55 protein-coding genes, 3 tRNA genes and 1 pseudogene (1 of these 59 only partly in view) are annotated in these 56,201 nt (G+C 68.5%); 38 read left to right on the top strand and 21 right to left on the bottom strand.

Translation table 11 applies throughout. From position 1 onward, the window contains the following. From KUF83_RS25480 to KUF83_RS25470, 3 genes are all read left to right on the top strand, one after another. Positions 1–216, top strand: the 3' portion of a protein-coding gene (locus KUF83_RS25480; RefSeq protein WP_217457254.1) for a PadR family transcriptional regulator. It extends 177 nt beyond the left edge of the window; 216 of the gene's 393 nt are visible here — the last part of the coding sequence; its start codon lies beyond the left edge, outside the window; its stop codon occupies positions 214–216. 73 nt (positions 217–289) lie between these two features. After that, positions 290–880 (top strand): hypothetical protein, encoded by a 591-nt coding sequence (locus tag KUF83_RS25475; protein WP_217457253.1) that lies wholly within the window; start codon positions 290–292, stop codon positions 878–880. 626 nt (positions 881–1,506) lie between these two features. After that, on the top strand, positions 1,507–2,760 hold the full coding sequence (locus tag KUF83_RS25470; protein ID WP_217457252.1) for a hypothetical protein: 1,254 nt from the start codon (positions 1,507–1,509) through the stop codon (positions 2,758–2,760). Positions 2,761–3,005: 245 nt separating this feature from the next. Here KUF83_RS25470 and KUF83_RS25465 read toward each other — a convergent pair whose 3' ends face one another. Then, positions 3,006–3,791 (bottom strand): trypsin-like peptidase domain-containing protein, encoded by a 786-nt coding sequence (locus KUF83_RS25465; protein WP_217457251.1) that lies wholly within the window; start codon positions 3,789–3,791, stop codon positions 3,006–3,008. Between the two features lie 235 nt (positions 3,792–4,026). On the opposite strand from KUF83_RS25465, the gene KUF83_RS25460 reads away from it, so the two are divergent. Beyond that, on the top strand, positions 4,027–4,473 hold the full coding sequence (locus KUF83_RS25460) for a GntR family transcriptional regulator (RefSeq protein ID WP_217457250.1): 447 nt from the start codon (positions 4,027–4,029) through the stop codon (positions 4,471–4,473). Between the two features lie 11 nt (positions 4,474–4,484). Continuing rightward, entirely contained in the window at positions 4,485–5,045 is a 561-nt protein-coding gene (locus KUF83_RS25455; protein ID WP_217457249.1) for an HD domain-containing protein, read from the top strand. Here the strand turns inward: KUF83_RS25455 and KUF83_RS25450 are convergent. Beyond that, entirely contained in the window at positions 5,042–5,515 is a 474-nt protein-coding gene (locus KUF83_RS25450) for an NUDIX domain-containing protein (protein ID WP_217457248.1), read from the bottom strand. The genes KUF83_RS25455 and KUF83_RS25450 overlap by 4 nt on opposite strands. Then, positions 5,515–6,282: a helix-turn-helix domain-containing protein gene (locus KUF83_RS25445; protein WP_217457247.1), complete on the bottom strand. Its 768-nt coding sequence runs from the start codon at positions 6,280–6,282 to the stop codon at positions 5,515–5,517. The genes KUF83_RS25450 and KUF83_RS25445 overlap by 1 nt, the downstream gene beginning before the upstream one ends. A 780-nt stretch (positions 6,283–7,062) precedes the next feature. Here KUF83_RS25445 and KUF83_RS25440 point away from each other — a divergent pair. The 14 genes from KUF83_RS25440 (at position 7,063) to KUF83_RS25375 (ending at position 18,922) form a co-directional block, all read left to right on the top strand. Further along, the gene (locus KUF83_RS25440; protein WP_217457246.1) at positions 7,063–7,374 is read left to right on the top strand and encodes a hypothetical protein; all 312 of its coding nucleotides are present in this window, start codon (positions 7,063–7,065) and stop codon (positions 7,372–7,374) included. Beyond that, positions 7,371–7,700: a hypothetical protein gene (locus KUF83_RS25435; RefSeq protein WP_217457245.1), complete on the top strand. Its 330-nt coding sequence runs from the start codon at positions 7,371–7,373 to the stop codon at positions 7,698–7,700. The genes KUF83_RS25440 and KUF83_RS25435 overlap by 4 nt, the downstream gene beginning before the upstream one ends. Continuing rightward, positions 7,697–8,587: a DUF2637 domain-containing protein gene (locus tag KUF83_RS25430; RefSeq protein ID WP_217457244.1), complete on the top strand. Its 891-nt coding sequence runs from the start codon at positions 7,697–7,699 to the stop codon at positions 8,585–8,587. Before KUF83_RS25435 ends, KUF83_RS25430 begins: the two co-directional genes overlap by 4 nt. A 15-nt stretch (positions 8,588–8,602) precedes the next feature. After that, positions 8,603–8,986 (top strand): RRQRL motif-containing zinc-binding protein, encoded by a 384-nt coding sequence (locus KUF83_RS25425; protein WP_217457243.1) that lies wholly within the window; start codon positions 8,603–8,605, stop codon positions 8,984–8,986. Between the two features lie 27 nt (positions 8,987–9,013). Continuing rightward, a complete protein-coding gene (locus KUF83_RS25420; protein WP_217457242.1) occupies positions 9,014–9,319 on the top strand; it encodes a hypothetical protein in 306 nt (101 codons plus the stop codon). A gap of 90 nt (positions 9,320–9,409) precedes the next feature. Continuing rightward, positions 9,410–10,993 (top strand): hypothetical protein, encoded by a 1,584-nt coding sequence (locus tag KUF83_RS25415; RefSeq protein WP_217457241.1) that lies wholly within the window; start codon positions 9,410–9,412, stop codon positions 10,991–10,993. Position 10,994: 1 nt separating this feature from the next. Beyond that, positions 10,995–13,100 (top strand): hypothetical protein, encoded by a 2,106-nt coding sequence (locus tag KUF83_RS25410; protein ID WP_217457240.1) that lies wholly within the window; start codon positions 10,995–10,997, stop codon positions 13,098–13,100. Positions 13,101–13,334: 234 nt separating this feature from the next. Then, the gene (locus tag KUF83_RS25405; RefSeq protein ID WP_217457239.1) at positions 13,335–13,643 is read left to right on the top strand and encodes a hypothetical protein; all 309 of its coding nucleotides are present in this window, start codon (positions 13,335–13,337) and stop codon (positions 13,641–13,643) included. Positions 13,644–13,732: 89 nt separating this feature from the next. Beyond that, positions 13,733–14,806, top strand: a complete 1,074-nt coding sequence (locus tag KUF83_RS25400; RefSeq protein WP_217457238.1) for a DNA cytosine methyltransferase — start codon at positions 13,733–13,735, stop codon at positions 14,804–14,806. Then, complete coding sequence (locus KUF83_RS25395) at positions 14,803–15,699, top strand: bifunctional DNA primase/polymerase (protein ID WP_217457237.1); 897 nt, start codon at positions 14,803–14,805, stop codon at positions 15,697–15,699. The genes KUF83_RS25400 and KUF83_RS25395 overlap by 4 nt, the downstream gene beginning before the upstream one ends. 62 nt (positions 15,700–15,761) lie before the next feature. Continuing rightward, a complete protein-coding gene (locus tag KUF83_RS25390; RefSeq protein ID WP_217457236.1) occupies positions 15,762–16,118 on the top strand; it encodes a hypothetical protein in 357 nt (118 codons plus the stop codon). After that, on the top strand, positions 16,115–17,263 hold the full coding sequence (locus tag KUF83_RS25385; protein ID WP_217457235.1) for a DUF3631 domain-containing protein: 1,149 nt from the start codon (positions 16,115–16,117) through the stop codon (positions 17,261–17,263). The genes KUF83_RS25390 and KUF83_RS25385 overlap by 4 nt, the downstream gene beginning before the upstream one ends. Positions 17,264–17,453: 190 nt before the next feature. Continuing rightward, entirely contained in the window at positions 17,454–17,651 is a 198-nt protein-coding gene (locus tag KUF83_RS25380) for a helix-turn-helix domain-containing protein (protein ID WP_217457234.1), read from the top strand. Next, positions 17,651–18,922: a tyrosine-type recombinase/integrase gene (locus tag KUF83_RS25375; RefSeq protein WP_217457233.1), complete on the top strand. Its 1,272-nt coding sequence runs from the start codon at positions 17,651–17,653 to the stop codon at positions 18,920–18,922. Before KUF83_RS25380 ends, KUF83_RS25375 begins: the two co-directional genes overlap by 1 nt. Positions 18,923–19,002: 80 nt before the next feature. On the opposite strand, the gene KUF83_RS25370 is transcribed toward KUF83_RS25375, so the two are convergent. Then, positions 19,003–19,075: transfer RNA gene (locus KUF83_RS25370), tRNA-Arg, on the bottom strand. A gap of 239 nt (positions 19,076–19,314) precedes the next feature. Next, positions 19,315–19,405 (bottom strand) — tRNA-Ser (locus KUF83_RS25365). Between the two features lie 225 nt (positions 19,406–19,630). Between KUF83_RS25365 and KUF83_RS25360 the strand changes: the two genes are divergently transcribed. Beyond that, positions 19,631–20,089 (top strand): SSI family serine proteinase inhibitor, encoded by a 459-nt coding sequence (locus KUF83_RS25360; protein ID WP_217457232.1) that lies wholly within the window; start codon positions 19,631–19,633, stop codon positions 20,087–20,089. 235 nt (positions 20,090–20,324) lie between these two features. Continuing rightward, the gene (locus KUF83_RS25355; RefSeq protein ID WP_217457231.1) at positions 20,325–24,974 is read left to right on the top strand and encodes a PAS domain-containing protein; all 4,650 of its coding nucleotides are present in this window, start codon (positions 20,325–20,327) and stop codon (positions 24,972–24,974) included. Positions 24,975–25,142: 168 nt separating this feature from the next. Here the strand turns inward: KUF83_RS25355 and KUF83_RS25350 are convergent, their stop codons facing one another. The 9 genes from KUF83_RS25350 to KUF83_RS25310 all read right to left on the bottom strand — a co-directional run bounded on the left by KUF83_RS25350 (position 25,143) and on the right by KUF83_RS25310 (position 34,780). Continuing rightward, positions 25,143–26,801, bottom strand: a complete 1,659-nt coding sequence (locus tag KUF83_RS25350; RefSeq protein ID WP_217457230.1) for a long-chain fatty acid--CoA ligase — start codon at positions 26,799–26,801, stop codon at positions 25,143–25,145. A gap of 153 nt (positions 26,802–26,954) precedes the next feature. After that, positions 26,955–27,500, bottom strand: coding sequence for a SigE family RNA polymerase sigma factor (locus KUF83_RS25345; protein ID WP_217457229.1), 546 nt, complete (start codon positions 27,498–27,500; stop codon positions 26,955–26,957). 505 nt (positions 27,501–28,005) lie between these two features. After that, positions 28,006–28,881, bottom strand: coding sequence for a DUF1906 domain-containing protein (locus tag KUF83_RS25340; RefSeq protein WP_217457228.1), 876 nt, complete (start codon positions 28,879–28,881; stop codon positions 28,006–28,008). 72 nt (positions 28,882–28,953) lie between these two features. Further along, complete coding sequence (locus KUF83_RS25335) at positions 28,954–30,126, bottom strand: lipid-transfer protein (RefSeq protein WP_217457227.1); 1,173 nt, start codon at positions 30,124–30,126, stop codon at positions 28,954–28,956. Continuing rightward, on the bottom strand, positions 30,123–30,593 hold the full coding sequence (locus KUF83_RS25330) for a MaoC family dehydratase (RefSeq protein WP_217457314.1): 471 nt from the start codon (positions 30,591–30,593) through the stop codon (positions 30,123–30,125). Before KUF83_RS25330 ends, KUF83_RS25335 begins: the two co-directional genes overlap by 4 nt. 17 nt (positions 30,594–30,610) lie before the next feature. After that, entirely contained in the window at positions 30,611–31,711 is a 1,101-nt protein-coding gene (locus KUF83_RS25325; protein ID WP_217457226.1) for an acyl-CoA dehydrogenase family protein, read from the bottom strand. A 1-nt stretch (position 31,712) separates the two neighbouring features. Then, on the bottom strand, positions 31,713–32,807 hold the full coding sequence (locus KUF83_RS25320) for a bifunctional MaoC family dehydratase N-terminal/OB-fold nucleic acid binding domain-containing protein (RefSeq protein ID WP_217457313.1): 1,095 nt from the start codon (positions 32,805–32,807) through the stop codon (positions 31,713–31,715). 38 nt (positions 32,808–32,845) lie between these two features. After that, positions 32,846–34,105 (bottom strand): acyl-CoA dehydrogenase family protein, encoded by a 1,260-nt coding sequence (locus tag KUF83_RS25315; RefSeq protein WP_217457225.1) that lies wholly within the window; start codon positions 34,103–34,105, stop codon positions 32,846–32,848. Positions 34,106–34,468: 363 nt separating this feature from the next. Then, a complete protein-coding gene (locus KUF83_RS25310; RefSeq protein WP_217457224.1) occupies positions 34,469–34,780 on the bottom strand; it encodes a hypothetical protein in 312 nt (103 codons plus the stop codon). A gap of 434 nt (positions 34,781–35,214) precedes the next feature. Here KUF83_RS25310 and KUF83_RS25305 point away from each other — a divergent pair, with 434 nt between their 5' ends. Both KUF83_RS25305 and KUF83_RS25300 read left to right on the top strand, forming a co-directional pair. After that, positions 35,215–36,081 (top strand): bifunctional DNA primase/polymerase, encoded by an 867-nt coding sequence (locus tag KUF83_RS25305; RefSeq protein ID WP_217457223.1) that lies wholly within the window; start codon positions 35,215–35,217, stop codon positions 36,079–36,081. 708 nt (positions 36,082–36,789) lie between these two features. Then, positions 36,790–37,824: a hypothetical protein gene (locus tag KUF83_RS25300; RefSeq protein WP_217457222.1), complete on the top strand. Its 1,035-nt coding sequence runs from the start codon at positions 36,790–36,792 to the stop codon at positions 37,822–37,824. A 411-nt stretch (positions 37,825–38,235) separates the two neighbouring features. On the opposite strand, the gene KUF83_RS25295 is transcribed toward KUF83_RS25300, so the two are convergent. Beyond that, positions 38,236–39,042: a protein phosphatase 2C domain-containing protein gene (locus KUF83_RS25295; protein ID WP_217457221.1), complete on the bottom strand. Its 807-nt coding sequence runs from the start codon at positions 39,040–39,042 to the stop codon at positions 38,236–38,238. 2 nt (positions 39,043–39,044) lie between these two features. Continuing rightward, entirely contained in the window at positions 39,045–39,890 is an 846-nt protein-coding gene (locus KUF83_RS25290; protein WP_217457220.1) for a sigma factor-like helix-turn-helix DNA-binding protein, read from the bottom strand. A 577-nt stretch (positions 39,891–40,467) separates the two neighbouring features. Here KUF83_RS25290 and KUF83_RS25285 point away from each other — a divergent pair. From KUF83_RS25285 to KUF83_RS25250, 8 genes are all read left to right on the top strand, one after another. Continuing rightward, a complete protein-coding gene (locus KUF83_RS25285; protein ID WP_217457219.1) occupies positions 40,468–40,734 on the top strand; it encodes a DUF6284 family protein in 267 nt (88 codons plus the stop codon). Then, a complete protein-coding gene (locus KUF83_RS25280) occupies positions 40,731–41,177 on the top strand; it encodes a Pycsar system effector family protein (RefSeq protein WP_217457218.1) in 447 nt (148 codons plus the stop codon). Before KUF83_RS25285 ends, KUF83_RS25280 begins: the two co-directional genes overlap by 4 nt. Continuing rightward, on the top strand, positions 41,174–41,368 hold the full coding sequence (locus KUF83_RS25275) for a hypothetical protein (RefSeq protein WP_217457217.1): 195 nt from the start codon (positions 41,174–41,176) through the stop codon (positions 41,366–41,368). The genes KUF83_RS25280 and KUF83_RS25275 overlap by 4 nt, the downstream gene beginning before the upstream one ends. Next, positions 41,365–42,228, top strand: coding sequence for a protein spdB (locus KUF83_RS25270; RefSeq protein WP_217457216.1), 864 nt, complete (start codon positions 41,365–41,367; stop codon positions 42,226–42,228). The genes KUF83_RS25275 and KUF83_RS25270 overlap by 4 nt, the downstream gene beginning before the upstream one ends. Continuing rightward, positions 42,228–42,602, top strand: a complete 375-nt coding sequence (locus tag KUF83_RS25265) for an RRQRL motif-containing zinc-binding protein (RefSeq protein ID WP_217457215.1) — start codon at positions 42,228–42,230, stop codon at positions 42,600–42,602. Before KUF83_RS25270 ends, KUF83_RS25265 begins: the two co-directional genes overlap by 1 nt. Positions 42,603–42,630: 28 nt before the next feature. After that, positions 42,631–43,185: a hypothetical protein gene (locus KUF83_RS25260; protein ID WP_217457214.1), complete on the top strand. Its 555-nt coding sequence runs from the start codon at positions 42,631–42,633 to the stop codon at positions 43,183–43,185. Positions 43,186–43,280: 95 nt separating this feature from the next. Continuing rightward, entirely contained in the window at positions 43,281–45,398 is a 2,118-nt protein-coding gene (locus KUF83_RS25255) for an FtsK/SpoIIIE domain-containing protein (protein WP_217457213.1), read from the top strand. A 204-nt stretch (positions 45,399–45,602) separates the two neighbouring features. Then, positions 45,603–46,061, top strand: a complete 459-nt coding sequence (locus KUF83_RS25250) for a hypothetical protein (protein ID WP_217457212.1) — start codon at positions 45,603–45,605, stop codon at positions 46,059–46,061. A gap of 28 nt (positions 46,062–46,089) precedes the next feature. Here the strand turns inward: KUF83_RS25250 and KUF83_RS25245 are convergent, their stop codons facing one another. Beyond that, positions 46,090–47,019, bottom strand: coding sequence for an HNH endonuclease (locus KUF83_RS25245; RefSeq protein WP_217457211.1), 930 nt, complete (start codon positions 47,017–47,019; stop codon positions 46,090–46,092). Positions 47,020–47,237: 218 nt separating this feature from the next. Between KUF83_RS25245 and KUF83_RS25240 the strand changes: the two genes are divergently transcribed. The 7 genes from KUF83_RS25240 to KUF83_RS25210 all read left to right on the top strand — a co-directional run bounded on the left by KUF83_RS25240 (position 47,238) and on the right by KUF83_RS25210 (position 53,126). After that, positions 47,238–47,924, top strand: a complete 687-nt coding sequence (locus tag KUF83_RS25240) for an SAM-dependent methyltransferase (RefSeq protein ID WP_217457210.1) — start codon at positions 47,238–47,240, stop codon at positions 47,922–47,924. Next, entirely contained in the window at positions 47,921–48,571 is a 651-nt protein-coding gene (locus KUF83_RS25235) for a DNA cytosine methyltransferase (protein ID WP_217457209.1), read from the top strand. The genes KUF83_RS25240 and KUF83_RS25235 overlap by 4 nt, the downstream gene beginning before the upstream one ends. Then, positions 48,568–49,446: a DNA primase gene (locus tag KUF83_RS25230; RefSeq protein WP_217457208.1), complete on the top strand. Its 879-nt coding sequence runs from the start codon at positions 48,568–48,570 to the stop codon at positions 49,444–49,446. The genes KUF83_RS25235 and KUF83_RS25230 overlap by 4 nt, the downstream gene beginning before the upstream one ends. Continuing rightward, positions 49,443–49,862: a hypothetical protein gene (locus KUF83_RS25225; RefSeq protein ID WP_254644335.1), complete on the top strand. Its 420-nt coding sequence runs from the start codon at positions 49,443–49,445 to the stop codon at positions 49,860–49,862. Before KUF83_RS25230 ends, KUF83_RS25225 begins: the two co-directional genes overlap by 4 nt. Then, positions 49,859–51,241 carry a phage/plasmid primase, P4 family gene (locus KUF83_RS25220; protein WP_217457207.1) on the top strand — a complete coding sequence of 461 codons (1,383 nt, stop codon included), beginning with the start codon at positions 49,859–49,861 and terminating at the stop codon, positions 51,239–51,241. Before KUF83_RS25225 ends, KUF83_RS25220 begins: the two co-directional genes overlap by 4 nt. 233 nt (positions 51,242–51,474) lie before the next feature. Next, positions 51,475–51,663 carry a helix-turn-helix domain-containing protein gene (locus tag KUF83_RS25215; protein WP_217457206.1) on the top strand — a complete coding sequence of 63 codons (189 nt, stop codon included), beginning with the start codon at positions 51,475–51,477 and terminating at the stop codon, positions 51,661–51,663. A 71-nt stretch (positions 51,664–51,734) separates the two neighbouring features. Further along, a complete protein-coding gene (locus tag KUF83_RS25210) occupies positions 51,735–53,126 on the top strand; it encodes a site-specific integrase (RefSeq protein ID WP_217457205.1) in 1,392 nt (463 codons plus the stop codon). 153 nt (positions 53,127–53,279) lie between these two features. Here KUF83_RS25210 and KUF83_RS25205 read toward each other — a convergent pair. From KUF83_RS25205 to KUF83_RS25195, 4 genes and pseudogenes are all read right to left on the bottom strand, one after another. Continuing rightward, positions 53,280–53,366, bottom strand: a tRNA-Ser gene (locus tag KUF83_RS25205). 215 nt (positions 53,367–53,581) lie between these two features. Next, entirely contained in the window at positions 53,582–53,872 is a 291-nt protein-coding gene (locus tag KUF83_RS42080; RefSeq protein WP_254644365.1) for an ANTAR domain-containing protein, read from the bottom strand. A gap of 111 nt (positions 53,873–53,983) precedes the next feature. Then, positions 53,984–55,153 (bottom strand): annotated as a pseudogene (locus KUF83_RS25200) (PP2C family protein-serine/threonine phosphatase); the annotation flags it as partial. Between the two features lie 288 nt (positions 55,154–55,441). Further along, on the bottom strand, positions 55,442–56,179 hold the full coding sequence (locus tag KUF83_RS25195) for a GAF and ANTAR domain-containing protein (RefSeq protein ID WP_217457203.1): 738 nt from the start codon (positions 56,177–56,179) through the stop codon (positions 55,442–55,444). Between the last annotated feature and the right edge of the window lie 22 nt (positions 56,180–56,201).

Raw genomic sequence — 56,201 nt, 5'->3', positions numbered from 1 at the left:
CTGCGCCGGGACGAGCAGGAGACCGAGCAACGCGACGTCGGGCGGCCTGCCAGGACCTACTACCGCGTCAACCCCGACAACCTTGGGGCGATCCGCCAACGTGTCGCTGAACTCGACGCCCGCAACCGTTCAGCGAAGCGGACACCGAGCTTCGCGCTCCGCCCGCTCCCGGCGACTAGCACGACCACGTACCCCGGGGGCGACGATGAATCGTGATACTGACAGCGCCTATTCCGCAGTTGCCGGGTGGGATGAGCTGACACCTCGTGCCAGGAACATCCACCGGGTTATGAGTGGCACGGCATTCTCGGTGTTCGTCGTACTCTTTACCCTGGCTCCTCTATTAAAGTTTCAGGCTGCGGTATCGGCACCCACCCTGACCATCTTGGTCGTTGCGGCGGGCGTGGGCGCGTTCTTCCTTGGGATGTTACTGACGGAACTTACGGTAGCGATCATCGTTGTCAGGAACTGGGCCGCGCCGCTCATGATGTTGGCGGGCATGATGATGTTGGCCGGCCTGGCTGTTCCTTTCCCATCGAGGGCGCGGCGCGCGTGGCTGTACGAGGTGCTGGAGGCGTTCAGGATCCGCAAGGAGCACAAAGCCAACTGGTTCAAAGTGCTGGGGAGCTTCGTGGCCACTTGGCCTGCGGATCTCCTGGACGAGTGGAAGGACCAACTTTCCCGTAGTCCCAGAGACTTCGACCTTGCACAGGCCGAAGTTTCCGCAGAATCCGAGGTGCCCCGTGGCTACTGGAAGCGGCACCGCTCCGAGATCCTGTGGGGCGCCGTATTCGCCATTCTGGCCGCGCTCGGGTACGAGATGCTCACCGAGTGGATTCACCATCACGGCTACCGGTGGCTGTGGGAGCTAAATCATTGAGTCGCGGAATCACCAGGCATAGGGCCGCCCCTGGGAAGTGGGCGGCCCTTTTGGCATTTGGTACGGCGTCACCAGTGCTGGTTGAGGGGGTGCCGGATACGGTGAACCTACTGGGGGATTACGCCCACACGCTTTCCAACTCTGCTGGTTGCCGTTCCTGGTAGTTCAGATCCTACGTGTCGCATTCTGTCGGCACGGCCGTGAACGGCCGCGAACCTCCACGGATGAGACTGCCGTTGAGACTGAGCGACAGCATTGAGGGCGCCACCACGTTGTGCCAGAAGCCCATGCGCGCTCCTTGATGCGTACTACGGGCGGGGAGGTCGCCGAGGGCTGTCGGGCTGGTCACCCGGGTGCCTGCGGTCGGTGAAGACTGGCTGCGGTCGCGGTGGTTGCTGTACTTCGCTGCTGTGCAGAGAGCAGCCTCTTCACGCCAGTTCTCCGGGCTTCGGCATACCCCCCCCGTGTCACAGGTCAACTCGGGGAGCCCAGGTCAGGGGGATGCGCGGGTGCCAACTATCAGAGTAGGTCGACCTCGCACGGCCCAAGCTGCAGTAAGGAATTTCACGTGCGCAAGCGACCAGTCATGTCCATACTGTTGCATCCCGAAACTTACGGAGATGCAAGTGGACCTGAGCGCCGAAGTATACGCCTGCTGCGAAATTCCCTGGGCCGCAACTACGATTGAAAGCAACTACTACTCAGCGCAGGTAAACACTCACTTTGGAAATGAGCACGTTCCTGCAATTGTCGCCATGACAACAATGTCCCCCGGGACCGGATTCGGTGTTGGCGTCAACCCTCGCGCTTACGAAGGGACGGTTTCGCTATTCGGCGACGACAAGCCAGCATGGACCGACAGGGCTACTTTTTGTTCCCCTGACGCACTACCGCCTCGAACCAGCGTCAGCCTTAAGTTCATCCTTCCGGACTGGACCAACCTCTACCTTCCAGATGAGAATGGTCAACCAGTAGCCAATCGACCCATCTTTGAAGACTTCTACGACTGCATTCTATTTGCCATCAATCAGGCACTTTTTAGTGTCACCGAGGATGGACCGTTTCTCGTTGGCCCAATCTCGCACGGAGATCTTATTGGTGATGGACTCGTGCGCATAAATCCAGCAGTTTCAAACGAGCCTTTCTATGTGCGCCTCCCGGCCGCAAGTCCACTCGGGTCCTATTCCTCAGGTCGTGAAGGTCACCCCGCCCAATCAGCCAAAGCTGGTCTGGATATGACCCACTATCAACTTAGCTCCTCCGTCACCACGCGCAGACTGTTTTCCTGGATGCGGCGGTCGGTACTTCGCGCCCACCGCAGAGAGTGGGCTGAAGCCATCGTTGCGCAACAGGCCGCGCTGGAAGACTGGATGCATTACTTGGTTATCGGCATAGCGGCAGATCATGGATATACGAGCACAGAGTTCACCTCAGCCGGGTTCGAAGACAAAAACGCGGCAGAAACTTTCGGAATTCTATCCTCACACCTGGGCGGCGATCCCACCGCCGCATCAAATGCCCAAAAGACTGTATGGAGGAACCGAAATTCGGTTGTCCATCGCGGCGAACGAGCGACAGAAGCTCTTTTCGAAGAAGCTCACAATGCCGCTCTTTTTCTGCAGGATTGGAGCAAAGAGAGGCTACTGATCCCCGACATCGCGAGACGCCATCCCCTCACCTCATGGATTCTTCATCACGAAGACGCTCCTCTGCCTACATCAACCAAGCGCGCTATATTCGACCTCCTCAAGCAAACAGCCCCGGTTTCGTTGCAAATGGTCAACGATCAGCGACCATTGACTGCCTTTCCTTCTCGAAATATCCGCCGCCCGTCTGAATGCTGGGGAAAGAACGGGAAGGTGCCGCGCCCCTTTGGGTAAAATGGAGACGTTTTCACACAGTCCACAACTCGCGTGTGTCAATATGGTCGGCGGAACGGCTTTGGGCTGGACCCCCTTAGATGCTCGCCCCAAAGTGGCTACCCAAAGCTGTGGAGCCGACTGCCCCAGGTGACCCGAATGGCAGATATCCTGATATGAAACGAGACGGAATTCGCTGGCAGTTGGGCTTTTAGTCGACTTGTCGGGCCGCGAATTTGGCAGTTGGCTGATGGGCCCCTCTCCATTCACCCCTTTCCGTGCAAAGAATTATCTCCCCTGTGATGGGCGACAATGATCTCTGCAACTGCGTTAAACTTCCATACGCGTCCGATGTCGGATTCGCTATTGATGCGTCCGGAGTAGACTCCGAGCAGGTTTCCGGCAGGTCCAGATAGGAATCCAGTCTTACCGCCTGCCATCTCGGTTGCACCACCTGGCGAGTAGGCGAGCACTGGGGAACCCGATTGCCCTTGGCGTGTGCGTGCATCAATCAAAAAACAAGGAAGAAGACCGTAATCAACCTCCAGCTCGGAGGCGATTGCACCCTTCGTCCAGATTGGTAGCGACCCTCCAGCGGATTGCCCGAATGGGAAACCGATGATATTTACCCAATCTGAGACGCCGGCGCGAAGCGTTGATTTCATGACTTCGGGTCCATAAGGTTGAATATGGACACCTTGGGTATTGGTGAGCGGAAGTGCTACGACGTCAACTCTCCTGCCGTAGTCCGGGTGCTCGAACCACAAGGGTCGTTCTTCGTTATCGATTAGAGGCTCATCGAAATCATCCCAGTTGATTTCTTCTGAGGTTACTTTAGTCAAATGTCTAATGGTCAGGGTGTCCGGTGTCGCGCCTGATGCTGCCATAGGCTGGCCAGTAATTGGATTCCTTCCGCTAACGACATGCCAATTCGTGATTAGGAGGGGTAGATCGTTGTGCATCACTGTGAAGCCAGTAGCGGAACTTAGGGGGATGTTGTTGGCTTTGCTGGAGAGCAGCAGTGATCGCGTGGACGGGGGAGCTAGAGCCACAAATGTGCTCCTTTTTCGGTAAGAGAAAGGGGTCGAGATTCACGGCGACTCGGAGTGGGCGCGCCACCATGTAACACCAGTGGCCCGTCAAAGTCTGACGCTTTGCCGGTTTTGGTAAGCCTGCCGCGCTGAGTCAATACGCAGAGGGCAACTGGAACTCGTCTCGCATGGGAAGCTGGGATACGGAGACGAGACGCATAGGACGTCCGTGACAAGGGTGAGGATGGGGGGCCACGTGCCGCAGGCCAGTCCGCGAGGTACCTACTTGCAGGTGTCTGAGTCGCTGCGCCAGCAGATCGAATCGGGTGGCGTCGAGGATGCCTTGCCGTCAGAGGCTGCCCTGATGAACTCCCACGGGGTCTCCCGCAACACTGTGCGCCGAGCCCTGAAGGTGCTGGAGGCTGACGGTGTTGTTGTGTCGGCTCCCGGAATCGGTTGGCGTGTGGCCCGGGGCGGTGACTCACGCTCGCTTGGAGAGCGGATGACCGAGCTGATCGCAGAGGAATCACTCTCCGTGGGAGACGCGTACCCCTCTGAAGCGAAGTTGTGCGAGCGCTTCGGAGCCTCCCGCACTGCTGTGCGTCGTGTTCTTGCCCAGATGGAGGGGAACGGCCTGCTCGCCACCATGCACGGCAAGGGGCGAACCGTGCGCGCTCTCCCGCCGCCCACTGTCCGGCCGTAGTCTTGGCCGCCATGGGACTGACTGACTGGGCATACTCGCTCTCCGAATCACTGCTGTCCGAGCCCCTCCCGCGTCGGTGGGCGCACTCGCTGGGGGTCGCCAAGCGTGCTCGCTCCTTGGGTCCGGCAATGGGCGACGATGCTGAGTTGCTGGAAGCTGCCGCGGTGCTGCATGACATCGGGTACTCGCCGGCCATCGCCACCACGGGCTTTCACCCGCTGGACGGTGCTCGGTTCCTCCGAGACCAGGAAAAGGCGGACGAGCGGGTCGTTCGTCTCGTGGCTCACCACTCCTGCGCCCTGCTGGAAGCCGAGGAGCGCGGACTGAGGCAGGAGCTTGAGGGAGAGTTCGAGTTGGAGCGTCCGGACCTGGTCGACGCCCTGCTGTTCTGCGACATGACGACGACGCCCGACGGGACTCAGACCACGCCGGCTGAGCGGCTGGACGAGATCGTGCAGCGGTACGGCCCTGACACGATCGTTGGACGGTTCATTCAGCGCGCGGCCCCCGAGATCCATGCAGCGTCGAAGCGTGTTGAGGGGCGGTTGGCGCAGGCGTCTGCCGCCGATTAGCCGATGTAGGGCTTTTGCCGCGAGTCGTCGAGGCCGTGGCGGATGCGCAACATCATCGATGGGTGGATGTCCATCCCGTCAAGGTCCGCTAGGTCAACCCAGCGGACCTCTTTTGACTCGCTGCTCGTACGCAGGGAACCGCCGATGGGGTGGGCTCGGAAGCAGATGGAGAACTGTTGCCGGACCTCTCCGTCGTCGTATGCCAGCACGTGTTCAGGGTCGGTGTAGAGCCCTACGATGCTGTCTACCTCAACGTCAATGCCGGTCTCTTCCGCAACCTCACGGACCACCGTGTCACCGATGCGCTCCCCGATGTCGTGGCCACCGCCGGGCAGTGCCCACAGATCGTTGTCCGTCTTGTGGATGAGCAGCAACTGCCCCGCGTCGTCCCGTACGACCGCGGTGACTGAGGGCACCACCGAGTTGGCCTGAGGGGCGTTTGGGTCGCGGAAGTAGTCGATACGGCTCATCAGGCAGTGCCTTCCCAATCGGCAGGTGAAGAGATCGGGCGGGCCGATTCCCAGACCTTCTCAACGCTCTCAACGTATGCGTCGAAGAGTTCACCGCCGGGAACGCGTCGCAGGTGCAGGACCGGTGCCATGTAGGCGCCGACGCCGTAGAGGTGCCCGTTCGTCAGCATCTCGTCATCGGCTCGATAGATCGAGTTGTAGAGGGTCGTACCGTGCAGCCGAAACTCCACTCCGGGGAGGCCGAAGAGCGGGCCGTAGTTGATGAGGGCGTTCCGGATCTTGCCCGCCATCGTCGCGCCGATCCCTTCATCCTCACCTCGTACCGCCACGGCCGGCGACGCGGGCTCTCCCAGCATGAAGCGGATAGAGACGCCTTCAGCTGACTTCTCCTTCACGATCCGGTGGAACGTCGCGTCTTCCGTGAGCCAGAACCCGGAGTACACCAACAGGTCAAAATGATGAGTCGCCTTGGAGTAGAGGTTCGTCCAGAGGGTTTGCATCACGACGGACCGGTGCGGATAGAGCCTGACCAGTTCTGCGTTCCCAGAGGCAGTGACCTCGGCTGATGTGCGCTCGTCCGGCCACAGGTACGACACTTCGCACTTCAATAGCGACGCTGTCGCGTACTGGAAGCGGCGGTATGGCTTGCGCTCAGGTTCGTTGATCCAGCGTTCGACCGTCTTGGCAGCGACCCCGAGCCGTTGAGCGACCTCATCGAGTGTCAGGCCTAAGTCCACTATCGCGCCGCGCAGTCGCTCGTTTGCCACGCCAACCTCCGCCTAGGTGGGACGACTTGGTACGACTTCACGCTAGCTAAGGACGCCCCAGGTCGTACAGGCGCGAAGTCGAACGTCGCTGTCGACGGGACCAGTCTGTAGGTACATCGAGCAGAGGGGCCCGCAGGACACCGAACAGCCGAAGGGCTTGACGGGGTGAACCTCCTTCCGCATGATGAAGAACACGTATTACATGTACCTCTTCTTCGGTTCGGGATGGCTTGCCTTCACAGGAGCCCTGAGCTGGTTGTTCCTTGAGAACTGAACAGTGTGCCAAGTCGACGGGGTGAGATTCCCCGTCCCCGTAGCGGCCCGGGTGACGGCCGTTGGCGGCCACTTCCCTGCGCACCGGCTCTGGAGCACATCTCTACGGATCATCCCTCCCTCACGGGAGGTCAGCCCTTGGGATGCCACCCGGTACGCGCCGCCCTGTTGGCGTCAGAGCAGTGACGATGACGCGCCCGATTTACCGGCTCGGGACCGGCCTGCCACGCAAGGACGGGCCGGTGAAGCCGTATCCCTTCCAGCTTGGGAGGTCGGCGTGAGTCGACGACATACCTAGGCGCCCTTGAGGTCGACCGACGCAAGGCGCCTGTCCGTTAGCACCAGTGCTCACGGTCCTCGACACCGGCGCCGTTCGCGGCGAACCGGTGTCGGGTGGCCGTGGCCGCTCGTCCTGCGAGAGGTCCCACCCACAAACGGCGCGCGCCCCGGAGCGGCTACTCCGGGGCGCTGTTTTGGGCCGTTCCCACGATGAAGGAGTCACGACCCATGAAGTGCATCGTTGCTGGTCATGAAGCCGTTACCGCCACGGAGTTCGCGGAGTTGGCGTTCGGTATCGACCTGGAGTTGTTCACCGGCCTGGCCATGGAGTCCGAGAGTGACCGGGCGGCGCGGCTGGACGTGGCGCGCGAGGTGCTCGCGGAGCTGCGGGAGTCGGACCCGCAGGCTGCGGCGTACGCGGAGGGACTGCTGCGCACGAGCCCGCTGAGGGACGCGCGGGCCGCTGCTCGCCGGCCGCGCAGGACGCCGACGCGTCGGTCGGTGCAGCATCACGCGGTGCGTACGGCGGTGGCCGCGTGAGCGAGAACCTGACGCTGGATGATCTGGCCGTGCCGCTGCGGGCGCTGCGTCTGCTGGCCACGGACTTCGGGCGCCTGCCGGCCCCGTCGGTGCAGGTGTCCACCGTTTACCCGGAGCGGCTGGAGCTGACGTTCTACGACGACCTGCCCGGCTTCGAGGCGTGGCGGGAGGCCCTGGGCATCGCCCCGGACACGGTGACCTACCGCGAGCAGAGCGACGGCCGGACGCGCGTCCTGCGCACGAGCGTCGACTATGCGGGCGCCGTGCTGCGCCTGACGGCCTACGCGGACGTTGTCGCCCCGGTGTTGGTCGGGGGTGTGGCATGAGTGCTGCGGCCCGCGTCGAAGCGTCGTTGACGCCCGTCGAAGCACGGTCGACGCCCGTCAACGTGGACCGTGCCATCACCGCACTCGCGGCAGTGCTCACGGTACTGCTGACCGCGGTGGCGTTCTGGCTCTCCTACGAGCACTTGCAGGAAGTCGCCGCCGCTCACGGCATGAAGGAAGCGGTCGCCCGGTCGTGGGCGTGGCCGGCCACGGTGGATCTGTTCATCGTGATCGGTGAGCTGTTGATCCTGCGTGCCTCGCTTGCCCACAAGGTCGACTGGTGGGCGATCGGGCTGGTCACCGCAGGCGACGGCGCGTCCATCGCGCTGAACGTCGCCGGTGTCGGCAAGGACGCCAACGCCCTGAACTACGTGGTGGCCGCGGTTCCTCCGGTGGCCGCGCTGCTCGCGTTCGGCGCGCTGATGCGGCAGGTCCACGCCTACCTCGCCCGGCACGCTTCGACGGGCGTCACCCCGCCGTCGCCGGGCGTCGAAGCACCCTCGACGCCCGTCACGGTGAGCGTCGACCGCCCGCCGGCCACACCCCCGGTAGAGACCGCCACCGGGGCGCACGCGGTGCCGGAACTTCCCGCGGCGCGGCAGGACGTCGACACCCCGTCGACGCCCGTCACCCCGGAGCCGGTGTCCGTCGACGCGCGGTCGACGCCCGTCGACCTGTGCGCGCCGGTGGTCTACCCGAACCGGGTCGATCAGTTGGTCCGGGCCCTGTACGGCACCGACTTCACGCAGCCGAGCACTGCCCGGATGACGCAGGCGATGGCAGAGATCGGGCTCGGGGCGTCGGAGTCGACGGCCCGCACCGCGCGCGGACGGGTCAAGGCCCGTGAACCGCACCTGGCGGACCTGCCCGCCACGATCACCGGCTGAGCGGGGGAGCCCACGATGTCGTACGCGTACGGCAAGTGCTTCGACCCCACCGGCGCCCGACACGGCATCCCCACCTTCCCGTGGCGGTGCGCACCGGACGGCTACGCCACTCGCCGGCAGCTCCGCGCGAAGGGGCTACGGCCTGGTGGTCAGCCGATCGCCGCGCAGGTGATGCGGATCAACCGGCGCACCGGCGATGCCCGAGTCGCCTACTTCTACCGCGAGGACCTGGCCAAGCCCGTACGGCCGATGACCTCGCGCAAGTGGGGTGCACTCGCACTGGCGATGCTCGCCCGCCGCACCTGCCCCCGCTGCCGGATCGATGTCGGCTACTGCATCCCGACCTCCCGCGGCATCTGCGGTCTGTGCATCGCCATCGAAGAACAGCGCGCCACCTGAACACCCCACCTCTCTAAGGGAGTTCGAGTGAAAGACACACGTCACCGCGCCCTCACCGCGGGCGCCGCCGCCGTCAGTGCGGCGCTGGCCATCGTGATCGGTGTGCGGCTGTCCGGCTACGGCGTGCCCGTCGCGCTGCTGCTGGCCTGCTGCCTGTCCTGCACGGCCACCTTCAACAGCCTGCTGTTCCGCGTGATCGACGCCAGGTCGACGGTCACGCACCGCTGCGCGCGGCCCGGCTGCGACTTCCGCGTCAGCCTCACCCACACGGACAGCGCGGAAAACAGGCGCTGGCAGGAGATCGCCGCCAACCACCCGCACCGCACCCACTGAGCTACGGAAACGCCTTTGATTCGGCAGGCCCGGCCGCTCGCCTCCTACAGCTTCGGCCGGGCCCTACTCCCGTGAAGGAGTGCTCACAGCATGACGGAACTCAGCACTGAGCCGGTAGCGGTATCGGCTCCCCCGATCACGCCACCCCAGCCCCCGGACACCTCGCCGGCCACGGCCAAGGACGTGAAGGAGGTGGAGCACACGCCTGGCGGGTGGCCGATTGTGCCGCTTGCTCTGTCCGGGGCGAACAGCACGGTGGGTGCGGTCGCCGCCGCTTCTCTGGTCGGTGGGCCGATCGCCGCGGCGGTGGCCGCGACCGGCATGGTCGTGCTCGGCACGGTCGCCGCGACCCGCTCCCGCAAGCCCAACACCCGCCGCGAGACGCGCCGGGCGGCGGCCCGCACCGCCGGCCGTAGCGCTGGTCGCACCGCAGGGCAGCGGGGCGCCGGTTCGGGCACCCGCGGCAGCTCCGGGAGCCGTTCGAGTGGTTCTCGTGCCGGTCGTTCCGGTGGCCGGTCGGGCAAGGGGCCTGGCCAGCACCGCCGGAGCTCCGGTTCGACTGCTGGTCACGGCAGCACTGCAACCAGTAAGAAGGCGCACGGTAAGAGCGGCCAAGGGGCCTCCAAGCACGCGGCGGGCATCGGTAAGGGTGTCGCGGGGCGTGCCGGGCAGGTCAAGGCCCTGCGTGCCGCGCAAAAGACCGCGGCAGGCTCGCGCGGCGGGCAGCGGGCGCAGACCACCAACGCCCGGCGCGCGGTCGCGGACGCCCGCCGCAACGCCAAAGCCGCTGCTCAGAAGGGTCAGTTGGGCAAGCGCGGCAGCGTTGCGGGCCGGTTGATGGGTGGTGCGGTCCGTAAGGCGCGTGCCGCTCGGGATGCCGCGGTCGCCAAGCAGCGTGCCCAGCGTGACGCCAAGACCAGCAGCACTGTCGCGGCGAAGCGCGGGCAGGTCCGTAAGGCTCCGGCCCGCAAGACGGCACGTCAGGCGCTGCGCAAGTCCGCGGCCCGCTTCCACGGCAAGCGCCTGCTGGCCGCGCTGCTCGCGCTGCCGGTCGGACTGCTCGGCTGCCTGTCGACGTGGCTCGGCCGCAAGTTCGGCATCCCCTCCCTGATCCATCCCGGCCGGCGTCTGTTCCGGCGGATGGTGCAGGCCGCGGGCGAGCAGCGCGCAGGCCGCGATGAGGACACCCGCAAGACCCTGCGCGAGCAGGAGGCCGCCGCCGACGCGCAGGCGAAGCAGGACGGCACGCAGGGCATCGCGGACGACGTGAAGCGGCCCGCGGCCACGGTTCCCACCAGCACGAACACCCCTGTGAGTGAAGGAGAGAACGTGTCCGGATTCCGGTTCGAAGAGGCTGCTTCCGAGATGGAGCAGGCCGCCAACCAGTACGACCCCGAGAACGCCATGGAGATCCTCGCCATGGTCGAAGGACTGCCCGCCGCCATCACGTCGGTGGCGAACGTGATGAAGATCCTCGCCGAGCGCTCCGACAGTGAGTTTCCGCTGGAGAAGGAGGTCGCGGACGGCTTCAACGACATCTTCGGTGCCCTGATGAGCGCGGTCGCGGTCGCTGAGGACATGGGCCCGCTGTTCCGCCAGGCGCACGAGCAGGACATCGCCCGCCATGAGGACCCCCGCAACGGCACCGACGCTGAGAAGGGCTGGAACGTCTGACATGAGCGCCACCGCCACCGCCAACAAGAAGAAGCAGCAGGGCAGTGGCCCGGTGCTGGACTGGGCGGCCGGTCACGGACCCGTGACCGGCGCCCTGTCCGCGACCACCGGAGCCTTCGCCGTCGCCACCACCGGCGCCGCCACATCGATGCCCCCCGGCTGGGCCCTCGCCGTCGGCGCCGCCGGCGCCCTCGGACACACCGTGGTCGGTCTGCGGGTACGCAACGCGGGCCGCACGCTGGCCACCCGCGCCGCCTCCTGGCTCCTCGGAGCCGGCTGGACCACGTGGGCCATGACGAACGGGCCGCTCACTTGGGCTGCGCTCGGCTCGCTCGCCACCCTCGGAGTCGGGATCGGCGCCGCGGCCCGTTCTTCCGCTCTGTTCGAGGAGGCCCGCGAGGACGAAGCGCTCGCCGCCGAGCAGCGGGCCATCGCACAGGAGCTGTCCGCCGAGCGGCGGGCCATTGCCGCTCAGTGGGTGGAGCGGATCCAGCGGATCTGCCACATCACCGTGCGCGTGCTCGGGGTGGAGATGTGGGAGACCGGCGCCGGCTACTCCCTGGATCTTGAACCGCAGGGTGGGATCACCTATGACCGCATCGCGCAGCACTCCGCGACCTTGTCCGCGGATGCGAAGCTGCCGCACGGCTGCACCGCCACCGCATCCCCCGGCATCCACCAGGGCCGCACCATCCTCGACGTGACCACCGTCAACGTCCTGGAACAGGAGCGCACCTACCCGAGCGACTACAGCACCCTGTCCGTGCTCACCGGCATCCCGTGGGGCTACCGGACGAACGCCGAGCAGATCTTGGCCTACCTGCGCGAACAGTGCGCGCTGATCGTCGGTCCGACCGGATCGGGCAAGACGAACATGGTGCACGTCATCCTCGCCGGGTTCGCCCGCGCCGAAGACGTCCTCACCTGGGTGATCGACCTCAACGCGGGCAGTGCGGGTCTGCCGTGGGTGCTGCCCGCGCTGAACGGCGAGATCCAGCGCGAGGACGGCAAGCCGGTCCGGCCCGGTATCGACTGGCTCGCCGGGACGTTCGACGAGGCCCTGGTGATGCTGGACGCGGCCGTGCGCGTGGCCAAGCAGCGCAAAATGGGCTACCAGGACCTGCTGTCCAGGGCCAACACGGACCTGCTGCCGATCAGCGCGAAGATTCCTCAGATCATGCTCGTGATCGACGAGGGTGCGGAGATCCTGGCCAGCACCGACCGGCAGGTGCGCAAGCTCGGGGAGAAGATCCTCGAAGTGATCCGGATCGCCCGCGCCATGGGCGTGCGGACGGTGCTCACCGCGCTGGGTGCGACCGGCAGTGTGCTGAGCAACCTGATGATCCGCCGGGAAGCCAAGGTGCGCGTCGCCCTCACCGGCGGTGAGACCGAGGGCATGGACCTGTCCAAGATGTTCCCCGGCACCCGTGGCCTGCGGGTGGACCAGGCCCCGCACAAGGGTGCCGGGTTCATGGGCACTCCGGAGTCGCCGGCCGCGCTGTTCAAGGGGTGGCGGATCCTCCCGAACCAGATCCGGGAGATCACCATCGCCACCTCTGATCGGCACCCGATGCTCGATGACGTGTCCGCCAAGGCTGCCGGGCCCGCCTACGCGCGCCGCTGGGATGCCGAGCGCACCGCATGGATGCGCGATCACCTCGCCACGGATGCCGACGCCGGCAACGGAGCGCCGGCCGGTCCGGAAACGCTGCGCCTGTCCGCGCTGAGCAATCGGTCGGAGTCTCCGGAGGAGGAGTTGGCGCGCCGGTTCCGTGAGGAGATCGACGCGCAGTTCGGCACCACCTCCGACCCGCACACCACCGACGAGAGCAGCGGACCGGACCGGCCGGCCGGACTGAACCTGTCCGCGCTGCGGGATGAGCAGGACAGCCCCGCGCAACAGGCCGCGCTCGCCGCGCTGCTCGCCGCCGGACCCGCAGGCACCGGAGCATCCGCCATCGCCCGCGCGCTGGAGGACGCCTTCGGCACGACCCGTCAGACAGTCGTCGGCTGGCTGAAAACGTGGACGCGGGACGGCATCGCTGTCCGCGTCGGGGAGGGCACCAAAGCCCGCTACGTCCACCGCTCCCACACGTCCGACGGCTGATCACTTGTCGCTTGTCGTCCCCGCTTCACCCCATGCCGCTTTCCGGGGTCTGGAGTCCCGGAAACGGCTTGTGGCCTGGGAGGCGACAAGCGACAAGACAAGACAAGCGACAAGCCAGACGACAAGCAGCACGACAAGAGAGACGACAAGCAACGCGACAAACACACCCACTCACCGCACGGGCCCGCGCCACCTGTCGGCGCGGGCCCGCGGCATACCCCGAGGGAGCCTGAAATGAGCCAGCACACCCCGCCCGGCCAGATGGCCCCGCACATCCCCGCCGACCTCTACCAACGCGCACAAGCGACCGGACAGCCGGTCGTGTTCGTCGTCAACGACACCCCGCACGGCATCCCGTGGCGGCGCATCGCGCTCCCGTTCGCCATCGCCAGCGCGACCGTGGCCGGCGGTTGGGGACTGGTCGCCGCGATCTGCTTCCTGCTCGACGCGGCGGCCCACACCTTCACCGTCATCGCCGCCGCTGCCGGGCCCATCGGGCTCGGCGGTATCACCCTGCGACTGGCCCGCACCAAGCACCACTAGCTACGCCAAGGGCGGCCCCCCACTCACGCCAATGAAGCGGGGCCGCCCTTGCCAACCAGACCCGTCAAAGGAACTGGAGATCTCCCAGCATGACGCAACCCACCGACATCCGGCGAGCCCTCGGCTCGCCACCGACGATCGTGGCCCTCTGCGCTGGCTACGGCGGACTCGAAGCCGCGATCCGCGCTCGGATCGGCGGCCAGGTCGCCGCCTACGCGGAGAACGACCCGCACGCCGCGACCGTGTACGCCGCGCGCCACCCCGACATGCCGAATCTCGGGGACATCCGCAACGTCGACTGGCACATCGTCCGCGACGTGTTCCGGCCGGACGTGGTCGGCGCCGGTTTCCCCTGCCGCAACACCTCGAATGCTGGTCGAAGGGACGGAATCCATGGGCAGTGGTCTCGGGTCTGGAAGAACGTCGCTGAGGCTGTGGGCGTCCTTCGACCGCGTCTCGTGTTCCTGGAAAACGTGGCGGCGCTCCGCTCGCGGGGGCTGGACGTCGTCGCCGCGGACCTGGCCGCGCACGGGTATGACGCGCGCTGGACATGCGTACGAGCTGGTGACCCCGAAATCGGCGCCCCGCACGAGCGCGACCGTTGGTTCGCAGTTGCCCATCCCGCTGATGCCGACCCCCACCAGCTCGGACGGCACTGGCGGCCCCGGCACCTCGCCGAAGCGCAAGGGTGGGCTGAACCTGCGGACCGCGGTGACCAGGCTGCCGGCGCCGCCGGAGTTCTGAGCCTGGTCCCCACGCCGGCCGCGCGGGACTGGAAGTCGGGCGCCTCCAACCTGATGGACCGCAACGCGCGCCCGCTCAATGAATTCGTCGTCAACCGGCTCCCGTACAGCGGCTCGTGGGTCTCCACGGACGGCGTCGACTACGGGCCCGCCATCCGACGTTGGGAGGCCATCACCGGACGGGCGGCACCCTGCCCGACCGAGCCCGGTACCCGCGGCAACCGGCGTCTGTCGCCGGTCTTCACGGAATGGCTGATGGGCCTGCCCGACGGGTGGGTCACCGCGGTGCCCGGCATTCCCCGCAAGGAACAGCTCCGCATCCTCGGCAACGGCGTGGTCCCCCGCCAGGCCCACCACGCCTATGGCCTTCTCCTGGGAGCGAACCTCCCGACACGGCAGGAATGGAGGGTCGCCGCATGAGCGGGCCCCTGCTGAACGCCGCGCTGGATGCCGCCCTGCGTGCCTGGCACGTCATCCCTCTCCGCGCCAACGACAAGCGGCCCGCAGGGCATGCCGAGAAGTACTGCCCCGGTACCGGTCGTTGCGCCGAGGGGCACCTCACTCCGGAGCAGCGCGCCACGACGGACGCGGACCTGCTCACTGCCGCTTGGACGCAACAGCCCTACAACGTCGGTATCGCCACCGGACCCTCCGGGCTGCTGGTAGTCGACCTGGACACGCTCAAGACCGAAGAACCGAAAGGAACGCCTGACGGCGCCACTTCCCTGCAAGCGCTCTGCGAGCGCGCCGAACAGGACATCCCGGCGACCTACCGGGTGCGGACCGCACGCGGTGGAGAGCATCTGTACTTCACCCAACCCCCCGGAATCCGGCTGCACTCGACTGCCGGGCGCCTCGCAAAGAAGATCGACACCCGCGGGTGGGGCGGATACGTCGTCGCCGCCGGCAGCACCACACCGGACGGCACCTACGACGTCCTGGACGACCGCCCTCCGGCTGTTCTGCCGGAGTGGCTGCACGAGGCGCTCAAGCCCCGCCCCCGACCCGTCCAGGGCAGCACAGTCGCGGTGACGACCCGTGCGAGCGGGTACGCCGCGGCGGCGCTGCGGGGAGAGGCGGACAACGTCGCACACGCCGCGGACGGCACCCGCAACACGGTGGTGCTGCGGGCCGCGCGCGCTCTGGGTCGGCTGGTCGCGTCCGGCGACCTCACCCGTGGGGAGGTTGAGGAGGCTCTTAGTAGGGCGGCAGCGGGCAACGCGACACAGTCCCAGCGCTACTACGACGACGTGATCACACGTGGTCTGGACTGGTCGATTGCCCACAACACCCCTGGTGGGAGGGCCGCATGACCAGCCCCCCACCTACTAAGAGCCTCACCGGCCACCGCCCGGCGCCGGCCGCTCCACAGCCTGTGGACACGACAGGCGTAGGCGCGCCCAAGGGCGCCGCCCGTCAGGGCGTCTCTTCTGCTCTTCGCTCTGAGAAGTTCCGCAGCAACCAGGCCCGCCACAGCACCCCAGACCCCACCCCCGAGCAGCCCGGCATCCGTATCTACGCCCCGCCGGTCTACCGGGACCACTGGGACGGAGCCCGCTGGTGGAACCAGCCCGGCGACACCCCGAACGGCGCCTACGCCTGCGCCTGCGGACAGACCGCCACCGCCACCGGAGCCCAGAACGTCGCCGCGCTCACCGCCGACTACGCAGCCCACCAGTCCATCTGCACGGGAACTCCCGTGCCCCCGCCCGAAAGGAGGGCCGCCGCATGACCGAGACCATCGACGGGGCCACACTGCTGGACGAGGTCGAAGCCTTCCACCGCCGCTTCAACGTCTTCCCGCTGGAGGCCGCCTACGTCGCGGTGACCCTGTGGGACGCGCACGCGCACCTGCTCGACTGCTTCGACTCCACCCCACGCCTGGCCTTCCTGTCCCCTGAACCGGGATCGGGCAAGTCCCGCGCGCTGGACGTGGTCGAGACGCTCGTGCCGCGCGCCATGGCTGCCGCTGACGCATCCGCCGCCGCACTGTTCCGGTCCGTGTCCGGTGTCGACGGTGGCCGGCCGACGATCCTGTTCGACGAGATCGACACCATCTTCGGACCCAAGGCCGGGGACAACGAACAGCTCCGCGGATTCATCAACGCAGGTCACGCACGCGGACGCCCCGTGTACCGGTGCGTCGGGGACGGCTCCAACCAGCAGGTACAGGGCTTCCCCTCGTACTGCGCCGTTGCCGTCGCTGGACTCGGCTCCCTGCCCGACACGATCCTCACCCGCTCCGTCATCATCCGCATGCGCCGCCGGGCCAGGAACGAGAAGGCGGAGCCGTTCCGCTCCCGCATCCACGTCCGCGAGGGCAACCAGATCCGCGACCGGCTCGCCAAGTGGACGGAGTCCGTGGAGAAGCAGTTGGCCGGCGTCTTCCCGGATCTTCCGGAGGGCATCACCGACCGCCCGGCAGACGTCTGGGAACCCCTGCTCGCAGTCGCGGATGCCGCCGGGGGCGACTGGCCCCGCCGGGCCCGCGAAGCCTGCGTGGCCCTGGTCAACGCCTCCCGCGCCAACGACAAGGGCAGCCTCGGTATCCGCCTCTTGACCGACCTGCGGGACAACGTCCTCAACGGCATCGACCGCCTGCCCACCGTCGCCATCCTCGACAGGCTCAACGCCCTGGACGACGCACCGTGGGCCGACCTCAACGGCAGGCCCCTCGACAACCGACGCCTGTCCAAGATGCTCAGCGAATACGCCACCGCCGACGGAGACCCCATCGGCTCCCGCAACATCAAGACCGGCGGCAGCGTACTTAAGGGCTACTACGCCTCAGACCTCCGGGACGCCTGGGCCCGGTACTGCCCCCCACCCCCGGAAAGTCCGCTACTCCCGCTACCTGAACTCGAAAACGCGGTCTGACCAGCAGAAACCCGGTAGCGGCCCGCACCACCGCGGGCCGCTACCCGATCGCGCCTATCCGCTACCGCTACCCACTCCGCTACCCCCGACAGGCCCTCTGACCTGCAAGGTAGCTCCGGTAGCGGAGGTAGCGGACCTGGCAGAAAGAGGGGCGGAAGCCCCCCGAGCCCATGCCGCCGGAGGCACCGAGATGAGCCCCGCTCTGCCCACTACGCCTGAGGCCTTAAAAGTCACCGAAGTCATGAGCGCCCTCCGTCTCAGTCGCAGCAAGGTCTACGACCTTTTCCGCTCAAAGCAGCTTGAAAGCTTCACCGTCGGCCGGGCCCGCCGGGTCCCGGTCGACGCAGTGCGCCAGTACATGCAGAACCAAATCGAGGAGGCCGCCTGATGGCCAAGCGCCGTGCCAATGGCGAAGGAACGATCACCAAGCGCAAGGATGGTCGCTACCAGGCAGCCGCGTACGTCTTCCGCCCCGACGGAACCCGGACGAGGAAATTCGCCTACGGCAAGACCCGTGAGGAAGTCGCCTCACAGCTCACGGAGATGCAGGAGATGACCCGCCAGGGCATCCCTGCTGCCTCATCCACGATGGCGTTCGGGGACTACCTGACCTACTGGATGGCCACGATCGCCCCGGAGCGGCTCAAGCCCGCGACGCTGAACAGCTACGAGGGGTTGTCCAGGCTCTACATCCGCCCCGCACTCGGCAAGAAGCGCCTCAACCGGCTCTCCCCAGCGGACGTCCGGCGGTTCCTCGCCGAATTCAAGGCCGCCTGTCTCTGCTGCCTGCGGGGTGCCGACGAGGAGCGACCGGAGGACAAGCGCACGTGCTGTGCCGTGGGCCGCTGCTGCAAGCGCCGCCCGTCGGCCCGCACGGTCCAGTACATCCACGCAGTGCTGCGGTCCGCGCTCCAACAAGCGATCCGAGAGGAACTGATCGCACGCAACGTCGCCCGAATCGTGGAAACGCCCACGGTCGAACCAAAGGAGGTGCGTCCGCTGGACGCAGCCGAGGTCCGACTGTTGCTCAAGACCGCTCAGCCTCATCGCCTCTACGCCTTGTGGCTGCTGCTCGTGTCCACCGGGTTGCGCCGCGGGGAAGCCCTGGGGCTCACCTGGACAGACGTCGACCTCACAGCCGGCACGCTCCGGGTGCGGCGGAATGTGCAGCGCATCCGGCGCGAACTGATCTTCGGGACGCCCAAGACCATGCGCTCCGTCCGCACGATCTCCCTGCCCAAGCGGTGCGTGCAGGCACTGACCGCGCACCGGGCACAGCAGGAGCGAGAGCAGAAGGTGGCCGGAGCGAAGTGGCAGCCGACTCCGGGGCAGCCGACAGGACTCGTCTTCACCACCGTGACCGGTCGGGTTACGGACCCGCGAAGCCTGAATCGGATGCTCACCATCCTGTGCCGGGACGCGAAGGTGCGACGGGTGCGCGTGCACGACCTCCGTCACACGTGCGCGTCCCTGCTTCTCGCGCAGGGCGTTGACGCGCGCACCATCATGGAGACGCTGGGCCACAGCACGATCACCATGACGCTGGACACCTACGCGCACGTGATGGACTCGACCCTGCGCGCGGCTGCGGAGCGAATGGACGACGCGCTCGGGCTCGACGGTGTGGACGACGGCCCGGAGGGCGAGAACGCCGCCTGAGGGGCCATTCCGGGGGCGTTGATGTCACCCGCTGATGTCAAAGGCCCCGCCGGATGAACCGACGGGGCCTTTGACCTGTGTGCACTCGGCAGGATTCGAACCTGCAACCTTCTGATCCGTAGTCAGATGCTCTATCCGTTAAGCTACGAGTGCTTGTGTGTTCTGTTGTGTTTGCTCTTCCTTCCGGGCTTTTCGGCCCGGTCGGCGTTGCGGGAACAACATTACATGACTGGCGGCGTGAGGCGAAATCCGTTTGTCAGACCCGGCCTGACCTGCGAAAACGGCCTCTATGCGGTCCCTGACGCGACCCGGGGCGAGGCCCGGAACAGCGCTCGGAACGATCAAGAACAGTCGAAGCCCCGGTCAGAGGTGACCGGGGCTTCGTGATGCTGCGGAGGCGGAGGGATTTGAACCCTCGATGGGATTTGCGTCCCAAACCGCATTAGCAGTGCGGCGCCATAGACCGGACTAGGCGACGCCTCCAGCACAACCGTCCGCGCCAGCGCGAATGGTGCGTGCAGATGATGACACAGCCGAGCGGGCTGTCACCAATCGCCCCCCACGGTACTAGGCGGAAAGGTCCGAGGGCAAAGCACGGTCTGCGGCGCAACGTCACGTGGGGGACGGCGTTAAGAGGAGTGGCCCTCTTCCCCTGTCTCTCAAACCGTTCTCTCCGCCCACCGTCCGCCCGCACCCCGTGGAGCCACCATGCTGCGCCGCCTCGCCCTCACCGTCGTCACGTCCGCCGCCGCGTCCCTCGCCGCGCTGTCCGCGGCGCCGCCGGCCGCGTACGCCGAGTCGCTGCCCTTCATGCCGCCGCCGGTGAGCGGGGCGGACGACGCCGATCGCCTCACCGTGACGGTGAGCAGGGCGGGCGGCGGCCTGGACGGGACGTTCGAGCTCGACTGCCATCCGGTGGGCGGCAGCCACCCCGACGCCCGGGCCGCCTGCGAACAGTTGGACCAGAAGACCTCGTGGGGCAGGAGCCCATTCGCCCCGGCGCAGGAGGGCGGGATGTGCACGATGCAGTACGGCGGTCCCGCCACCGCGCGAGTCACGGGCACCTGGGCCGGCCGCCCCGTCGACGCCACGTATCAGCGGGGCGACGGGTGCGAGATCGCGCGCTGGGACGCGCTCGTACCCGTCCTTCCGGAACTGGGCGCGTAGCCGGTGCGGGGCGGTCTCATGGGTTCGGCCGACGGCCGGAACCGCGAATCGGCCGGTCACAGGCTCTCCGCGCCTTCTGCGTGCGTTCTGCGTCCCCTCTACGTGCGACCTCCCTCTCATCCGGCATCGCGAGCGCAACCTCTGCCCGTAGACTCCCTCGCGTGACACGTCGCGGACCCGTTGGCAAGATGGCTTCCGCGGTCGGCAAGGTGCGGTAACAGGGAGGAAGCGTCTCGTGAGCAGCAGGCCATCCCGAGGCGCTGCTCGCCTCGCAGCCATACTCGACGCGCTACCCGACGCGTTGGTGCTGGTCAACGCCAACGGAACGGTCGTCAACGCCAACACCATCGCCCTGGAGGCCTTCGAGACCCCGGGCACGGCTCTCGTGGGACGCGGGCTGCTCGACCTGCTGCCGCAGTTCGACTCCCGGCTCATCCCCGGCACGATGCGGCGCCCCGAGACCGTCGACGAGAGCGGCCGCACCCGGCCGACCCGGATGATCGCCCGCCGCACCGACGGCAGCGAGTTCCCTGTCGAGGTCACGAGCGCACACCTGGAGAACGGGCAGCAGGCCTACGACGGTTACGGATACACCGGCGACGAACTGCTGATGATCGTCGTACGGGATCTCTCCGGCACCGTCGACACCGAGGCGGAACTCGCGCGTTCGCAGCGCCAGACGGAGATGATCCTGCGTGCCGCCGCCGAGGGCGTGGTGGGCACGGACACCGAGGGCCGGGTCGTCCTCGTCAACCCCGCCGCTGCGCAGATACTCGGTTTCCGGGCCAGCGACCTCGGCGGGCAGGAGCTGCACCCGCTGATGCTGCACTCCCGCGCGGACGGCGAGCCCTTCCCGTACGAGGAGTCGCCGCTCGCCGACACCCTGCGCTCCGGGCGCAAGCACCGGGTGCGCGGGCAGGTGCTGTGGTCCAAGAGCGGCGACAAGGTGCCGGTCGACCTGACCACCGCGCCGGTGCGGGACGGCGACCAACTCGTCGGGGCCGTGATGACCTTCACGGACCGGCGGCCCTACGACGCGCTCGCCGAGGAGAAGGACGCCGAGGCCGCGCGCCATCAGGAGGAACTCGCGCAGGCCTCCGAAGCGCACGCCGAGGAGCTGGCCTCGCTCAGGGAGGAGCACGCGCGGGCACTCGGCGAGCTCCGCGAGCAGCACGAGGAGGAGCTGGCCGCCGGAGACGACCGGTACGCGGCCCTCGCCGAGCGCGAGAAGGACAGCTACGAAGCACTGGCAGCACGGCACGAGCAGCTTCTCGCCGTTCTGGGGCGCTCCCTGCGCGGGCCGCTCGACCAGCTGCGCGGCGAACTCGCCACCCTCGCCGCGGACGACGCCGGGCAGCTGTGGCCCGAGGCCAACCAGGTGCTGCACCACCTGTCGGCCGGCTACTCGCGCATCACCACCCTCGTCGACAACGTGCTCGCGTACCAGCGCCTCGACTCGGGATCCGAGAGCGTCACCCGTACGAAAGTGATGCTGGACGCGGTCGTCTCCGCCGGGGTCGACGGGGCCGTCGAGCTGATCGGTCCCGGGCGGGTGCAGTTCGCCGTGCACGCGCCGCCCATCGAGGCCGAGGTCGACCCGCAACGGCTCGCCACCGCCCTCGCGCATCTCATCGCGGACGTCGCGGGCGTCGACTCCACGGGCAACTCGCCGGTCTCGGCCGGCGGCTACATGGACAACACGGTCGTCGTCGCGGCCGCGCAGCGCGGTGAGGGCGTACGGATCGAGGTGCGCGGGCCGTACACCGGGGGAGACCCGGTGCACGAGCCGATCGTCCGCGGGATCGTGCGCGCGCACGGCGGTGTGCTGCAGACGCACGAGGTCCCCGGGATGAGCGGCAGCGCGTTCGTCCTCGAAGTGCCCATCGGGGGCGGGGCCGGGTCGGTTCCGGCCGTCGGCCCGGGTGGCGACGCGGGTGTGGATTCCGGTCCGGGGCCGGGCGGGGCGCCGAACGGCGCTTTGGCGTTGGGAGCGGGATCCGGTGAGGCCGGTTCCGCACTCGCCCTGCCCGAGCAGGCTTCATCGCAGGGCGGCGGACGGCGGCGGGCCAGGCGCGCCTCCGTCGACGCGTTCCTGGAGAGCGAGGTCGGGCCCCCGACGGAGACGGCTGTGCCCACCGGTCGGCGCAGGCGCGCCGGAGGTGACGGGGAACAGCCGGCGCTTCCGGCTCAGGTCTCCGCTGTGGCCGCGGACGAGGGTGGTGCCGAGGAGAACGGCGGATCGGGTCGGCGGCGTGGGCGGCCGAGCCCCGCCGAGGGCAATGGCGTCTCCGAGGGCGGTGGCGTCTCCGAGGGTGCGGTCGTGACCGCCGCCGAGCACGCTGCCGGTACCGCGGCGACGGGGCTCGGGGCGACCGTGCCTCCGCAGGGCGTGCCCGCGCCCGCCGGCGGACGGCGTGCGCGCCGGGACGGCGACCGGCAGGCCCTGCCTGCCGCGCTGCCCGCGGCCCCCTCTCCCGCTCCGGACGCGAGTGCGGGTGGGGGTGGAGACACCGGTGGCGCCCAGCCCACCGGGCGGCGTCGGCGTGCGCTGGCCGCCGCGGCGGAGCGTGCCGCGGCCCAGGAGTCGGGGCCGCGTGCGGTGTTCGCGCTGCCGCCGGCCGAGGCGGACCGCTCTCCCGAGTACGCGGCCCAGGCGGCCCAGTACGCCCAGGCCCAGGCCCAGGCCCACGGTCAGGCTCCCGCTCAGTCGGCCGACGGACGCCACGACGTGGCCCTGCACGATCCTGCCGACGATCACACGCCGCCCCAGCCGCATCCGGTGCAGGCCCCCAGCGGGCGGCGGCGGGCCCGGCAGGGCGCGGGTGAAGGCGATGTCGCGGCCGGTGGAGTACCGGTGGTTCCGGGTCAGCCGGTTCCGGCGCAGGCTGCTCAGCCCTCCCCGCCCGTGCCGGGTGCGCCCGGTACCGCCGGTGCGCCCGGCCAGGCCGTGCCCGTTCCCGGGCAGCAACTCCCCGTTCAGGGTGCTCCCGGCCAGCTGGTTCCCGGGCCGGGAATGCCCGGACAGCCGGGCCCCGTTCAGAACGATCCCGCGCAGCAGCCCATGCCGGGGCAGCTGCCCCCCGCGCAGCCCGTACCCACGGAGGGCCCGCCCGCTCAGCCCTACCCCGGGCAGACCGCGCCCCTGCCCGCTCAGGGAGCCCCGGGTCACACCGCTCCCGCGGCCGTTCCCGCCGCAGGGCAGGCCGTTCCTCCGCAGGGCCTGCCCCAGCAGGGCCTCCCCGGCCAGGCGCTCCCTCAGCAGGAGTCCGCCGCCGGTCAGGCGCTTCCTCCGCAGGCCGCCCCCGGACAGCTGGCCCCCGCCGGTCTCGCGGGCCCCGCAGCGGGTTCCGTACCCGAGGGCGCCGCGGGCCAGGGCGCGGTCCCGGCGCCTTCCATGCCGACCCAGGGCACCGCTGAGGCCGCGCAGCCGCAGGCTCAGCCCCAGGCCCAGCTGCCTCAGGCGCCTGCGGCCGTGGCTCCGACCGGGGACGCAGCCGCTGCCGCTCAGCCGTGGGCCGGCGCGGCCGATCCCTCCGGCGCCGGTATGCCCGTACAGCCGGAGGCCGTCGCGGCGGCCCAGTCGTGGACGGGCCCGGCCGAGGTGGCGGCCGCTCCGGAGCCCGCGGTGGCCCCTGAGCAGCCGCGTGTCGCGCAGCCCCTGCCCGCCGAGGCAGCGGCGCCGCCCGTCGACCCCAACTCGACCCAGGGCCGGGCGATCAGCGTCCGTACGCTCGGGCAGGGCGTCCCGTTCGGCCGCCGCATGATCGACGCCCAGCAGCCCAGGCCGGGCAGGGCGGCCGTTCCCGCACCGCAGGCGCAGGCGCAGGCTCAGATGCAGGCCCAGCCCGCCGCGCAGGCGGGAGCCGTGCCGCAGCCCCAGGCGCCCACGCCTCCCCCGCACTCGACCAACGGCTCCGGGCGGCGCCGTAAGCTCGGCACCCGCCCCGAGCCTGTCGCCGAGCAGACGGACACCGGGGCGCGCCAGCACCCGCAGACCGGCGGGCAGCAGTCCCGGCTCGCCAACACCACCGAGGGCACCGGCCGGTCGTACGCCATAGGAGCCCCGGACGAGAACGCCGACGAGGGCCCCGAGCCGCTCGACGGACCGGGCGGCGCGGTGGAGGTCGCGAACCAGCCGCACCCTCAGCCGATGGACGACGAGCTGCCCCCTGAGCCGCTGGACAACCCGCGCCGGCTGCTGGTGTGGCCCGCGCCGGACATCACGACCCAGCAGGCACTGAGCGACCGCGGCTACCGGCCCGTCATCGTGCACTCGCGCGAGGAGGTCGACGCGCAGATCGCCGCCTTCCCGGCCGCGCTCTTCGTGGACCCGCTCACCGGCCCGATCACCCGCACGGCGCTCCAGTCGCTGCGTCAGGCCGCCGTCGCCGCCGAGGTGCCGGTCCTGGTGACGGCGGGTCTCGGCCAGGCGACACGCGAGGCGGCTTACGGCGCCGACCCGGCCGTACTCCTCAAGGCGTTGGCTCCGCGCGACAGCGAGCAGCACCCGCCGCGGGTACTCCTCATCGAGGAGCACGCCGAGATCGCGCTCGCGCTGACCTCGACGCTGGAGCGGCGCGGGATGCAGGTCGCGCGGGCCTCGTCCGACGCGGACGCGGTCACGCTGGCCGGGCAGATGCGGCCGAACCTGGTGGTGATGGACCTGATGCAGGTGCGTCGCCGACGCGCCGGGATCGTCGACTGGCTGCGCGCGAACGGACAGCTGAACCGCACGCCGCTCGTCGTCTACACCGCCGCCGTCGACCAGACCGAGCTGCCGCGGCTCGCCGCGGGGGAGACGGTGCTGTTCCTCGCCGAGCGATCGACGAGCGCCGAGGTGCAGGACCGGATCGTCGACCTGCTGGCCCGGATCGGCACGAACTGAAACTGCTCGGTCGGCAGCAGCAGCAACAGCAACAGCAACAGCAACAGCAACAGCAACAGCAACAGCAACTGAACATACGCACAGACGGGTTGGGGCGCTGTTTCACGTGAAACAGCGCCCCAACCCGTATCGGCCCGAACGCCCGGGAGGGCTCCGGTTCCGAGCCCGTCAGATCTGTGTGACGTCCAGCTCGCCCGCCGCGTACTGCCTGCGCAGCACCTTCTTGTCGAACTTGCCGACGCTCGTCTTCGGCACGGTCTCGATGATCGTCCAGCGCTCGGGGAGCTGCCACTTGGCGATCTTGCCCTCGCCCGCGAGGAAGGACCGCAGGTCGTTGAAGTCGGCGCTGGCGCCCTCCTTCAACACCACGGTGGCGAGAGGTCGTTCACCCCACTTGTCGTCCGGGACGGCGACGACCGCAGCCTCGGCGACGTCGGGGTGGGCCATGAGGGCGTTCTCCAGGTCGACCGAGGAGATCCACTCTCCGCCGGACTTGATGACGTCCTTGGCACGGTCGGTGAGGGTCAGGAAGCCGTCGGCGCTGATCGTGCCGACGTCACCGGTCTTGAGCCAGCCGTCCTCGCTGAACTTGTCGGCGGGGCGCAGGACTTCGGCGCCCTGACCGCCGTAGTACGCGCCCGCGATCCAGGGGCCGCGCACCTCCAGCTCACCGGCGGACTCGCCGTCCCACGGCAGCCGCTCGCCACCCGGGCCGGTCAGCCGGGCCTCGACACCGGCCGGGAAACGGCCCTGGGTGAGCCGGTACGCGAACTCCTCGTCCGAACCCACCTCCACGTGGGCCGGAGGGCGCGCGATCGTACCGAGCGGTGAGGTCTCCGTCATGCCCCAGGCGTGGCAGACGCGCATGCCCAGCTCGTCGAACGCCGTCATGAGAGCGGGCGGACAGGCGGAGCCGCCGATGGTGACCTGGGTCAGCGAACTCACGTCACGCGGCTTGGCCTTGAGCTCCGCGAGCAGCCCCTGCCAGATGGTGGGGACGGCGGCCGCGTGCGTCGGCCGCTGGCTCTCGATCATCTCGGCGAGCGGCGCGGGCTGCAGGAATCGGTCCGGCATCAGCACGTTCACGCCGGTCATGAACATCGCGTGCGGCAGGCCCCAGGCGTTCACATGGAACTGCGGGACCACGACGAGGGACGTGTCCCCGTCGGTGAGGCCCATGGACTGCGCCATGTTGACCTGCATCGAGTGCAGGTAGATGGACCGGTGCGAGTAGATGACACCCTTGGGGTCGCCGGTCGTGCCGGAGGTGTAACACATGGCCGCGGCCTGGCGTTCGTCGAGCTCGGGCCAGTCGTAGCTCTCCGGCTTGCCCGCGATCAGGTCGTCGTACTCGTGCACCTGGACCGTCGCCCCGTCCAGCAGCGAACGGTCGCCGGGGCCGGATACGACCACGTGCTCGATCGACTTGAGGTGCGGGAGCAGCGGCGCGAGCAGCGGGAGCAGCGAACCGTTGGCCACGACCACGCGGTCGGCGGCGTGGTTGACGATCCAGACGAGCTGCTCGGGAGGCAGCCGGAGGTTCAGTGTGTGGAGGATCGCGCCCATGGCGGGGATCGCGTAGTACGCCTCGACGTGCTCGGCGTTGTTCCACATCAGCGTCGCGACCCGGTCGTCGTCGCGGACTCCGAGGTCGTCGCGCAGCGCGTGTGCCAGCTGGGCGGCCCGGGCTCCGATCTCGGCGAACGAGCGTCGGTGCGGCTCGCTCTCCCCGGTCCAGGTGATCACCTGGGATGAACCGTGGATCGTCGACCCATGGGTCAAGATCCTCGAGATCAGCAGTGGTACGTCCTGCATCGTGCTCAGCACGGCGTCCTCCCGGGGGCGACATTGCCTACGCGGTAGTAAGGGTTGGGCTGATTCTGCGCACATACCGCGCGGTATGTCACTACTCCAGGATGATCGATCACGTCACGACGGGAATGTTTGCCCCGACGAGCGCTCTGTGCTCCCCCGCGCCGATCAGCGCACCGGGCCCAGCTCAGGGTCCTCACGGAGCTTTCCCAGGGCGCGCGACACGGCCGACTTGACCGTTCCGATCGACACACCGAGCACGTCCGCGGTCTGCGCCTCGCTCAGGTCCTCGTAGTACCTGAGTACGACCATGGCCCGCTGCCGCGCGGGCAACTTCATGATCGCGCGCCACATCGCGTCGTGCAGCGCCTGGTGCTCCGCCGGGTCCCCGGCCGGTGGGGCCTGCGGCTCCGGCAGTTCGTCGCACGCGAACTCGTCGACCTTCCGCTTCCGCCACTGCGACGTCCGCGTGTTCAGCAGCGCCCGCCGCACATAGCCGTCGAGCGCCCTGTGGTCCTCGATCCGCTCCCACGCGACGTACGTCTTCGTGAGGGCGGTCTGCAGCAGGTCCTCCGCGTCGCACGGGTTCGCGGTCAGCGAGCGCGCGGTACGCAGCAACACCGGTTGGCGGGCCTTCACGTACGAGGAGAACGACTGGTACGCATGAGTCCGCGTCGCGGCATTCGAAGCGCTGGTGCAGACGGATGTGGTCATGGCTCCACGCTAGGATCGCCCCCTACTCCAGCGGATCGGCCGCAGGTCCCGAAGCCGTGTCCGCCTCAGGTTGTAGGAGGGGGGCAGGCCCCACCTCCTGAAGGTGGATACGAGGCTCCGGACCCGTGAGGGTTCACCCCTGAGAGACCGCTTCTTCCGCAGTAGCCCGCGCCCCGCCCTGATGCGGGAGGACTACAGGCACCCTCCGGACGGGGGGCCAGGGCGGGTGGGAGCGGCTGCGCGCCCGCCACACCGCACGACCGCGGCTTGCGGAGCCTGCCGAACGCGTCCCGCATCCGCCGACTTCCGCCGACAGGTACACAACGCGTGCTTCTCACGCCGTGCGGTACGCGCTGCTCCACCTCACGACCCCGCGATACCGCCCCTGGCCCCGCGGTGCCCCCGCTCCGCCCAGGCGTTGCGGCCGCGACGCATGGGCGGTGGCCGCGACGCATGGGCCCGGCAGAAACCGGACCCCTGGCCGCCGAAAACCCGGCTCGGCCGCTCAGCCGATGCGCGCGACCGGCGCGTGCATCAGATTGCGGTCGATCAGCAGCGTGCGGCCGCCGTGCCGCTCTCGTACGTTGCCTGCGTACTGGTGGATGCGCCGAGCGGGCGCCCACGCGGTCCTCCGCAGGACGGGCTCCTTGTCGAGCTGGGCCCGCACCCCCCACCGTGCGAACCACATCACCGCCGGCAGATCCCGCACACCGGCCCGCCGCGCGCTCTCCATGTGGCGCACGCCCGACTCGGCGCTGCTGTAGAAGCCCGGCAGATAGCCCCGGCGCGACACCTCCCGGTCCCATCCGCGCACGAACAGGAGCGTGGAGCGCGCACACTTCTTGTTCCGATGCGCATAGGCCTCCATGTCCAGGAAGAGCGGGCTCCCCGGCCGGATGCCGAGCGCCGCCGCCCTCCTCACCGCGTCACGCGCCTCCGCCGTCCCCTGCTTCCACGGATGCCCGCCGATCCGGACGTTCCTCTTGTGCCTCGCGAACACACAGGTCGACTGCGAGCCCACGTACAACGGCAGCACCCGCCAGCCCTGGCCCTGCACCGTCCGCATCCAGCGGTGACTCAGATGGGGCTGGGCCCGGCAGGCCCGCCCGCGACCGCCGAAGTAGACGCCCACGGCCCGGTACGAGGATGCCCGCCACCGTCGCATGGTGTCCGCGGACGGCGCCCGACAGGTGTCGAACGCACGGCCCTTGTAGACGAGCGGCGCGGGTCTCGCGCCCGGCTCCGGGGCGCGGGGACCCGCCGGTGCGACGGCACCCGGCGCCCATGGCCCCGCCTCCGCGGGAGGTGCAGCCGCGAGCCCCGTCAGGAGCAGCACGAATCCGAATCCGACGATCACCTTGTGAGAACGCAGCCAACGCATACGCCGAGTCAACGGTCCCACTCAGGCGGTCGGCTCCGGACACGCGCCACGTTCATCCGTCCGCCCCCGGAATCAGCCCCGATCGTCCGAACCCAGGATCAGCCCCGACGTCGGAACGCCCGTCCCGGCGGTCACCAGCACGCGACGGGCTCCCGGTATCTGGTTCACCGACGAACCGCGCAGTTGTCGCACTCCCTCCGCCACTCCGTTCATCCCGTGCAGATACGCCTCACCGAGCTGCCCGCCGTGGGTGTTCAACGGCAGCCGTTCCTCCGCCACGAAGTCCGCGGCCTCACCCGGCTTGCAGAAGCCGAACTCCTCCAGCTGTGTCAGCACGAACGGCGTGAAGTGGTCGTACAGGATCCCGACGTCGATCTCGGCCGGCGTCAGCCCCGACGTACGCCACAGCTGCCGGGCCACCACGCCCATCTCGGGCAGCCCCGTCAGGTCGTCCCGGTAGAAGCTGGTCATCTGCTCCTGCGCCCGCCCCGCACCCTGGGCGGCCGCGGTGATCACGGCCGGCAGATGCGGCAGGTCGCGCGCCCGCTCCACCGAGGTGACGACCAGGGCCTGGCCGCCGTCGGTCTCCTGACAGCAGTCGAGCAGCCGCAACGGCTCGACGATCCAGCGCGAAGCGGCATGGTCGGCGAGCGTGATCGGTCTGCCGTGGAAGTACGCCGCCGGGTTGGTCGCCGCGTACTTCCGGTCCACGACCGCGACATGCCCGAACGCCTCGGGGGTCAGCCCGTACGTGTGCAGATAGCGCTGGGCCGCCATCGCCACCCAGGACGCGGGCGTGAGCAGTCCGTAGGGCAGCGCCCAGCCGAGCGCGGCGCCCTCCGCCGACGGCTCCCGCCTCTGGACCCCGGAGCCGAATCTCCGCCCCGACCGTTCGTTGAACGCCCGGTAGCAGACCACCACCTCGGCCACCCCCGAGGCCACGGCGAGCGCGGCCTGCTGGACGGTCGCGCAGGCCGCCCCGCCGCCGTAGTGGATCCGGGAGAAGAAGGACAGCTCACCCATGCCTGCTGCCTGGGCGACGGTGATCTCGGGACTCGTGTCCATCGTGAACGTCACCATGCCGTCCACATCGTCCGGTGTGAGCCCCGCGTCGTCCAGCGCGGCCCGCACCGCCTCCACCGCGAGCCGCAGCTCGCTGCGCCCCGAGTCCTTGGAGAACTCGGTGGCCCCGATCCCGACGACGGCTGCTCGCCCGCCGAGGCTGTCCCTCGTCCGTACGCTCATGTCCGGCCCTCCGCGTCCCGGACCGCGTCCTGGACCGTGGCCGGGTCCGCGGCCGGGTCCGTAGCCGGGGCAGCGCCGGTCTCCGCCCGCGGCAGCGTGACCGTGACCGTCCCCGTGACATGTCTGCCGATGCCGTTGGCGCCAACGACCCGTACCGTCGCCGTGTCACCCCGGACGTCCTCCACCCTGCCGGTCAGCACCATGGTGTCGCCCGGGTAGTTGGGCGCACCGAGTCTGATCGCCACCCCCCGCAGCACGGCCCCGGGCCCGAAATGGTCCGTGATGTAGCGGCCGACCAGCCCGTTGGTCGTCAGGATGTTCATGAAGATGTCCGGCGAGCCCTTCTGCCGTGCCAGCTCCGCGTCGTGATGCACGTCCTGGTAGTCGCGCGAGGCGATCGCCCCGGCGACGACGAGCGTGCGGGTGATCTCGATCTCCAGGGGCGGCAGCGCGTCACCGGCGCGCACCGGCCCGACATCGGTGGTCATGCGTCCCCCTCACCGTGCACGATCAGCTCCCCCAGCTCCTGGAGCAGTTCGCTCCCGCCTCCCAGATACGCCTCCAGCTGCCGTCCCCACAGGAAGTGCCGGTGCACGGGATGTTCGAGGTCGGCTCCCATTCCGCCGTGCAGATGCTGCCCCGCGTGGACGACGCGGTGCCCCGCCTCCGACGCCCACCATGCGGCGGTCAGCGCATGCGTGGCGTAGTCCAGCCCCTCGTCCCGTCGCCACGCCGCTTCGTAGGCCGTGACCCGTATCGCCTCGGTGTCCATGTACGCGTCGGCGGCCCGGAGTTGCACTCCCTGCTTGGCCGCGAGCGGTCGCCCGAACTGCTCGCGGGTGTTGGTGTACTCGACCGCCCTGGCCACCGAGCCCGCGCACACCCCTGCCTGCAGCCCCGCGAAGGCCGTGCGCGCACTGGCCAGCACGTCGTCGTACGCCGCGGCACCTCTCTCCGCGACACCCCTCTGGTAACGAGTCCCGCCGCCGTCCGCGCTGCCGCTCCCGCCGCCGTCCGGGTCGCCGAGGCGCTCGCCCGGTGACGTGTCCAGCGTCAGGCGTCCGGCGGACCAGGGGGCCGTCAACTCCACGGGGTCACACCGGGCGTCGAGGGTCCGTACGAGCCACAACCGGTGCTCGTCGTCGGCGACGAGCACGTGCGTGGCATCGCGGAGCCACGGCACGACGGGGACCACTCCGCTCAGCCTTCCGGGCGGGCCGACCCTTACAGCGGCCTCGGGCAGGGCTCCGGTCACCACCACGGTCCCGTCGGCGATTCCCGGCAGCAGCCGCTCCCGCTGTTCCGCCGAACCGTGCGCCGACACCGCGAGCAGCCCGTAGACACAGCTCGCCGCGAAGGGCACCTGAGCCGTCGTCCGCCCCTGCTCCTCCAGGAGAAGCACCAGCCCGAGAAGCCCTGTGTCCTGGACGGCGGCCGGCAGCCCCGCCTCGCACAACGTCTTCCACAACTCGTCGTCGCTGTCCGTCCCGGTGGCGGTCAGCCGCTCATGCGTGGACAGGTCACCGAAGATCCGCGCGGCCAGGTCACGAGCCGCCGCCTGCTCCTCCGTCGGTGTGAAGTCCATGTCAGACCTCGCTCCCCTCGGTGGCCCGGAAGACCGGCAGCTCCAGCTCCTCGTCCACCCGCTCGAACTCCAGCCGCACCGGCATACCGATCCGCACGCTGTCGTGCGGCGCCCCCACCACATTGCTGATCATCCGTACGCCTTCGGCGAGTTCGACCAGCCCCACGGCATACGGAGGATCGAAGGCAGGGAAGGGTGGGTGGTGCATCACCACGTACGAATAGACGGTCCCCTCGCCCGCTGCCTCGACCGTGTCCCACTCCAGGCCTCCGCAGGCGTTGCACCCCGGCAGCCAGGGGAACCGCAGTGTCCTGCACTCCTCGCAGCGCTGTATGAGCAGCCGGTGCCGGGACACGCCCTCCCAGAAACCGGCGTTGTCACGATTGACGACGGGGCGGGGCCGCTCAGAGCGAGGCCGCTCGGAACCAGAGCGCTCAGAGCGAGAGCGCTCGGAATCAGATCTCCTCGAATCAGACCTCTCGGGGCGGGGAGTTGTCGCGTCTGCCCCGGTCTCCGCCGCTCGCCGACTCACCGGCGCGTCCGGCCCGGCCTCAGGCGACTCGGCCCTCCCCGTCGCCGGGCTGTCCCTCCGAGCCCGCCCGACGGGCACGTACTTGAGGATCCTGAATCGGTGCGTCCCCGCCGGCTCGCCCCCTGCCTGCACATCCATCCGCGTCGTGACGAAGTACCCCGTGCCCAGCTTGGTCGTCTTGCGCTCGGAGACCGACTCGATCACCGCGTCGAAGGTGATCCGGTCCCCGGGCCGCAACGGCCGCAGATACTCCTGCTCGCAGTCGGTGGCCACCACCGAGGTGTACCCGGCGCCGTCGAGCAGCCCGAGCAGCTCGTCGTACGCCTCGGAGCGTCCCTCGTGCCCGGAAAGTCCTCCCATCGTCCAGGTCTGGAGCATGGTGGGCGGTGCCACGGCCTCCGCTCCCGCGTACGCCGGATTCGTGTCTCCCAGCGCCTCGCACCAGTGCCGGATCATCGGTGCGTTGACCAGGTCCTTGCCCACGCCTCCTACGGCGGCCGCACGCCCCTCGTACGCCTTCAACCGCGCGTACACGTCCTCGTATCCGCCTCCGGCCCCGCCCACGGGCGCCGCCCCCTGTCCGCTCGACCCGGTCCTCCCGCTCACCGCCGCCCCCTGGTCATTCCGAGCCGCATCGTCGCGACGATCTCCCGCTGCACCTCGCTCACCCCGCCCCCGAACGTGTTGATCTGCGCCGCTCTGTTCATCCGCTCCAGCTCGCCGTCCTCGAAGACACCCGGCGAACCAGAGCGGACCAGCGCGTCCGATCCGACAATTTCCTGACACATTCGGTACACCGCGACTGCCGATTCGGTTCCCACGACTTTCACGCCACTGGCGTCTCCGGCCGCCAGCCGACCGGCCCCCACATCACCCACCAAACGCCAGTTGAGCAGGCGTGTTGCCGCCAGGAGGGCATGTACCTCGGCCAGCTTCGACCGCACCCAGGGCTCGTCAACCCTTCGCCGCCCTGTCACCGGATCGGGTGTTCGGGCAGCGGCCAGTACGGCCGCGTAGAAGTCCTCGGCCTGCATCCCGATGGCCGCGAGCGCGACCCGCTCGTGGTTGAGCTGGTTGGTGATGAGCCCCCAGCCGCCGTTCTCCTCCCCGACGAGCCGGGACGCCGGGACCCTGATCCCGTCGTAGTAGGTGGCCGTCGTGGTCAGTCCGCCCACCGTTTCGATCGGCGTCCACGAGAACCCCGGAGCGTCCGTGGGGACCAGCAGGATCGAGATCCCCTTGTGTTTCGGCGCGTCGGGGTCCGTGCGGCAGGCGAGCCAGATCCAGTCGGCGTGCTGGGCGTTGGAGGTGAACACCTTCTGCCCGTCGACGAGCCACTCGCCGCCGGCTCCCGCCCCATCTCTCCCCGCGCAACCGGCACCGGCACCCGAGCCCGTACCCGTACCCGCGTCCTCGCTCTCACCCTCGCCCTCACCCGCGCGGCCGAGCCGCACGGCCCGCGTCCGCAACGACGCCAGATCCGTCCCCGCCGAGGGCTCGCTGTAGCCGATCGCGAACACGAGATCCCCGCGCAGAATCCGCGGCAGGAAGAAGTCCTTCTGCTCGTCGGTCCCGTACTTCATGAGCGTCGGTCCGACCGTGTTCAGCGTCACCATGGAGACCGGAGCGCCGGCCCTGTAGGCCTCGTCGAAGAAGACGAACTGCTCGTCGGCGCCGCGCCCTTGGCCCCCGTACGCCTCGGGCCAGCCGAGCCCCAGCCAGCCGTCGGCTCCGATGCGCCGCAACAGCGCGCGCTGTTCGTCCGGCCCGGTGGCGGACGGCCCTTCCGGTAGCAGCTCACGGAAGTAGGCGCGGAGTTCGGCGCGCAGTCGTCGCTGGCGCTCGGTGGGGGCGAGATGCACGACGACGGCCCTCCCGGACCTCGTACGAACAAGGGTTTCTGACTGTCCGTCAGATACTCCTGACTGTCAAGGTCGAGACGGTCATGGCACCCGCTGACGCAGGCGGAGGGAGGACGGCACACCACGCGCCGGACATGCAGCACTGCGGCACACCGCGCCGGCCCACCCCGGTGCGCGGCGCACCCCCACGCGCGCCACACCAGACGTGCGTCACATCTGCCGTTCGGCAGGCTCGAAGCGCCGGCTAAAACGTCTGCGCGGCGATGCCGAAGCACCGCCGCGCAGACGTGTTACCACCCCACAAAGCACCTCACCAGGAGGCGTACGGCCGCCGGGGGTCTCCAGTCCCCGACAGCCCCCGGCTCACCAGAGGTGGGTGAAGTTGACGGCGATGTTCTCGTTCGACTGGTCGATGGCCGTGAACGCGGAACCGTTCACCTGCGCCGTGTTGCTCTGATTCGAGGCGCCGGAGCCGACGGCCTGTTGCTGAGTCGTGGACGAGGTGCCGTAGTTGTCCCCACCGACACCGCTGCCGCCGACGGTCGCCACGGCCGCGTTCGATCCGTTGTCCGCGAACGAGCCGTTGTCGGCCACCGCCACACCCGAGAAGAGGGCGGCGGCGAGCGGCAGGGCTGCCGCGGCGGCAAGAACGCGGGCAGTACGGATGCTTGCCATGTGTGTTCCTCCAGAAGCGGGAAGTACATGCCGGTCAGGGCCGGCCGAGTACGGCTGGATCTGGGGCAGTTGGCCGACCGCCCCGGTGTTCGTTCACGACGTCGCGAGATCAGAATTGCCCACCGAATCCCCGGCGAACCACCCCGGAAGCCGCTATTCGCTCGCAAGCGTGAGGACATGTCGATAAACCCCCTTCACGCCCCCGAAACCGCAGTTCAGGACGGTGCGGACATCTCAATCCCGTACGCCGCAAGGGATGAAGCGTTCCGTCACCTTTTCAGCCAATCTCCCCAGGCGAGTTTTCGCACCCCACCCAACCCTCTCGACGCCCCAGCGCCCTTGACCCCAACCCCGCAGGCGTGCCGCCCCCGAGGCCCCGCCCCGCACGTCCCCCACCCCTTCCCTTTCTCGAACACTCGTACGAAAATAGAGTCATGGCCACCATAGACCGGCAGGCCACGACGCTGGCCCTCGCACACGCCCTGTCAGCCGCCGAACGCGGACTGGCCGTCATCCCGCTGTCCCGGACCAAACTCCCGGCGCTCCGCTCGCCCCATCGCGACGACCCGACGGCACCGCCCTGTCACGGTGAGTGCGGCCGCTTCGGGCACGGGGTGTACGACGCCTCGACCGACCCCCACCGCATACGCGAACTCTTCACCGCCGCCCCCTGGGCCACCGGTTACGGCATCGCCTGCGGCCTCGACCCGCACCACCTCATCGGAATAGACCTGGACACCAAGTCGGGTACGGACTCGTCCGCGGCTCTACGAGAGCTGGCCCTGCGCCACCTGTTCACGATCCCCGAGACGGTCGTCGTACTGACCCCCAGCGGCGGCCGCCACCTCTGGCTGAGCGGCCCGCCCGACGTCGTCGTCCCCAACTCGGCGGGCCGACTGGCCCCGGGCATCGACATCCGCGGCGCCGGCGGCTACCTCGTCGGCCCGGGCTCACGCACCGAACACGGCGTCTACGGCACGGCCCCGGGCACAGCCCACCTGGCGCCGGCCCCCTGCCCGACCTCACTGCTGCGCATCCTCATGCCACCGCCCCGCCCCCACTCCACCGCGGCCGCCTCGACGAACCAACAGGGCCAGGGCCTTATCCAGTTCGTCCTCGCCGCCCACGAAGGCCAGCGCAACACCCGCCTGTTCTGGGCGGCCTGCCGCGCGTATGAGAACGGCCTCGGCCCGGAACTGACCGAGGCCCTGGTCGACGCCGCGATCCGGACGGGCCTCACGGAACGCGAGGCCCGCTCGACGATCACGTCGGCATCCCGCATGACAAGCCACCGCCCGTAGCCCTGCCCGGAGCCCCAACCCGCACGCCACAAAGGAGGGGGCCGAAAAGGCCGCACGCACGCGTGCACCCCAAAAACACACGGCCACCCGCACACCGCACGAACGACAGGGGCGCCCGGAACCAGTCGGTTCCGGGCGCCCTGTGTCGCACACTGCGGTGGGTGTGGGATTTGAACCCACGGTCACATCGCTGCGACGACGGTTTTCAAGACCGGTCCGCTCTGCACAGTCCAACGCGCCGTGACCTGCGGAAGCGCCCTCTTGCAGGGTGCCGCATGCACCCTATTGGCCAGAGGTTGGCCGCGCCCCCACTGGGCTGGACGTCGCCCCGCCAGCAGCTGCCCCTCGCTGAGGCCCTTCGGGAGGCAGGGAGAGACCTTTCCGGCGACGCCTGCTTCCTGACGCGCTTTAGGCATGTTCACGCCACTTGAAAAGCCAAGGAAATATTATGTAAGTACTTTTCCGTATCCCGAGAAGGAACGTTTCACCTAGCCCGAACAGCGTTCGAAAGTGAAACAAATTCACGATCCTTGGGCAACGTGAACAGGTGAGGTGCAGGAGTAACGACGAGCCTTGGGATGAAGTAAAATCCCTCAGGGACTCAGAGTAAGCCGTGTTAGCGCCCATCCTGAGCCGTCTGAATGAGCGGTCGCTTAGCTGGGGCCGCCTCTTCACCTCTCCAGACACAACGAAAGGTTCGAGGGGTCCATGGCGCGCACGGTTCAGCGAAAGCTCGTTGGACGCACTATCACCAAAGACCAGCTTGACAACATCATCACGGTTGTGAAGCGAAAGTTCCGCGCTCCAGCGCACTACGAGTTCTCTATACACCGTGGCAGCAGTGATTCACATACAAAGAATTCTCTCGAATCTGTGGTCCGCGCGGCCGGATCGCCCACTATTGTTCGAAAGTTTTCCATCGAGGCCACATCTGACCGGTGCTACTTTCGTATTGACGTTAAGTATGACGTGATCGAAATGAAGGTGCGGGGGGAAGATGACTACTTCGCTCCCGGCTTCCTTGACGAGATTGCACGCATCCTTGACCCTCAGCCCACGCTGATCAGTAAGGCTCTCACCAGGCCAGTACACCTAGTTCTGCGTTGCCTTCTGGTCCTTGGGGTGCTGGCATCAGTCATTCCTCTGTTTACTTCGGGACGTCTCGACTGGAACGGCATCACTACGTGCTCCGCCCTCGCGCTCCTCAGTCTCTTCACCCTCGCTTATATCGAACGGCGTGTAAGCTCGTATGTCTTGCTCAAAACTGAGGCGAAGGAGCGGAAACGCGCTGAGAGGATTGCCCTGGTCGGTGCTGCTGCAACTCTCCTTGTCGGCCTCATGACCAACGGGGTGAATTTGGCAATCAACGCTAGCCGAGCATCTGTGGACTCGAAATCTTCGGCAAGTCCCAGTCCATACAATCTCGACGACGAACTCGGGGATCGAACACCGAATCCCTCTCGTGACACCGCGCGCGAATCTCTAGCATCGATCAGCGTAGTGGGGAGCCTGCGTCCGGGTAGCGAATTTGCAACCCTGACGGGAAACGGCTTCACACCAGGGGAAGACGTTGAGGTAAATTTCAGCAATGGCACTAAAGGGGTGACACCACGAGCCAATAGCAGAGGCGAAATCGGCCCAATCGAAATCCACGTAGGCTCAATGGAGGACGGGCAGGTGAAAATCACAGCAATTGGCGGTGACAGTCAGGCCACTGTGAACTACGTGTACACGGAGCGGTGAATTAAAGACTCTATCGGCCTTCCAGAGGATCGGCAGGCCCAACAGAGGTAGTCCCTGCCCGAATGGCGTACTCAACCGAGTAAACGCGCACAGGAGCAGTTGGTTACGGAGCCCCTGCTACGGCAGGTGCGGACGTCCTTCAACCCGAGCCACACGTGGCTAGCGCGGCCCCAAGTTCAGCTGCGGTATGCGCGTCAAGGTCAGGCCGGGCCGCGCGCGGGAAGCGGAGCGAGCCGCCTTAACCGAAGGCGCTGCGCGTCTGGCATCAACTTGCAGCGGGCCAGGGGCGCGCTGCCTGCGATTCTGTCCATGGAGGACCCTCGGGCCAGCGCACCGTAATCAGTGATGGATTCGGGGCGGATGACGTATCGGAGAGCCTTGATCCTCATCCGATACGCGCAAAAGCTCAGGTCACCATTGGCAATAGGCGATCGTCGCGTCATCTCCGGATTTGTAGCGTGGCCATCGGCGCCCAGTCGGGTCGGTAGCTTCCACCTTGCGTACCGTCTGGATCAACTCGCGCGGTCCCGCAGCCTGGAGTGTGGTGAAGACCTCGGACCAGGTCGCCATCTCGTACTCTGTGACGAGTCTCGACACGCCGTCGGACATGACGGCAGCCGAGTGCACCTCTCTAAGGGGAGTGGTACCGGTCAGCGCGTGCTCGGCTGCTTCTGGCCTAGAGGCAGCGACCCAATAACCGTCCGTAGTGTTTCGCACCTGCCGCTGTGCGAGTACGAAGCGCTGCAGGGCCTCCCTGTGGCCCGAAGTGTGAGTTTCATGCTGCTCAACCTCGGCTCTCAGCTCCGGAAGCACCTTGTCCACTCGGAGATCAGTGATTACCGCGTAGTCCCTGGAGCCGTCGAAAACGATGGGCGAGTCAGCTAGAACCAGGTGGTCAAGGGCTTCCTGTCCGTGCCGGAGGATCGCAACCGTGGCCGATGGCGTACCGGGGGCGTTGAGATCACACTCGGGATGCATCGCGGCAACGCGTTCGAGAGCGTCAGCCAAGCCGTCCGCGAGCGGGCGGTCCAGGTCTGCCAACGTGCTCACAAGCTGCCCGCCGAGATGGGCGACGTACCACGGGACGCCGTGACGGCACCCCGTGGCCAGACCTGCCGTACTGAGCCCGTCCAGAACCATGGCGAGGGTAGGCGTGCCGGCCACCCAGTCCTCGTTTGGGTTGGCTCCCCCGGGGTGTGTGTCAATGCAGACGCGCATACTCAGCTCTCGTGTCGGTACAGCGGGGTGACTCGACGACTCTCCAGCACATCGAGTGTCTCGGGGTCGTATCGGCAGGAAATAAGGGTGGAGAAGCGGCGAGTGCGAGTCTCCCGGTACAGCTCGGCGAGGTTGTTCTCCAAGTAGTGCACCACCCCATTCGCGCCGATGGCGTGGATACCGGCGATGTAGAGGAACGTCCCGCGACCGTCCAGCCGTGGGAGCCGCCCGAGGTATCCGAAGTCCTCAGCTGAGCCGGTCTCGTCCATCGGGGACCGATATTCCTTCTTGGCCTTCTGGTCCACTAGGTGCCAGGCTCGGTCCTTCTCAAACCGCAGGTTGTCGTCCCCTTCCAGCACCTGAGCGACGATGGGCGACAGCCGTGGACCGCAAATGACCACGTGGTCTTCGCGGTTCAGGTTGACGATCCCGGATGGCGGGATCACTTCGTACTGAGCCTCCAGCTTCATGCCCGCCAGCAACTTGCGCAGGTGCTCGAAGTTGTCGAGGTCTTCCCTCACCACCACTGCACTCGGATTCTGCTCGGGGCTCTTGCCTGCCTCGTACTTGCCGCCGAGGGACACGGTCACGAGGCCCGTGCCGAAGAACGCCCTCTCGGGGGGCGGACCGGCCGATGCGAGCTGCCCGACCCGCCCGCGACTCACGCCGAGTTTCTTCGCGATCTCGGCCTGGGTCATGCCGGACGCCTGCGCCTCCTCGATGGCCTCGCGGCGGATTCGAGAGAGCTCCAGAACCCATCCCTGATAGGTCGCCATCAGGTCAATCGCTGCCTTGGCCCGGTCGACCGGGACCGCGATTTCAGAGACGCGCTTCATGTCGTCGTCCACAGGTATCCAATCCTCGCCTAGGGGGGCTAGCGAACTGTATCGCGAGAGGGGGTTGCGCGCAGCCCCTGGCTTGCCTACGGTACCTAACAAGCAGCACGGCAACCCCCCCTAGGCAGCCTGGGGAAGAGCCGGTTGTAGCTGTTTGACGTGCACGAATGCAGAGGGCGGGGACGCTGCAATCCCGCTAAAGGCCAGATGGAACAGGGTTTCGACCCGTACTGGCGAGGTGGCCCGGTGACCGCGAGCAACGGCCGGCGTGTGGGGACGTGAGTCCCCCTTGCAGTGCTGGTTCCTGTCCCTTCGATCTTCGGGAGTTCTCGTGCGTCAACGAATGCTTTGGGCGTCGCCGTGATGGACCGGCCGACGGCGTCCGTGCGGTAACCCCGGTCCACTCATCAGCCTCGCGGCGGCTCACGCTGCGTCGGTTGCCTCTCTCATCCGTCCGACCCCGCTTGCTGCGGTGGCCGTACGGATGAGGGCGTGGGGAGCCGGTAACGACTCCAACGGCACGCGGCGTCCGGGTTGCACCCCGGACGCCGCTTCGGGCCGTTCCACCTGTCTAGGGAGATCACGACCCATGAAGCACATCGGTACTGATCAGGCGGTTGTTACCGCCGACGGGTTCGACCGTGAGCCGACGTTCGCGGAGCTGGACGCGATCGCGTACGAGATGCCCGTGATCCGGGCGGAAGTTGAGTTGCTGGACGCGCAGATCATCGCGCTTGACCGGACGCCGAACGAGGTGGACACGCGGCGTATCCGGCGGGCCCGCCGCAAGGTGTTGGCCGCTCGCCTCGCGGCGGCGAACCTGGCCACGATGCGCATTCCGGGGGTGGGCGCGTGAGTACCCCGGAGCTGAACCTGAGTGCCGCGCACGCCGAGGTGAAGGCGGAGATTGCGCGGACCGACACCAAGACCGGTCTGTTGTTGGCGTTCGTCGGCGCGGTGCTCGCCGGTTCGTGGACGGTCGCCGAAGACGTCCCCCTCACCGCTCCCGCCGCCGTGGCGGGCGGTCTCGGGATGGGGCTGCTGGTTGCGGCGGCGGGTCTGCTGCTGCGGTCGGTGCGCCCCAACCTGGGCGGCCGGCACGGCTTCCCGCTGTGGGCGACGCTCACCGCTGAGGAGATCACCAGCGTCCTGGCCACCGACAAGGCGGCGGACATTGCAGGTCTGTCCCGCATCGCGCTCGCCAAGTTCACCGGCCTGAAGCGCGCGGTCGACCTGACCTGCGCCGGCGGCGTGCTGCTCATCCTCGCCGCGCTGCTCGCGGCGGGAGGTGCGGCATGAACACCACCTCGTCCCCCCAGGGCTTCGCCCTGTTCCTGATCGTGGTGGGTGCGCTGGTCATGATGGCCGCGACCGTGGGCCTGCTCGTGACAAACGAGCAGGCTTGGCGGCTCGTCATCGCGGCCGGCGGGACCCTCCAGGTCGCCGGGTGGCTGCTGCACGGCCGACGGCTGCGGGGCGGTGCGGCATGAAGGCCAAGACCGTTCTTCCCGCCGTCGCGATGACGGCCGTGTCCATGGTCCTGACCCTGGCCGTGGTGGTGATGTGGCTCGGCGGGGCGATGCCGTGGCCCGTCGCCCTCATCGTCGGTCTCGGCATCGACGGCGGATGGCTCGCCACCCTCGCCTACGAACGCCGCCTAGCCGCGCAGGGCGACCAGAGCAACGCCGTGACCGCCGTCGGCTGGTCCTTCGGTCTGGTCGCGACCGGGGTTCTGATCGCCCACGCCCTCACGAGCGAGGACAACCCGGGTGCGTGGCTGGCCGTGGCCTGGCTGCCCATCGCAGCCAAAGCGCTCTGGCTGGTCCACGGACTGTGGGAGCGCACCGCCCTCACCCCCAACGCCCTCGGGGCGATCCGCGGTATCCAGCAGGAGGCCCGCGATGAAGCGGCCGTGGCCCGCGCCCGGTTGCGTTCTGAGGCGGCCACGGAGGAGACGCGGTTGACGGCCGTGACCGAGGCCGGCGCCCGCGTCGCCCGCGTCCAGGCCAAGACCGCGCAGAGTCTGTCGCGGGCCTGGTCGACGCTGGAAGCAGCGCGTGAGGGCGAGGACACCGGCAGGGCCCTGACCAGCGTGACGAGCCGGGTCACGCCCGACGTCACGCCCCTCTGGGAGCTCCCGGTGTGGGGCCCGTTGGAGCCGGTTGCTGCGTTCCGGCTGGAAGCGGCACCCGCCCTCACCGATGCGGCGCTGGATGCGCTGGTCGATGAGATCCGGCACAGCGAGTCGCCCGCCCTGTCGTACCGGGAGATGGCCGTGCGCTTCCGCGCCGCCGGCCACTCCGCATCCGAGGTCCGCCTGAGGGCGGCGTGGAAGCGCATGGTCGCCTGATGCCCGGCATCTACGCCCAGTGCTTCGACCCCACCGGCGCCCGCCACGGCGTCCCCACCTACCCGTGGCGCCTCGCCCCCGATGGACTGGCTTCGCGCCGGCAGTTGCGGGCGCGAGGGCTGCGTCCGGGGGGTCAGCCGATACAGGCGCAGGTCATGCGGGTCAACCGGCGGCGCGGCACGGTCCGTGTCGCCTACCTGTACCGCGAGGACCTGGCCAAGCCCGTGCGGCCGATGACGTCGCGGAAGTGGGGTGCGCTCGCGTTGGCGATGCTCGCCCGCCGCACCTGCCCGCGCTGCCAGTTGGACGCCGGGTACTGCATCCCGACCTCGCTCGGCATGTGCGGCACCTGCCTCGCCCACCTCCCCTCCTGACCTGCGGACATCCGAGACGGAGACACGTGTGAAGATCACCGTGAGCACGCACAAACTCCCCGGATACGGCGCCACCCTCCGCACCGCCAAACGCCTCACCACCGAAGCCGTACGCATCGTCAACCGGGCCGTGCCCGGCCGGATGCCCGACGTTGAGGTCACCCTGACCACCGAACGGGGCATGGCCGAACTGACCGCCGCCGCCACGCTGGCCCTGGTCGGCACCACCGACCGCAAAGCGGCCTCCAAGGCCGAGCGCGAGGCGAAGTGGACAGCCCGCGGCGCCCTCGCCTGCGCCATCCCACGCCCCGACGGGAGCGCGTTGGTGCTGGTCATCGCCGACAAGCACCGCGACGAGGGCGAGTTCGCCGTGACCCTCGTCCACGAACTCGTGCACGCCATGCAGTTCAGCCGCAAGGACGTCGTCGAGCGGCTCGTGCGCGACAAGCGCGACGCCCTGGGTATCGAGCGCCAGTCCCGCCGACAGGCCCGCGAGTTCCTGCACCTGCTTGAGCAGGACGAACGCGAAGCGCACGGCAAGGAGCACCTCGCCCGCCAGATCGTTCCCGCCGCCGCTGCCTGACCCGCCGCCCCGCGCCTCACAGCCCGGGGCGGCCCACCCCACAGCCCTTTGCCCTTACCGCCCCCGGACCTGGGGGAGTCGAGGAGACCTCAAGCATGTCCGAGAACGTCATTGACCTGCGCGAAGACACCAATCCCCCTGCCCCGGTCGCGTCCGTGACCACACTGACGGTGGTCCCCGACCCGCCGGCCTCTCCCGTGGTGCCGCTGTGGGTGCGCTCCGGCCGCGCCGTGAAGAACGCGATCACCCACGACCGCACCAAGACCGGCGCCCGGGCACTCGCCCGCCACAGCCTCTACATCGCCGGCGGAGCACGGATTGCGGCCCGCCGGGCCTGGGACGGGCGCACCGCCGCCCGCTACGAACGCCTGCTGCGTGCGGCCGAAGCGCAGGGCAACTACGAGGTGGCAGCGGAGTGGGAGGAGCGTGGGCAGCGCTTCCGTGACGCGCGGCACCGCCGCCGTATGGACCTGCTCACCTCCCCGATCGACGCGGCCAAGGGTGTGCTGGTCGGGACGGGGATGGGGATCGGTTCGCTGGTCGCCCTCGGCATCGTGATGGCGATTGCGACGAAGGACGTCACGCACGTCGTCACGCCTTTGATGGCCGTGGTCGACTTCATCAACCTGCTGATCACCATCGTTCAGGTCGTCTGGGGACCGGCGCTGACGATCGGTCCGTTCCTCGCGCTGCTCGCGCTGTGGGCGGTCGGCAGCAAGCAGCAGGCCGCCCCGGCATGGTCGATGCCCGACAACGTCCGCAACGGCGAGGGCGAACCGATCACCCCCTCGATTGTGGTCAAGGCCCTGCGCGACCTCGGAGTGCCCGCTCTGCGCAACGCCATCAAGGACATGGGGGATGCCGGCGCGTCGATGCTGGGTCCGATCCGGATTGCTGGATGCGGCGTGGAAGTCGACGTGACGCTGCCCTCGGGGGTGTCGACGATCGAGGTGCAGAACCGGCGGCGCAAGCTCGCGGAGAACCTGACCAGGCATGAGCACGAGGTGTTCATCAACATCCCCCAGGCCGCGCGCACGGTCCGGCTGTGGGTAGCCGATTCCGGGGCGCTGGATGAGCCGATCGGTCCGTCGCCGCTGGTCACGGACGAGACGATGACGGCCGACTACGCCAAGGGCCGCGCACCCTGGGGGCAGGATTTGCGTGGGGACGCCGCCGCGCTGAGCGTCTACCAGCGACACCTGTTGATCACGGGCTTGTCCAACCAGGGCAAGACCGCCGCCCTGCGCGCACTCGCCCTGTGGCTCGCACTCGACAAGTCGGTTGAGTTCCGGATCGCCGACCTGAAGGGCGCCGGCGACTGGGCCATGTTCGACGGACTTGCCTCCCTGCTCATCCAGGGGCCGACCGATGAGCACGTCATCCAGGCAACCGAGATGGTGGAAGGTCTGGTCACGGAGATGGAACGGCGTCTCCAGGCGCCTCCCGGCACCGTGTTCCTGCCGCTGGTCGGCATCGTGGACGAGGCGCAGGTCGCGTTCATGTGCCCGCTCAAGGACGCCGACAAGAACCCCTACGGCGGGTCCAAGGCCACCTCCCGCTACTTCATGGCTGTCCGCAAGGTCCACAACCAGGGCCGCGCCGTGAACGTGACGCTGTGGGAGGGCACCCAGGACCCCACCGACCAGAACCTTCCCAAGCTGGTCCGCGAGGGTGCCCACACCCGCGCATCCCTGGTCCTGGGCACCGAGTCACAGGCCAAGATGGCGCTCGGGGACAAGGCCGTGGAAGGCGGGGCCGCACCGCACCTGCTCCGTCAGGGCCTGGACAAGGGAACCCTGGTCGTCGCGTCCGACGGCATCGCCATTCCCGCCGGACAGGCGTCCCTCACGATCCGCACGCACTACATCGACGACGACGAAGCGGTCGCCATCGCCGACCGGGCCAAAGCCATGCGCGACGGCGTCACCACCCTGCACGTCATCGAGCGGGGCGCCGAACACGACCCGCTCGCGGACATCGCGTCGGTGGTCGGCACGGCGGAGCGGGTGCGCACGAAGGACGTGCTGTCGAGGCTCGGCACGCTCAACGCGGACGCCTACGGCGGCTGGTCGTTCATCGACCTCAAGCGCGTCCTCGACGGCACCGGAGCCGAGCCCTACAAGTCCGACGGAGTCATGGTCGTCAGCCGTGACCGGCTCGCGCGTGCGCTCGCCAACCGCGACACCGACGGTTCCGCTTCCGCCGCCGAGTGACAGGGAGTCGACCGGTGGCGGGTCAGGGAGGCAGGGAGAACTCCCTGAACCCCTCCCTAACTCGCCTCCCTTGCCTTGACCTGCACAAATGATCGTTCAGGGAGGCAGGGAGGCACCGCAGGTCAGACCCCTGAAACCCCCTCCACAGCGCACCCCCAAGGGGGTGCCGCAACCTCCCTGACCCACTGCCGGAAGGGATTCCGCATGCACCCCGAACACCCCGGTCACCTGCCCGCCGAACGGGCCGTGACCGTCCACCAGCCCACCCCCATCACCCACCCGCAAGCCGCGCCGCTCATGCCCATGCAGCTGACCACGGTCCCGTCCGTGGCAAGCGTCGTCCTGCCCGACGGGCGGGTCGTCACCGGCTACGCGATCAGCCCCGTGCAGCCCGAACCCCTCGCAGCCAAACCGGCCGTCTCGCGTACAGCGGTCAACGTCGCGTTGGGCGGGGTCGGGTTCCTCGCGGTGTGCGGCGGACTGATCCTGCTGACCACGTTCATCGCCGCGCTCACCGCGCTCATCACCCAACTCATCACCCTCGCGGCCGTGATCTTCGGCGGCTGGGTCGCCGTGCAGATCTTCACCGGCGGCGGTCACAGCGGCGGGACGACCGTGAACATCCGCAAGGCCGTGATCAAACACAACCACTTCCGCGGCTGACGGTGCCGCGAGAAGCAATGCCGTGCGGCTACTTGTCCGGACGGTGGATATCCCAGTGGGCTCCGAGCCACACGCGATGTTGCGGGTGCAGGGTACGGGCGAGGGGCTGGCCGTGCAGCAGTCCGTACAGCGGGTAGCCCTGGACGTCCTCACTGACGTCCAGAGTGGCCGTGTCGGGGTCCACGGTGATGCGGCCCAGGTCGAACAGACGGTGCAGGTCGCGGCGCAGCAGCAGGCCGCCGTATTCATGGTGCTCGCCGCTTTCGGCGAAGCTGTAGAGGTGAGCGGCCTCCAGTGCGGCGGCGGGGGCAGGGCCGCTGAACGCGCACACTTCGCCTTGTTCTTCGAGCAGTTGCTTCCGGAAAAGCGCCTGTCCAAGGCGGACTTCTACGGTGGCGCGGCGGTGTCCTCCGCGGATGACGGCGCGGGCTCCGTCGGTGACGCCCGCGGGCAGGTGCGCGCCGGCTTCTTCCAGGGCCGCGCGTACCTTCTCCCACCGGGCGGGCCGCATGGCGTGCTGTGATGCCGGTTTGTCGCACAGGGCCCGCACCTGGCCCCCCGTGAGTATGCCGCTGAGGCCCTGCCAGGCCCTGCGGTGGTGGGACCGGTACGTCGTGACCGGCTTAGTCCGGGTGCCCGGATCGTTGAACGGCTCCCGGCAGATAGCGCACCACCACCGCTGATTGCCTGTTTTCAGCGGCTTGAAGGACGCCTTGTTGCACTTGCGGTGGTAGTAGGTGCTTTTGATCTCGCTGCCGGTTTCGATCCGCTCGATCACTGACGCACCGAGCAGTTTCTTCTTGTCCCACAAGGCGATCACGTCGCCTTCGGCCAAGTTGGCGTGCTGCGGAACGGTGCTGTCCCAGCTGTAATGCCGGGCCGGATCGTCGTCGTAGCCGTCGTTTCCCCCGTGCGTGCGCTCTGCGCCGACCGCCAGCACAAACCATGCAGTCGCCATGACTGCCCGCCCCCTGTCTGGTTCTCCTCCCGGGCCTGCTCGCCCGGTTTGGCCAGACACAGTAGTCGGCCGCACTGACAACCGGTCAGGCCGCAGAACCAAGGATCCCGGCCCAACCCCCCACGTCTCACCGGTACTTGCCCGGAGCAGGCCGACCTCTCGCCAAAGACAGCGGCCCGCTCCGGTCTCCGTCCATCACAGAACTGGAGACAACCAGGATGACCCACCCCGTAACGATCGGACGACCCCTCAGGCCGCGCCTGCTGGACCTGTTCTGCTGCCAGGGCGGCGGCGCCAAGGGCTACGCCGACGCAGGCTTTGACGTGACCGGCGTCGACATCGCCCCGCAGCCGCGCTACCCCTTCCGGTTCGTGCAGGCGGATGCGATCGCGTTCGTCCTCGCACACGGCGCCGCGTTCGACTTCATCCACGCCTCTCCCCCCTGCCAGTTCGACAGCGACTGCCAGCGACTCCGCGGGAACGAGCATCCCGACCTGATCGGCCCGACCCGCACCGCCCTCGAAGCGACCGGGCGCCCGTGGGTATTGGAGAACGTCCGGGGCGCGCTGCCCAAGCTCCGTGAGCCCGTGATGCTGTGCGGGCCGATGTTCGGCGTGGAGACCTACCGGCACCGGTACTTCGAGACCGGCGGCGGCTTCACCCTCCACCAGGTCGCCCATCCCGTGCACCTGGTGCCGCAGGCCAAGATGGGCCGCCCGATCCCCCGCGGCCACTACGGGCAGTTCGTCGGCAACTTCTCCGGCGTCACCCTCGCCCGCCGCGTCATGGGCGTGGAGTGGATGAACCGCGACGGCATCCGTGAATGCATCCCGCCCGCCTACACCCACCACATCGGCACCGCCGCCCTCACCGCGCTTACTCGGGTCCTGGAGGCGGCGGCATGAGCGCGCGCGTGCTGCCCCTGCGGCGCCCGAACGGGCTGCGGCTGCTGGACGTGTGCTGCGGAGCAGGTGGCCTGTCCATGGGCTACTACCTCGCCGGCTTCGACATCGTGGGCGTCGACATCCGCCCGCAGCCCAACTACCCCTTCCCGTTCGTCCAGGCCGACGGCATCGACTACGTCGCCGCACACGGCCACACCTTCGACCTGGTCCACGGCTCCTGGCCGTGCGAGCGCTACGCGACGGTCACCAAATGGCGCGGCAACCCCGACAGTCATCCCGACCTGATCGGCCCCGGACGGCAGGTCATGCAGGCGACCGGACGGCCCTGGGTCATTGAGAACGTTCCCGAGACCGCGACTGCGGGCCTGCTGCGGCCGGACTACCTGCTGTGCGGAACCCAGTTCGGGCTTTCTGTCCGCCGCCACCGCGTCTTCGAGACCTCGTGGGGCGGCGGCGGGGACTTGGTCGCACCGTGCTGGCACCGCAAAGACCTGCTCGCCTTCGCCCACAAGGGCGAGCGCGCCTACGCCGACGCCATGGGCTGCACCTGGATGACCAACCTCGAAGCCCGCAAGGCCGTACCCCCCGCCTACTCCCAGTGGATCGCTGCACAGTTCCTCACCCTCGAAGGGAGGACCGCCGCATGACCGCCATCCGTGACCACCTGCGGACCGCGCTGAGCCTCGCGACGGCAGGTGTGCCGCCGCTGCCCCTGCGGGCGGGCAAGGTGCCGTTCGGCAACTGCCGCACCTGCGCGAAGAACGCGTGCGGCGGGCGGCCGAACATGAAGAGCGCGGGCCCCTGCCACTGCCCCGCCCCGTGCCACGCGTGGGCCGCCGCCACCACCGACCCGCGGGTTCTCACCTCGCCCGCATGGGCACAGGCATGGCGGCAGGCCGTGGCAGTCGCCTACCACCCCGCAGGGGCAGGAGTGACCGTGGTCGACCTCGACAACGCGGAAGCCATCGCATGGGCACGCGCCACGCTGCCCGCCACCCGGACCGTGCCCACCACGAGGGGTGAGCACTGGATCTACCAGGGCGTCATGCCGTCGTCCAACGCGGCCCGGCCTGGCGTGGACATCAAGTCGTCGATGCAGTATGTGCGTTGGCTCGGCCCCGGCGTCGGCCGTATCGCGTCCCTGCCGGACTACGTCCGCGCGCTGGTCGTGAAGGAAGACACCACCCCCGCCCCGGGCAAGGTGGTCTCTTCCCTCCCCGGACGCGCCACCTGGGACCGCACCGTCGCCACTGGGTGCCGCCACACGGAGCAGTTCGTCCGCACCGGCCTGGAACGCGGCCTCACCCTCGTGCGCGACCGCACCGAATCCGGCGCCGGATCACAGGCGTTCGGCGTGGCACGGTTCGTCGCCGTCCAGCACCAACAGTGCCCCGGACCCTGCGGGCTGACGGTGATCGGGGAAGAGATCGTGGCCGCCGCCGTCCTGGTCGGCGTCCCCGAGCCCTACGCCCGCCGCGCCGTCACCAACGGCCTCCAGACGGCACAGGGGCGCGCCGCATGACCAAATCATCAGATAACCCCACGAACACCCCTCAGGGCGCCGTACAGGGCTCGCCGCGGCCGTGCGTGGGCGAACCGAAGGTCGCCGCCCGCCAGGGCGTCCTTTCAGTCCTTCCCCGCTCGAAGCGCTTCCCGACCGGCCAGGGACGCGGCAACGGCGATGACCCCACGCCGGAGCGGCCCGGCATCCGCATCTACGCCCCGCCCGTCTACCGCTCCCACGACGACGGGACCCGCTGGTCCACACGCCACGGCGACACCCCCTACGCCGCCTACGCCTGCACCTGCGGACTGACCCGCACGGCGACCGGCCCGCGCGCCGTGGCCGCCCTGGTCGGCGACTACGAAGCGCACAAGAGCGCCTGCACCGGCACACCCGCCCCGCTCTCGCTCCTGGAAGGGAGGACCGCCGCATGACCGAATCCGAGGAACTTCCCCCGCCCACCAACCCGCTGGCCGTGGCCCGCCGGCTGCTGCCGGACTGGCAGACCGAGGACGGACGGCTGCTCTTCCGGCGCTGGCGTGCCTCGTGGATGCGGTGGAACGGTTCCTGCTGGCGTGAGGCGGAGGAAGCACAGATCCGCAAAGCGATGTACACCCGCCTCGAACACGCCACCTACCGGGCCCCCGGCAAGGACGGGCAGAGCGAGGAACGCGACTGGGCACCCACCAAGCAGAAGATCGGCAACCTGCTCGATGCGCTCGGATCGATCACCTTGCTGCCCACCGACACCGACGCCCCAGCGTGGGTCGACGACCAGGGCGACACCGGCCGCGACGAAGGCCCCATCGTCGCCTGCGAGAACGGACTGTTGCGGATCCGGGACCGGGCCCTGCTGCCGCACGGGCCGGAGTTCTTCAACATCGTGTCCGTTCCGTTCGCCTACGACCCCGACGCGAGCGCACCCACCTGGCACCACTTCCTCACGCAGATCTGGCGCGACGATCCGGACGCCATCGCAGCACTTCAGGAGTGGTTCGGCTACGTCCTGTCGGGGCGCACCGATCAGCAGAAGATTCTTCTCATCGTCGGTCCGTCCCGCTCGGGGAAGGGCACCATCGCCCGGGTGATGAAAGCGCTGGTCGGCAAGGAGAATCTGGCCGGGCCGACGCTGGCCGGTCTGGGGACGAACTTCGGTCTGTCCACCCTGATCGGCAAATCGCTGGCGATCATCTCTGACGCCCGGTTGTCCGGGAACGACAACACCCAGGTCGTGGAACGGCTGCTGACGATCTCCGGGGACGACACGATCGACATCGACCGCAAGTACCGCGAACCGTGGACCGGCCGCGTGCCCTCGCGGCTGATGATCCTGTCCAACGAACTGCCGCACTTCGGGGACTCCTCCGGCGTCATCGCCAACCGGTTCGTCCTGCTCAGCACGCGCATGTCGTGGCTCGGCAAGGAAGATCCCACCCTCACCGACCGGCTCACCGCGGAGATGCCCGGCATCCTCAACTGGGCCCTGGACGGACTCGCGCGTCTCCAGCGCAACGGACGGATCACCGAACCACCCTCCAGCCGCGAAGCCATCACCACCATCCGGGACACCGCCTCACCCACCAGCGCATTCATCCGCGAACGCTGCACCACCGGACCGGCGTGCACCGTCGCCGTGGACGAACTGTGGAACGTGTGGCGCGACTGGACCGAGGACAACGGCGTCCGCGCCGGCACCAAGCAAGTCTTCGGCCGCAACCTGCTCTCCGTCGTCCCGCAGCTCAACCGCACCCGCCCCCGGGCCCCTTCCGGCGAGCGGATCGCCACCTACCACGGGATCGCCCTCAGCGGTTGAGCCCACAATCCGCCGGGTCGCGACCCATCGCGGCCCACAGTCCCTGACCTGCGGGTTTACCCACACCTCATCGCGACCCATCGCGGCCCACGCCCTGAACGGCTGGGCCGCGATGGGCCACACAGAGACCCCACAAAACCGCAGGTCACAGGCTTGGGCCGCGATGGGTCGCGACCCACAGCAATGTGACACCAACCACACCCCACCCTCTCCTCATCCCAAGGAGTCCTGCCGTGGCCCGCCCTCAAAAGCTCAAGCTCCGTGAAGTCCTCGCAGAGATCCGCATGAGCCGCGCCGCGTTCTACCGCATGCGCGCCCGTGGCCAGGCGCCCCGCCTCCAGAAGCTCCCCAACGGCGAGATCCGCGTAAACCGCGCCGACTTGGACGCGTGGTGGGCGAGCTGCGACCAGCGCGCCGCCTGATTCGACGCCACATCATCCGAACGCCCGTTGAGGGGACCGCTCCGGCGGTCCCCTCCGTCATGAGGTGATCAATGAAGAGCCACAACGTGCGGATCTGGGGTATCCGCCGCCGCGACAGCAAGTCAGCGCCCTTCCAGGTGCGTTGGACCGTGGCGGGCAAGGTCTGCCAAGAGCCCTTTGCTACCAAGACCCTCGCGGACGCCCGCCGTTCGAAACTCGTCACCGCGGTTGGCGCTGGTGAAGCGTTCGACGTCGCTACGGGGCTTCCCGTTTCGGAGCTCCGGGAGGCGACGTCTCCGACCTGGTACGAACACGCCTGTGCGTACGCGCTCATGAAGTGGCCCAACGCGTCCGCCAAGCATCGTGCTGGCATCGCCGAAGCTCTGACTGCTCTGACGGTCGCGCTCGTCTCCACCTCCCGCGGGGCACCGGACTCAGCCGTCCTGCGCCGCGCTCTCCAGGGATGGGCGTTCAGAGTCGCTCTCGGGGACAACGGGGAACATCAGGCACTTAAGGATGCCGATCACGACGTTCCGCACGAGATCCGCAGTGCCCTGGACTGGGTGGCCGGCGCCTCGCTCAAGGTGATCGAGGTTGCCGAGTCGGACAACATCCGCCGTGCCCTGACTGCTCTGTCCAAGCGGCTGGACGGGAAGCGTGCGGCGGACAACACCATGAGGCGTAAGCGCATGGTCTTCAGCAACGCCATGCGGTACGCGGTCGAGCGGGAGGTACTTCCTGCGAACCCCTTGGGACGAATCGACTGGGCAGCGCCGGACACCACGGATGAGGTGGACTTTCAGTACGTGCCGGACCCACAGCAGACGCGACGGCTGATCGACGCTGTACGGGATGCCGACGTGCGCGGCCCACATCTGCACGCGTTCTTTGGCTGCCTCTACTACGCCGCGATGCGCCCCTCCGAAGTGGCTTCGCTCATGCGGCGGAACTGCAAGCTCCCTGCTGAGGGTTGGGGGGAGCTGGTACTCACACAGAGCCGACCAGAGGTCGGCAAGGGGTGGACCGACGATGGCCGCTCGTTCGACGAACGAGGGTTGAAGCGGCGGGCTCGTAAGGCCACGCGTCCCGTGCCGATCCCGCCCACGCTGGTCGCGATGCTCCGCGCTCACTTGGAGCGGTTCGGTACGGCGGCGGATGGTCGGCTCTTCCGTGCACCCCGTGGTGGTCGTATCGGGTCCAACGAGTACACCGACCTGTGGCAACAGGCCCGAAAGGCTGCCCTCACACCCGAGGAAGCGGCCACCCCCCTCGCAGACGTCCCGTACTCGCTCCGGCACGCCGGGGTCTCGCTGTGGATCAAAGCGGGCGTCGATCCGGTGGAAGTCGCGCGGCGTGCCGGTCACAGTCCGGCGGTGCTGTGGCGCTTCTACGCGAAGATCCTTCGCGGCCAACAGACGGTGTCGAACCAGATGATTGATGCCGCGCTGGCCGAGGGTGCCTGACCAGGCCATATGGCACCTGCCGTTTGGCCACAGGTTGGCCGCACGCACTGGTCAAGGGTGGGACAACCCGACTCAGGGTGAGACAGGCTGAACAGAGAAGGAGTGCCTCTCAGTGAGAGGCACCCCTTCTGACCTGCACGCTTCTGACCTGCGCGGTGGGTGTGGGATTTGAACCCACGGTCACATCGCTGCGACGACGGTTTTCAAGACCGTTCCCTTAGGCCGCTCGGGCAACCCACCTACGCCCCGGCCCACCTGGGGTGGAGCGGGTACAGCGTACCGGGCGCGGGCGCTGCTCGGGGGCGTGGGCCACACGGGGGCCACCGGGGGGCCGCTCACCAGCGCCACCGCTCTGATCAACGTCCGATGCTCAGCCCGCGGCGGTGCCCGGAAGCGCACCGCTGCGGCGCATGTACGCAGGGCCCATGTACTCGGATGAGAGCTCTTGGCCGCCCTCAGCCGGGCCGGCCGCCTGGTGCGTCTCCAGGTGAGCGCCGCTGTACCGATGCGTCCAGCTCCTTGCGCACCGACTCCGGCAGTGGCTCGCCCAACGCCCAAGCAATCAGCGCTTCCGCGATCAAGTGCAGTTTGATGTTGGTGTGCTGAGAGATTTCGCGCAGCACGTCAAAGCCGGCTGCCGCCGGAATGCCGTGAACGGCGACGAGAACGCCGATGGCCCGGTCGACCGTCGCGTGGGAATCGACCGCATGCCGCAGTTCATCGTTCTGCTGTTCAAGACCGGCCATTGCGGCGTCACGCGTTCGGTCCGGCTCGGTGGATCCTCCACTGTGCGTGCCCGGAATTGGTACAGCGAGACGCCCCTTCGAGCGACGCGAAGACCGCACAGGACGCGAGAGCCCTTGGGGGCCGCGCCAGTCCAGGCACAGGACGGTGGCGTCGTCCCTCGGCTGCCCACCGTGGTACGCGTGGGCCACCGCCGCAATCAGGGTGCGCACGACCTCGCGCGGGTGTTCGGCGGCGGTGTCACGCATGAGGCCGGGCAGGTCGACGGTCTCCGCTTCGCGTTCCTGCATGCCGTCGGTGAAGAGCACGAGGCGGTCGCCGGGACGCAGGTCGAGATCCTGCACCTGGTACGGACCCTGCCCGACGACCCCGAAGGGCAGGTTCACGGCCAGGCACAGCTCCTCGACCCTGCCGTCGCGCAGCCGCAGGGGCCAGGGGTGGCCGGCATTGACGAGCTGGGCGCCGGTCCCGTCCAGGGCGATGCGCACCAGCTGGCCGGTCGCGAAGGTGCGCCGGCCGTGGTCGAGGAGCGCCTGGTGGGTCTGGCGGGCCTGTTCGGCCAGGTCGCTTCCGGCGCGGCGGGCACCCCGGGAGGCGTTGACCAGGAGGGTCGCCATCAGCGAGGCGTCGACATCGTGGCCCATGGCATCGGTGACCGACAGGTGCAGCGTGTCCTGGTCGAGGGAGTAGTCATAGGTGTCACCGGCGATGTCGGAGGCCGGGACCAGGGCGCCGGCGAGATCGAACTCAGGGGCTTCGCAGGCGGCGGCCGAAGGCAGGAGTTGGCGCTGGATCTCCGCCGCCAGGCTGACCGTGGTCGTCCGGTTGCCCCAGTGGTAGAGGTCGGTGAAGCGGCGGTCGGTGACGATGATGTACGCCAGCGCGTGCGCGGCCTCCTCGACCTGCTCCAGCACCTCCTCGGTGACCTGGGTGAGGAACAGCTCCAGAACCCCGATGGCGTCGCCGCGGTTCGTGACAGGGGCCAGTATCCGAAGTCCCTGCTCACCCTCCGCAGCCCGCACCAGCTTCTGCGTGTGCAGGACCTCGTCGTAGACACTGCTGCCCGCTAGAGAAACCTGTTCGGCGCGACGCCCGTGCTCTGTGGCCCCGTTCTCGCTGACCCGCAGCAGACGGCGGCCGACGACATCGACGAACAGGAACGACACGTACCGCGCACCGAACCGGTCACGCAGATTGCGTGCCACGACGTCGAGGGAGTCCACCGGCGCGGCGTCCTCAGCCGCTGCCAGCGCCTCGGCCAGTCCGATCCGATCACGCAACACGTCAGCCTCCCCAGGTTGCAGACTCTACTTCTGACCCCCTTCGACAGGTCTCACACGCGACGCACGCTCGGCGTGCATGCGTGGCTTCGTTCACGGCTTCGTTCACGGCTTCGTTCACGGCTTGCGACAGGACGTACACGGTTCGGAGGGCCTGATTTCAGGTTCCCCCGGGTTGGCCGCCAGGATGCTCAATGCCGGGCCCCGGACGGAGTCCACAAGCCGGCTCACCCGTCCACGGCGTGGCGTTCGCGCCGTCGCGCCGCTGCCCGGTCGAGCTCCCGCACGAGCTCAGTTGAGCTCCCGCGCGTTGAGGATGACGGTCGGGTCCATGGTGCGGCTGACCAGGGCGTGGACGGTTTCGGCGAGACTGACCCGGTGGCGGCTCGCGTAGTCGGACAGGAGCTGCCCGGCCTCGGCGATCGTCCCGCCCGCGTACTCGGCGATCATGCCCTTGGCGATCTCCAGGACGGCCTTGACTGCGATGGCGCTCTGCACACGGGTGATGACGTCGTCGCTTCGGGCCGGTTCGGTGGACCAGTGCATCAGGGCCAGCGCGGCGGAGTCCGCCAACGCCTGTGCGAGGTGGGCGTCGTCGTTGGGCATGGCACCGGCACGGGTGTTCAACAGGGTGAGGCCGCCCAGAGGGCGTTCATGGAGGCGGACCGGAACGGTCTGCAGGGACCGGTATCCGGCGTCGGTCATGGCGGTGACCAGTCTCGGCCAGCGTTCACGCTCGGCGGTGATCTCGGGGACGCTGCGGGCCTCACCGGTGCGGTAACAGTCCATGCAGGGGCCGCTGCCCGTCTGCGTCTGAAGCAACTCGACGAAAGCGGCCTCTTCATTGGTGGCGGCCAACGTCTTCAGACTGCCCCGCGCGTCAGCGATCATCACCGCCGCCGCATCCACCTCCAGTAGTTCTGCGCAGGTGTGCACCAGGCGGTTGAAAAGGTGCAGTGGATCGAACTCGGACGCATAGGTGTCCGCCAGGTCGACGAACGCCTTCGCCAGCTGTCGCTCGCGGTTCATGCTCGCCTCCCCGGCGGTGTCG

It is taken from the genome of Streptomyces sp. BV286 (genome assembly GCF_019090165.1).
GTDB lineage: Bacteria > Actinomycetota > Actinomycetes > Streptomycetales > Streptomycetaceae > Streptomyces.
This window is presented reverse-complemented; position numbering and strand designations above follow the sequence as displayed.

What these genes read in the sequence shown, in the direction of transcription:
- KUF83_RS25410 (WP_217457240.1), top strand. Translation starts at nt 10,995, where the DNA reads ATGAGCGCCACCGCCACCGCCAACAAGAAGAAGCAGCAGGGCAGTGGC.
- KUF83_RS25415 (WP_217457241.1), top strand. Translation starts at nt 9,410, where the DNA reads ATGACGGAACTCAGCACTGAGCCGGTAGCGGTATCGGCTCCCCCGATC.
- KUF83_RS25230 (WP_217457208.1), top strand. Translation starts at nt 48,568, where the DNA reads ATGACCGCCATCCGTGACCACCTGCGGACCGCGCTGAGCCTCGCGACG.
- KUF83_RS25210 (WP_217457205.1), top strand. Translation starts at nt 51,735, where the DNA reads ATGAAGAGCCACAACGTGCGGATCTGGGGTATCCGCCGCCGCGACAGC.
- KUF83_RS25225 (WP_254644335.1), top strand. Translation starts at nt 49,443, where the DNA reads ATGACCAAATCATCAGATAACCCCACGAACACCCCTCAGGGCGCCGTA.
- KUF83_RS25345 (WP_217457229.1), bottom strand. Translation starts at nt 27,500, where the DNA reads ATGACCACATCCGTCTGCACCAGCGCTTCGAATGCCGCGACGCGGACT.
- KUF83_RS25265 (WP_217457215.1), top strand. Translation starts at nt 42,228, where the DNA reads ATGCCCGGCATCTACGCCCAGTGCTTCGACCCCACCGGCGCCCGCCAC.
- KUF83_RS25400 (WP_217457238.1), top strand. Translation starts at nt 13,733, where the DNA reads ATGACGCAACCCACCGACATCCGGCGAGCCCTCGGCTCGCCACCGACG.
- KUF83_RS25300 (WP_217457222.1), top strand. Translation starts at nt 36,790, where the DNA reads ATGGCGCGCACGGTTCAGCGAAAGCTCGTTGGACGCACTATCACCAAA.
- KUF83_RS25195 (WP_217457203.1), bottom strand. Translation starts at nt 56,179, where the DNA reads ATGAACCGCGAGCGACAGCTGGCGAAGGCGTTCGTCGACCTGGCGGAC.
- KUF83_RS25310 (WP_217457224.1), bottom strand. Translation starts at nt 34,780, where the DNA reads ATGGCAAGCATCCGTACTGCCCGCGTTCTTGCCGCCGCGGCAGCCCTG.
- KUF83_RS25380 (WP_217457234.1), top strand. Translation starts at nt 17,454, where the DNA reads ATGAGCCCCGCTCTGCCCACTACGCCTGAGGCCTTAAAAGTCACCGAA.
- KUF83_RS25270 (WP_217457216.1), top strand. Translation starts at nt 41,365, where the DNA reads ATGAAGGCCAAGACCGTTCTTCCCGCCGTCGCGATGACGGCCGTGTCC.
- KUF83_RS25245 (WP_217457211.1), bottom strand. Translation starts at nt 47,019, where the DNA reads ATGGCGACTGCATGGTTTGTGCTGGCGGTCGGCGCAGAGCGCACGCAC.
- KUF83_RS25455 (WP_217457249.1), top strand. Translation starts at nt 4,485, where the DNA reads ATGGGACTGACTGACTGGGCATACTCGCTCTCCGAATCACTGCTGTCC.
- KUF83_RS25220 (WP_217457207.1), top strand. Translation starts at nt 49,859, where the DNA reads ATGACCGAATCCGAGGAACTTCCCCCGCCCACCAACCCGCTGGCCGTG.
- KUF83_RS42080 (WP_254644365.1), bottom strand. Translation starts at nt 53,872, where the DNA reads ATGGCCGGTCTTGAACAGCAGAACGATGAACTGCGGCATGCGGTCGAT.
- KUF83_RS25385 (WP_217457235.1), top strand. Translation starts at nt 16,115, where the DNA reads ATGACCGAGACCATCGACGGGGCCACACTGCTGGACGAGGTCGAAGCC.
- KUF83_RS25375 (WP_217457233.1), top strand. Translation starts at nt 17,651, where the DNA reads ATGGCCAAGCGCCGTGCCAATGGCGAAGGAACGATCACCAAGCGCAAG.
- KUF83_RS25305 (WP_217457223.1), top strand. Translation starts at nt 35,215, where the DNA reads ATGGCCACCATAGACCGGCAGGCCACGACGCTGGCCCTCGCACACGCC.
- KUF83_RS25440 (WP_217457246.1), top strand. Translation starts at nt 7,063, where the DNA reads ATGAAGTGCATCGTTGCTGGTCATGAAGCCGTTACCGCCACGGAGTTC.
- KUF83_RS25340 (WP_217457228.1), bottom strand. Translation starts at nt 28,881, where the DNA reads ATGCGTTGGCTGCGTTCTCACAAGGTGATCGTCGGATTCGGATTCGTG.
- KUF83_RS25450 (WP_217457248.1), bottom strand. Translation starts at nt 5,515, where the DNA reads ATGAGCCGTATCGACTACTTCCGCGACCCAAACGCCCCTCAGGCCAAC.
- KUF83_RS25285 (WP_217457219.1), top strand. Translation starts at nt 40,468, where the DNA reads ATGAAGCACATCGGTACTGATCAGGCGGTTGTTACCGCCGACGGGTTC.
- KUF83_RS25405 (WP_217457239.1), top strand. Translation starts at nt 13,335, where the DNA reads ATGAGCCAGCACACCCCGCCCGGCCAGATGGCCCCGCACATCCCCGCC.
- KUF83_RS25425 (WP_217457243.1), top strand. Translation starts at nt 8,603, where the DNA reads ATGTCGTACGCGTACGGCAAGTGCTTCGACCCCACCGGCGCCCGACAC.
- KUF83_RS25395 (WP_217457237.1), top strand. Translation starts at nt 14,803, where the DNA reads ATGAGCGGGCCCCTGCTGAACGCCGCGCTGGATGCCGCCCTGCGTGCC.
- KUF83_RS25335 (WP_217457227.1), bottom strand. Translation starts at nt 30,126, where the DNA reads ATGAGCGTACGGACGAGGGACAGCCTCGGCGGGCGAGCAGCCGTCGTC.
- KUF83_RS25430 (WP_217457244.1), top strand. Translation starts at nt 7,697, where the DNA reads ATGAGTGCTGCGGCCCGCGTCGAAGCGTCGTTGACGCCCGTCGAAGCA.
- KUF83_RS25250 (WP_217457212.1), top strand. Translation starts at nt 45,603, where the DNA reads ATGCACCCCGAACACCCCGGTCACCTGCCCGCCGAACGGGCCGTGACC.
- KUF83_RS25295 (WP_217457221.1), bottom strand. Translation starts at nt 39,042, where the DNA reads ATGCGCGTCTGCATTGACACACACCCCGGGGGAGCCAACCCAAACGAG.
- KUF83_RS25240 (WP_217457210.1), top strand. Translation starts at nt 47,238, where the DNA reads ATGACCCACCCCGTAACGATCGGACGACCCCTCAGGCCGCGCCTGCTG.
- KUF83_RS25325 (WP_217457226.1), bottom strand. Translation starts at nt 31,711, where the DNA reads ATGGACTTCACACCGACGGAGGAGCAGGCGGCGGCTCGTGACCTGGCC.
- KUF83_RS25275 (WP_217457217.1), top strand. Translation starts at nt 41,174, where the DNA reads ATGAACACCACCTCGTCCCCCCAGGGCTTCGCCCTGTTCCTGATCGTG.
- KUF83_RS25255 (WP_217457213.1), top strand. Translation starts at nt 43,281, where the DNA reads ATGTCCGAGAACGTCATTGACCTGCGCGAAGACACCAATCCCCCTGCC.
- KUF83_RS25475 (WP_217457253.1), top strand. Translation starts at nt 290, where the DNA reads ATGAGTGGCACGGCATTCTCGGTGTTCGTCGTACTCTTTACCCTGGCT.
- KUF83_RS25360 (WP_217457232.1), top strand. Translation starts at nt 19,631, where the DNA reads ATGCTGCGCCGCCTCGCCCTCACCGTCGTCACGTCCGCCGCCGCGTCC.
- KUF83_RS25235 (WP_217457209.1), top strand. Translation starts at nt 47,921, where the DNA reads ATGAGCGCGCGCGTGCTGCCCCTGCGGCGCCCGAACGGGCTGCGGCTG.